The sequence below is a fragment of the Kluyvera sp. genome (assembly GCF_047971185.1).
Lineage (GTDB): Bacteria > Pseudomonadota > Gammaproteobacteria > Enterobacterales > Enterobacteriaceae > Kluyvera.
In genome coordinates this window covers 1-56,467 of record NZ_JBKDZH010000042.1, presented here as the reverse complement: position 1 = coordinate 56,467, position 56,467 = coordinate 1, and the positions used below count along the sequence as shown (strand labels likewise).

The 56,467-nt window shown below is 57.0% G+C and carries 52 protein-coding genes and 1 riboswitch (1 of these 53 cut by a window edge); of the genes, 25 read left to right on the top strand and 27 right to left on the bottom strand.

The window, feature by feature from the left end:
* Positions 1–323, bottom strand: the 5' portion of a protein-coding gene (exbB, locus tag ACK5JN_RS11720) for a tol-pal system-associated acyl-CoA thioesterase (protein ID WP_416870332.1). Its footprint begins 409 nt before the window's first position; 323 of the gene's 732 nt are visible here — the first part of the coding sequence; its start codon is at positions 321–323; its stop codon lies off the left edge, out of view.
* 251 nt (positions 324–574) lie between these two features.
* Between exbB and metC the strand changes: the two genes are divergently transcribed.
* Positions 575–1,762: a cystathionine beta-lyase gene (gene metC / locus ACK5JN_RS11715; RefSeq protein WP_416870331.1), complete on the top strand. Its 1,188-nt coding sequence runs from the start codon at positions 575–577 to the stop codon at positions 1,760–1,762.
* Between the two features lie 241 nt (positions 1,763–2,003).
* Entirely contained in the window at positions 2,004–2,663 is a 660-nt protein-coding gene (yghB, locus tag ACK5JN_RS11710; protein ID WP_416870330.1) for a DedA family general envelope maintenance protein YghB, read from the top strand.
* Between the two features lie 89 nt (positions 2,664–2,752).
* Here yghB and ACK5JN_RS11705 read toward each other — a convergent pair whose 3' ends face one another.
* Complete coding sequence (locus tag ACK5JN_RS11705; RefSeq protein WP_416870414.1) at positions 2,753–3,643, bottom strand: AraC family transcriptional regulator; 891 nt, start codon at positions 3,641–3,643, stop codon at positions 2,753–2,755.
* 197 nt (positions 3,644–3,840) lie between these two features.
* On the opposite strand from ACK5JN_RS11705, the gene yqhD reads away from it, so the two are divergent.
* The 4 genes from yqhD to ACK5JN_RS11685 all read left to right on the top strand — a co-directional run bounded on the left by yqhD (position 3,841) and on the right by ACK5JN_RS11685 (position 6,925).
* The gene (gene yqhD, locus ACK5JN_RS11700) at positions 3,841–5,004 is read left to right on the top strand and encodes an alcohol dehydrogenase (RefSeq protein ID WP_416870329.1); all 1,164 of its coding nucleotides are present in this window, start codon (positions 3,841–3,843) and stop codon (positions 5,002–5,004) included.
* A 226-nt stretch (positions 5,005–5,230) separates the two neighbouring features.
* Positions 5,231–6,058 carry a 2,5-didehydrogluconate reductase DkgA gene (dkgA, locus tag ACK5JN_RS11695; RefSeq protein WP_416870328.1) on the top strand — a complete coding sequence of 276 codons (828 nt, stop codon included), beginning with the start codon at positions 5,231–5,233 and terminating at the stop codon, positions 6,056–6,058.
* An 81-nt stretch (positions 6,059–6,139) separates the two neighbouring features.
* Positions 6,140–6,601 carry an HIT family protein gene (locus tag ACK5JN_RS11690; protein WP_416870327.1) on the top strand — a complete coding sequence of 154 codons (462 nt, stop codon included), beginning with the start codon at positions 6,140–6,142 and terminating at the stop codon, positions 6,599–6,601.
* Positions 6,602–6,664: 63 nt separating this feature from the next.
* Complete coding sequence (locus ACK5JN_RS11685; RefSeq protein ID WP_416870326.1) at positions 6,665–6,925, top strand: LPP leucine zipper domain-containing protein; 261 nt, start codon at positions 6,665–6,667, stop codon at positions 6,923–6,925.
* A gap of 121 nt (positions 6,926–7,046) precedes the next feature.
* Here the strand turns inward: ACK5JN_RS11685 and ACK5JN_RS11680 are convergent, their stop codons facing one another.
* The 6 genes from ACK5JN_RS11680 to ACK5JN_RS11655 form a co-directional block, all read right to left on the bottom strand.
* Positions 7,047–9,266 (bottom strand): YgiQ family radical SAM protein, encoded by a 2,220-nt coding sequence (locus tag ACK5JN_RS11680; RefSeq protein ID WP_416870325.1) that lies wholly within the window; start codon positions 9,264–9,266, stop codon positions 7,047–7,049.
* A 138-nt stretch (positions 9,267–9,404) separates the two neighbouring features.
* Positions 9,405–10,817, bottom strand: coding sequence for a cell division protein FtsP (gene ftsP / locus ACK5JN_RS11675; RefSeq protein ID WP_416870324.1), 1,413 nt, complete (start codon positions 10,815–10,817; stop codon positions 9,405–9,407).
* Between the two features lie 100 nt (positions 10,818–10,917).
* A complete protein-coding gene (locus ACK5JN_RS11670) occupies positions 10,918–11,655 on the bottom strand; it encodes a 1-acylglycerol-3-phosphate O-acyltransferase (RefSeq protein WP_163448478.1) in 738 nt (245 codons plus the stop codon).
* A 215-nt stretch (positions 11,656–11,870) separates the two neighbouring features.
* Positions 11,871–14,129 (bottom strand): DNA topoisomerase IV subunit A, encoded by a 2,259-nt coding sequence (gene parC, locus ACK5JN_RS11665; protein ID WP_416870323.1) that lies wholly within the window; start codon positions 14,127–14,129, stop codon positions 11,871–11,873.
* Between the two features lie 110 nt (positions 14,130–14,239).
* The gene (locus tag ACK5JN_RS11660; protein ID WP_416870322.1) at positions 14,240–15,106 is read right to left on the bottom strand and encodes an AraC family transcriptional regulator; all 867 of its coding nucleotides are present in this window, start codon (positions 15,104–15,106) and stop codon (positions 14,240–14,242) included.
* Positions 15,107–15,177: 71 nt separating this feature from the next.
* Positions 15,178–15,573, bottom strand: a complete 396-nt coding sequence (locus ACK5JN_RS11655; RefSeq protein ID WP_416870321.1) for a YgiW/YdeI family stress tolerance OB fold protein — start codon at positions 15,571–15,573, stop codon at positions 15,178–15,180.
* Between the two features lie 150 nt (positions 15,574–15,723).
* Here ACK5JN_RS11655 and qseB point away from each other — a divergent pair, with 150 nt between their 5' ends.
* The 4 genes from qseB to ACK5JN_RS11635 all read left to right on the top strand — a co-directional run bounded on the left by qseB (position 15,724) and on the right by ACK5JN_RS11635 (position 18,763).
* Positions 15,724–16,383 (top strand): quorum sensing response regulator transcription factor QseB, encoded by a 660-nt coding sequence (qseB, locus tag ACK5JN_RS11650; protein WP_416870320.1) that lies wholly within the window; start codon positions 15,724–15,726, stop codon positions 16,381–16,383.
* A complete protein-coding gene (gene qseC / locus ACK5JN_RS11645) occupies positions 16,380–17,729 on the top strand; it encodes a quorum sensing histidine kinase QseC (protein WP_416870319.1) in 1,350 nt (449 codons plus the stop codon). Before qseB ends, qseC begins: the two co-directional genes overlap by 4 nt.
* A 107-nt stretch (positions 17,730–17,836) precedes the next feature.
* Entirely contained in the window at positions 17,837–18,418 is a 582-nt protein-coding gene (locus tag ACK5JN_RS11640; protein ID WP_416870318.1) for an NAD(P)H-dependent oxidoreductase, read from the top strand.
* Between the two features lie 30 nt (positions 18,419–18,448).
* Positions 18,449–18,763: a putative quinol monooxygenase gene (locus tag ACK5JN_RS11635; protein ID WP_416870317.1), complete on the top strand. Its 315-nt coding sequence runs from the start codon at positions 18,449–18,451 to the stop codon at positions 18,761–18,763.
* A 134-nt stretch (positions 18,764–18,897) separates the two neighbouring features.
* Here the strand turns inward: ACK5JN_RS11635 and ACK5JN_RS11630 are convergent, their stop codons facing one another.
* The 3 genes from ACK5JN_RS11630 to ACK5JN_RS11620 all read right to left on the bottom strand — a co-directional run bounded on the left by ACK5JN_RS11630 (position 18,898) and on the right by ACK5JN_RS11620 (position 23,240).
* Positions 18,898–20,088: a glycoside hydrolase family 88 protein gene (locus ACK5JN_RS11630; protein ID WP_416870316.1), complete on the bottom strand. Its 1,191-nt coding sequence runs from the start codon at positions 20,086–20,088 to the stop codon at positions 18,898–18,900.
* A gap of 25 nt (positions 20,089–20,113) precedes the next feature.
* The gene (locus tag ACK5JN_RS11625; RefSeq protein WP_416870315.1) at positions 20,114–21,382 is read right to left on the bottom strand and encodes an oligosaccharide MFS transporter; all 1,269 of its coding nucleotides are present in this window, start codon (positions 21,380–21,382) and stop codon (positions 20,114–20,116) included.
* A gap of 97 nt (positions 21,383–21,479) precedes the next feature.
* Positions 21,480–23,240, bottom strand: a complete 1,761-nt coding sequence (locus ACK5JN_RS11620; protein ID WP_416870413.1) for a DUF2264 domain-containing protein — start codon at positions 23,238–23,240, stop codon at positions 21,480–21,482.
* 230 nt (positions 23,241–23,470) lie between these two features.
* Here ACK5JN_RS11620 and ACK5JN_RS11615 point away from each other — a divergent pair, with 230 nt between their 5' ends.
* Positions 23,471–24,379 (top strand): helix-turn-helix domain-containing protein, encoded by a 909-nt coding sequence (locus ACK5JN_RS11615; RefSeq protein ID WP_416870314.1) that lies wholly within the window; start codon positions 23,471–23,473, stop codon positions 24,377–24,379.
* On the opposite strand, the gene ACK5JN_RS11610 is transcribed toward ACK5JN_RS11615, so the two are convergent.
* The 8 genes from ACK5JN_RS11610 to nudF form a co-directional block, all read right to left on the bottom strand.
* A complete protein-coding gene (locus tag ACK5JN_RS11610) occupies positions 24,330–25,619 on the bottom strand; it encodes a TRAP transporter large permease (protein ID WP_167575000.1) in 1,290 nt (429 codons plus the stop codon). The two genes, ACK5JN_RS11615 and ACK5JN_RS11610, sit on opposite strands and share 50 nt — an antisense overlap.
* A gap of 12 nt (positions 25,620–25,631) precedes the next feature.
* Positions 25,632–26,180: a TRAP transporter small permease gene (locus ACK5JN_RS11605; protein WP_065356064.1), complete on the bottom strand. Its 549-nt coding sequence runs from the start codon at positions 26,178–26,180 to the stop codon at positions 25,632–25,634.
* Positions 26,181–26,237: 57 nt separating this feature from the next.
* Positions 26,238–27,215, bottom strand: a complete 978-nt coding sequence (locus tag ACK5JN_RS11600) for a TRAP transporter substrate-binding protein (RefSeq protein WP_416870313.1) — start codon at positions 27,213–27,215, stop codon at positions 26,238–26,240.
* Positions 27,216–27,504: 289 nt separating this feature from the next.
* Complete coding sequence (gene parE / locus ACK5JN_RS11595; RefSeq protein ID WP_416870312.1) at positions 27,505–29,400, bottom strand: DNA topoisomerase IV subunit B; 1,896 nt, start codon at positions 29,398–29,400, stop codon at positions 27,505–27,507.
* 27 nt (positions 29,401–29,427) lie between these two features.
* Entirely contained in the window at positions 29,428–30,003 is a 576-nt protein-coding gene (gene yqiA, locus ACK5JN_RS11590; RefSeq protein WP_416870311.1) for an esterase YqiA, read from the bottom strand.
* Positions 30,003–30,830: a 3',5'-cyclic-AMP phosphodiesterase gene (cpdA, locus tag ACK5JN_RS11585; RefSeq protein ID WP_416870310.1), complete on the bottom strand. Its 828-nt coding sequence runs from the start codon at positions 30,828–30,830 to the stop codon at positions 30,003–30,005. The genes yqiA and cpdA overlap by 1 nt, the downstream gene beginning before the upstream one ends.
* Before the next feature lie 81 nt (positions 30,831–30,911).
* Positions 30,912–31,337, bottom strand: coding sequence for a DUF1249 family protein (locus ACK5JN_RS11580; protein ID WP_416870309.1), 426 nt, complete (start codon positions 31,335–31,337; stop codon positions 30,912–30,914).
* Complete coding sequence (nudF, locus tag ACK5JN_RS11575) at positions 31,334–31,966, bottom strand: ADP-ribose diphosphatase (RefSeq protein ID WP_416870308.1); 633 nt, start codon at positions 31,964–31,966, stop codon at positions 31,334–31,336. The genes ACK5JN_RS11580 and nudF overlap by 4 nt, the downstream gene beginning before the upstream one ends.
* Before the next feature lie 204 nt (positions 31,967–32,170).
* Here nudF and tolC point away from each other — a divergent pair, with 204 nt between their 5' ends.
* The 3 genes from tolC (at position 32,171) to ACK5JN_RS11560 (ending at position 35,620) form a co-directional block, all read left to right on the top strand.
* Positions 32,171–33,604 carry an outer membrane channel protein TolC gene (gene tolC / locus ACK5JN_RS11570; RefSeq protein WP_416870307.1) on the top strand — a complete coding sequence of 478 codons (1,434 nt, stop codon included), beginning with the start codon at positions 32,171–32,173 and terminating at the stop codon, positions 33,602–33,604.
* 172 nt (positions 33,605–33,776) lie between these two features.
* Positions 33,777–34,454: a DUF1190 family protein gene (locus tag ACK5JN_RS11565; protein ID WP_416870306.1), complete on the top strand. Its 678-nt coding sequence runs from the start codon at positions 33,777–33,779 to the stop codon at positions 34,452–34,454.
* Positions 34,455–34,459: 5 nt separating this feature from the next.
* Positions 34,460–35,620, top strand: coding sequence for a glutathionylspermidine synthase family protein (locus ACK5JN_RS11560; RefSeq protein WP_416870305.1), 1,161 nt, complete (start codon positions 34,460–34,462; stop codon positions 35,618–35,620).
* Between the two features lie 3 nt (positions 35,621–35,623).
* Here ACK5JN_RS11560 and ygiD read toward each other — a convergent pair whose 3' ends face one another.
* Positions 35,624–36,412 carry a 4,5-DOPA dioxygenase extradiol gene (gene ygiD / locus ACK5JN_RS11555; RefSeq protein ID WP_416870304.1) on the bottom strand — a complete coding sequence of 263 codons (789 nt, stop codon included), beginning with the start codon at positions 36,410–36,412 and terminating at the stop codon, positions 35,624–35,626.
* 195 nt (positions 36,413–36,607) lie between these two features.
* Here ygiD and zupT point away from each other — a divergent pair, with 195 nt between their 5' ends.
* From zupT to ACK5JN_RS11530, 5 genes are all read left to right on the top strand, one after another.
* Positions 36,608–37,381, top strand: a complete 774-nt coding sequence (gene zupT / locus ACK5JN_RS11550; RefSeq protein ID WP_416870303.1) for a zinc transporter ZupT — start codon at positions 36,608–36,610, stop codon at positions 37,379–37,381.
* Between the two features lie 341 nt (positions 37,382–37,722).
* Entirely contained in the window at positions 37,723–38,295 is a 573-nt protein-coding gene (locus ACK5JN_RS11545) for a fimbrial protein (RefSeq protein WP_416870302.1), read from the top strand.
* A 56-nt stretch (positions 38,296–38,351) separates the two neighbouring features.
* Positions 38,352–40,796, top strand: a complete 2,445-nt coding sequence (locus ACK5JN_RS11540) for a fimbria/pilus outer membrane usher protein (RefSeq protein WP_416870301.1) — start codon at positions 38,352–38,354, stop codon at positions 40,794–40,796.
* A gap of 14 nt (positions 40,797–40,810) precedes the next feature.
* Complete coding sequence (locus tag ACK5JN_RS11535) at positions 40,811–41,542, top strand: molecular chaperone (protein ID WP_416870300.1); 732 nt, start codon at positions 40,811–40,813, stop codon at positions 41,540–41,542.
* A complete protein-coding gene (locus tag ACK5JN_RS11530; protein ID WP_416870299.1) occupies positions 41,539–42,612 on the top strand; it encodes a fimbrial protein in 1,074 nt (357 codons plus the stop codon). The genes ACK5JN_RS11535 and ACK5JN_RS11530 overlap by 4 nt, the downstream gene beginning before the upstream one ends.
* A gap of 64 nt (positions 42,613–42,676) precedes the next feature.
* On the opposite strand, the gene ribB is transcribed toward ACK5JN_RS11530, so the two are convergent.
* Positions 42,677–43,330 carry a 3,4-dihydroxy-2-butanone-4-phosphate synthase gene (gene ribB / locus ACK5JN_RS11525; protein WP_416870298.1) on the bottom strand — a complete coding sequence of 218 codons (654 nt, stop codon included), beginning with the start codon at positions 43,328–43,330 and terminating at the stop codon, positions 42,677–42,679.
* Between the two features lie 104 nt (positions 43,331–43,434).
* Positions 43,435–43,583, bottom strand: a riboswitch (FMN riboswitch).
* A gap of 121 nt (positions 43,584–43,704) precedes the next feature.
* On the opposite strand from ribB, the gene ubiK reads away from it, so the two are divergent.
* Positions 43,705–43,974 (top strand): ubiquinone biosynthesis accessory factor UbiK, encoded by a 270-nt coding sequence (ubiK, locus tag ACK5JN_RS11520; RefSeq protein WP_416870297.1) that lies wholly within the window; start codon positions 43,705–43,707, stop codon positions 43,972–43,974.
* A 110-nt stretch (positions 43,975–44,084) separates the two neighbouring features.
* Here ubiK and hldE read toward each other — a convergent pair whose 3' ends face one another.
* The 3 genes from hldE to ACK5JN_RS11505 are packed head-to-tail and all read right to left on the bottom strand — an operon-like array spanning position 44,085 to position 49,729.
* Positions 44,085–45,518: a bifunctional D-glycero-beta-D-manno-heptose-7-phosphate kinase/D-glycero-beta-D-manno-heptose 1-phosphate adenylyltransferase HldE gene (hldE, locus tag ACK5JN_RS11515; protein WP_416870296.1), complete on the bottom strand. Its 1,434-nt coding sequence runs from the start codon at positions 45,516–45,518 to the stop codon at positions 44,085–44,087.
* Between the two features lie 47 nt (positions 45,519–45,565).
* The gene (glnE, locus tag ACK5JN_RS11510) at positions 45,566–48,406 is read right to left on the bottom strand and encodes a bifunctional [glutamate--ammonia ligase]-adenylyl-L-tyrosine phosphorylase/[glutamate--ammonia-ligase] adenylyltransferase (RefSeq protein ID WP_416870295.1); all 2,841 of its coding nucleotides are present in this window, start codon (positions 48,404–48,406) and stop codon (positions 45,566–45,568) included.
* A 21-nt stretch (positions 48,407–48,427) separates the two neighbouring features.
* The gene (locus ACK5JN_RS11505) at positions 48,428–49,729 is read right to left on the bottom strand and encodes an inorganic triphosphatase (protein ID WP_416870294.1); all 1,302 of its coding nucleotides are present in this window, start codon (positions 49,727–49,729) and stop codon (positions 48,428–48,430) included.
* A gap of 234 nt (positions 49,730–49,963) precedes the next feature.
* Here ACK5JN_RS11505 and ACK5JN_RS11500 point away from each other — a divergent pair, with 234 nt between their 5' ends.
* Both ACK5JN_RS11500 and ACK5JN_RS11495 read left to right on the top strand, forming a co-directional pair.
* Complete coding sequence (locus ACK5JN_RS11500) at positions 49,964–50,584, top strand: TIGR04211 family SH3 domain-containing protein (RefSeq protein ID WP_416870293.1); 621 nt, start codon at positions 49,964–49,966, stop codon at positions 50,582–50,584.
* A 65-nt stretch (positions 50,585–50,649) separates the two neighbouring features.
* Entirely contained in the window at positions 50,650–51,891 is a 1,242-nt protein-coding gene (locus ACK5JN_RS11495) for a multifunctional CCA addition/repair protein (protein ID WP_416870292.1), read from the top strand.
* Positions 51,892–51,901: 10 nt separating this feature from the next.
* On the opposite strand, the gene bacA is transcribed toward ACK5JN_RS11495, so the two are convergent.
* On the bottom strand, positions 51,902–52,723 hold the full coding sequence (gene bacA, locus ACK5JN_RS11490) for an undecaprenyl-diphosphate phosphatase (protein WP_416870291.1): 822 nt from the start codon (positions 52,721–52,723) through the stop codon (positions 51,902–51,904).
* Between the two features lie 92 nt (positions 52,724–52,815).
* Entirely contained in the window at positions 52,816–53,175 is a 360-nt protein-coding gene (gene folB, locus ACK5JN_RS11485) for a bifunctional dihydroneopterin aldolase/7,8-dihydroneopterin epimerase (protein ID WP_416870290.1), read from the bottom strand.
* Positions 53,176–53,282: 107 nt separating this feature from the next.
* Here folB and plsY point away from each other — a divergent pair, with 107 nt between their 5' ends.
* Complete coding sequence (gene plsY, locus ACK5JN_RS11480; RefSeq protein WP_416870289.1) at positions 53,283–53,900, top strand: glycerol-3-phosphate 1-O-acyltransferase PlsY; 618 nt, start codon at positions 53,283–53,285, stop codon at positions 53,898–53,900.
* 60 nt (positions 53,901–53,960) lie between these two features.
* On the opposite strand, the gene tsaD is transcribed toward plsY, so the two are convergent.
* Entirely contained in the window at positions 53,961–54,974 is a 1,014-nt protein-coding gene (gene tsaD / locus ACK5JN_RS11475) for a tRNA (adenosine(37)-N6)-threonylcarbamoyltransferase complex transferase subunit TsaD (protein WP_416870288.1), read from the bottom strand.
* Positions 54,975–55,209: 235 nt separating this feature from the next.
* Here tsaD and rpsU point away from each other — a divergent pair, with 235 nt between their 5' ends.
* Positions 55,210–55,425, top strand: coding sequence for a 30S ribosomal protein S21 (gene rpsU, locus ACK5JN_RS11470; protein ID WP_001144069.1), 216 nt, complete (start codon positions 55,210–55,212; stop codon positions 55,423–55,425).
* A 238-nt stretch (positions 55,426–55,663) separates the two neighbouring features.
* On the top strand, positions 55,664–56,467 hold an 804-nt coding region (gene dnaG / locus ACK5JN_RS11465), incomplete at its 3' end, for a DNA primase (protein ID WP_416870287.1).

The following is a 56,467-nucleotide window of genomic DNA, read 5'->3' as shown; positions in this document are numbered from 1 at the left end:
TTAATCCCTTCGTTATCTTCCGAACCGGCAGAGAGCTCCAGCTCGTTCTGCGCTTCGTTGATAAGCTGGCTGCTCAGGCTGCGCGCGTCGAACGCGGCGGCCGTTTCATGCGCCTGGTTGAGTGAACGCGCATCGGCTAACAGTTTCTGTTCGCGCTTGAGGCGGCGCTTATGAGAAATAAGCTCTGCGCCTTTGCTGAAGAAAATAGCCCAGGTGACGACGGATGCCAGTATCAAACCAATCATGACTACTTTAACCACGATGTCGGCATGATGATACATACCCCAAACGGAGAGATCCGCCTGCATCAAATTATTACCCACTGTGTATCTCCAGGACGTAAATCACAAAATCTGAGCACAATAATATCAAAACAACGCCGAATTGATAGTAGTTCTCATTAGTATTTACATATTGACTCAAATCACACTTATTTTCCTTGCGCTTACGCAGTAAAAAAGTTTTCTCCGCGCTTTTTGGCAATATTTTCTGCTGTATGCATTCTGGCGGCTACATCAGGCGCGCAATCATGTTAGTTTAGACGTCCAGACGTATAAAAACAGGTAGATCGGACATGGCAGACAAGCACCTTGATACCGCGCTGGTGAACGCCGGACGCAGCAAAAAATTCACTCAGGGATCGGTGAACAGCGTGATTCAGCGCGCCTCTTCGCTGGTTTTTGAGACCGTCGCCGCCAAGAAACACGCGACCCACAATCGCGCCAACGGCGAGCTGTTTTACGGGCGTCGCGGGACGTTGACCCACTTCTCGCTGCAGGAAGCGATGTGTGAACTGGAAGGCGGCGCCGGCTGCGCGCTGTTCCCCTGCGGCGCGGCGGCGGTAGCGAATACCATTCTGGCCTTCGTTGAGCAGGGCGACCACGTGCTGATGACCAACACCGCCTACGAGCCGAGCCAGGACTTTTGTACCAAAATTCTCGCCAAACTTGGCGTCACCACCAGCTGGTTCGATCCGCTGATTGGCGCCGGGATTGCGAATCTGATCCAGCCGAACACCAAAATCGTGTTCCTCGAATCACCTGGCTCCATCACCATGGAAGTGCACGACGTCCCGGCGATCGTCGCCGCCGTGCGCAGCGTCGCCCCCGACGCGATTATCATGATCGACAACACCTGGGCGGCGGGCGTGCTGTTTAAAGCGCTCGATTTCGGCATCGACATTTCGATTCAGGCGGGCACCAAATACCTGATTGGCCACTCCGACGCGATGGTCGGCACGGCGGTGTCCAACGAACGCTGCTGGGCGCAGCTGCGCGAAAACGCCTATCTGATGGGCCAGATGCTGGACGCCGATACGGCCTATATGACCAGCCGCGGCCTGCGCACGCTCGGCGTGCGTCTGCGTCAGCACCATGAAAGCAGCCTGAAAGTCGCTGAATGGCTGGCGCAGCAGCCGCACGTGGCGCACGTTAACCACCCGGCGCTGCCGGGCAGCAAAGGACATGAGTTCTGGAAACGCGACTTCACCGGCAGCAGCGGCCTGTTCTCCTTCGTGCTCAATAAACGCCTGAATAACGACGAGCTGGCGAACTACCTCGACAACTTCTCGCTGTTCAGCATGGCCTACTCGTGGGGCGGCTTTGAATCACTGATTCTGGCCAACCAGCCGGAAGAGCTGGCGAGCATTCGTCCGGACGGGAAGATTGATTTCGAAGGTACGTTAATCCGCGTGCATATTGGTCTGGAAAACGTTGACGATCTGATTGCGGATTTAGCGGCAGGTTTCGCCCGCATCGTGTAACATAGCCCTGGCCCGGTACGGTCAGTGCCGGGCGGGTTAGCAATATTTTTGGCGCGTCCGCGGAGGCGCCACCGATGTTGAGAACAGTCGGTTCCCGAGTTCACACTGCCAGGCGTAAACAAATTTCACCCGGTTGTCAGCCTGGCTGAACAATGCGGCTTCATTTGTTGCGTCCGGGATCAAGGTGTTCTGACGAATTCGGGCGTACAATAGGCGAAAACGCTGTTCCACAGGAATGTCCATGGTCGTTATTCAAGATATTGTCGCCGCGCTTTGGCAGCACGATTTTGCTGCACTGGCGAATCCGCACGTTGTGGGAGTCGTGTATCTGGTTATGTTTGCCACGCTGTTTCTGGAAAACGGCCTGCTCCCTGCATCATTCCTCCCCGGCGATAGCCTGTTGCTATTGGCGGGCGCGCTCATTGCCAAGGGCGTGATGGGCTACGTCCCTACCCTGGTGATTCTGACGACCGCCGCCAGCCTCGGCTGCTGGCTGAGCTACATTCAGGGCCGCTGGCTGGGCAACACCCGCGTGGTGAAAGGCTGGCTGGCGCAGCTGCCGGATAAATATCACCAGCGCGCCACCTGCATGTTTGACCGTCACGGTCTGCTGGCGCTGCTCGCCGGGCGCTTCCTGGCGTTTGTACGCACGCTGCTGCCAACGATGGCGGGCATTTCCGGCCTGCCTAACCGCCGCTTCCAGCTGTTCAACTGGCTGAGCGCGCTGCTGTGGGTTGGCGTGGTCACCGGCCTTGGCTATGCCATCAGCATGATCCCGTTTGTTAAACGTCATGAAGATCAGGTGATGACCTTCCTGATGGTGCTGCCTATTTTCCTGCTGGTTGCCGGGCTGCTCGGCACGGTGATTGTGGTGATCAAGAAGAAGTACTGCGACGCATAATCTCTCGTAGCCCGGCCGAACGAAGTGACGCCGGGAATGGATTCCGAGCTACCCCGGGGTCGGCGTTAACGCCTCGCCCGGGCTACGAACTACATTCCGCGCAGTCTTGCCGCATCCTCACCCGGCGTCAGGCCGAAATACCGTTTAAACTCTCTGCTGAACTGCGACGCGCTCTCGTAGCCCACCTGCATTGCCGCCGCGCTGGCCTTCAGCCCGTCGTGCGCCATCATCATCCGTGCTTTGTGCAGCCGATAGGTTTTCAGGTATTGCAGCGGCGAGGTACTGGTGACCGACTTAAAATTATGGTGGAACGCCGACAGGCTCATATTGGCCTCGGCGGCCAGCTGATCGACGCTCAGCGTCTCGGTGTACTGGCTTTCGATACGCTTAAGCACCCGGCTAATCTGGCTGAAGTGGGTCTGACGGCTGACCAGCGCCATCAGCGCGCCGCCGCGCGGCCCGGTAAGCACGTGGTAGAGCATTTCACGGATAATCTGTTTCCCCAGAATACGGGCGTCCAGCGGGCGCTCCATGACGTCCAGCAGGCGCTCGGCGGCGCAGAGGATCTCCTCCGACAAGGTCGCCGAGTTAATCCCGCTTTCCGCCATCGCCGGGTGGAACAGCGGGTCTTCACCGATGTCCATCAGCAGCTCCTGGAGCTGGAAAATATCCACATCGAGACGTAATCCGGCCAGCGGCGCCTCGGCGGTGGCAAAAGTTTCACATTCGAAGGGTAAAGGTACGGTGAGCAGCAGATATTCATTGGCATCGTAGCGGAAGGTACGATCGTTGATATAGCCAATTTTATAGCCGGAAAAGAGAAACACGATGCCCGGCCGGTACATCACCGGCGTACGGCCGCTCGGTTGGCTGCCGTAGATCAGCTGGATGTCAGGCAGCAGGGTTCGCAGGTTTTGTTCGTTATTTTTCAGCTGCTTAATTTTGTCTGTCAGCAGCGCACAGATCTCGTCACGGTTCATCAACGGAGGCTCCAGATACCTTTTCCAACGATGTCATTGTGGCCGTGATTAACGCGATTCTCCAGCCTTATGGAGAAATGGGCAAGACAAACGCAGAAATGTGCATTGAGAGGTACGGCGACGAAGACCACAATGATGTCATTCGGCGACGACCTTTCGCCGCCTTGTTTTTCCATCCACTAAGAAGGGAACGAGCCATGTTTAATTTTGATCTTCACACCCCGACCCGCATTCTGTTCGGTAAAGGCGCTATCGAAAATCTGCGCGCTCAGATCCCCGCTGACGCCCGCGTACTGATCACCTACGGCGGCGGCAGCGTGAAAAAAACCGGCGTGCTGGATCAGGTACTGACCGCGCTGAAAGGGCTGGATGTGCTGGAATTCGGCGGCATCGAGCCAAACCCATCTTATGAAACGCTGATGAACGCGGTGAAAATTGCCCGCGAACAGCAGGTGACCTTCCTGCTGGCAGTCGGCGGCGGTTCCGTACTGGACGGTACCAAATTCATCGCTGCGGCAGCGCACTACGATGCCAGCATCGACCCGTGGGAAATCCTGGAAACCTACGGCAGCAACGTCAACAGTGCCATTCCGATGGGTTCCGTACTGACCCTGCCGGCGACCGGTTCCGAGTCTAACAAGGGCGCGGTTATCTCGCGTAAAACCACCGGCGACAAACGTGCCTTTATGTCCCCGCACGTCCAGCCGCAGTTTGCCATTCTGGACCCGGTTTACACCTACACTCTGCCGCCGCGTCAGGTCGCGAACGGCGTGGTTGATGCCTTCGTGCATACCGTTGAGCAGTATGTTACCTACCCGGTTGACGGCAAAATTCAGGACCGTTTCGCCGAAGGTATTCTGCTGACGCTGATAGAAGACGGCCCGAAAGCGCTGAAAGATCCGGAAAACTACGACGTACGCGCCAACATTATGTGGGCGGCGACTCAGGCGCTGAACGGCCTGATTGGCGCAGGCGTGCCGCAGGACTGGGCAACCCATATGCTGGGCCACGAACTGACCGCGATGCACGGGCTGGATCACGCGCAAACGCTGGCGATCGTGCTGCCGGCGCTGTGGAATGAAAAACGTGATACCAAGCGCGGCAAACTGCTGCAATACGCCGAACGCGTGTGGAACATTACCGAAGGTTCTGACGATGCGCGTATCGACGCCGCTATCGTCGCGACCCGCAGCTTCTTCGAGCAAATGGGCGTACCGACTCACCTGTCCGACTACGGCCTGGACGGCAGCTCCATCCCGGCGCTGCTGAAAAAACTCGAAGAGCACGGCATGACCAAACTGGGTGAAAATCAGGATATTACCCTCGACGTGAGCCGCCGTATTTACGAAGCTGCTCGATAATTCCTTCCTCACTTCTTGCTCTAAGCATTTCGAGCAGCAGAAAGGCGTCAAGGCAGCGACCCCCAGGAGCTTACACAAGTAAGTGACTAGGGTGAGCTGACGCAGACAACGCATCTGCAGCTTGAAAGGCGACGAGCAAGCTTTCGTTTTTGCATATTTCGACCAGACTTAATCATACAAATCTTATCGGGGCTTGCTCCGATAAGCTGATGAAAAGGAGAAATGCATGACACATCCAACCGTGATTAAACTGCACGATGGCAATGTAATGCCGCAGCTAGGCCTGGGCGTATGGCAGGCCAGTAATGAAGAAGTCGTCACCGCGATCCATAAAGCGCTTGAGGTCGGCTACCGTTCTATTGATACTGCTGCCGCCTACAAAAACGAGTCGGGCGTGGGCAAAGCGATTCACAGCGCGGGCGTTGCGCGTGAAGACCTGTTCATTACCAGTAAGCTGTGGAATGACTCGCATCTGCGCGCCGCCGACGCGCTGCAGGAGAGCCTGGAACACCTGCAGCTGGACTATCTCGACCTGTATCTGATCCACTGGCCGGTCCCCGCCTCCGACCACTATATCGCTGCCTGGAAAGCGCTGATTGAACTGCAAAAACAGGGGCTGGTGAAGAGTATCGGCGTATGTAACTTCCAGGTTCCCCACCTGCAACGGCTGATTGATGAAACCGGCGTGGCACCGGTGATTAACCAGATCGAGCTGCACCCCTTGATGCAGCAGCGTCAGCTGAACGCATGGAACGCCACCCATAAGATTCAGACCGAATCCTGGAGCCCGCTGGCGCAGGGTGGCGAAGGCGTGTTCGATCAGAAAGTCATCCGCCACCTTGCCGACAAGTACGGCAAAAGCCCGGCGCAGATTGTCATTCGCTGGCACCTCGACAGCGGCCTGGTGGTGATTCCGAAATCGGTCACGCCGTCGCGCATCGCCGAGAACTTCGACGTCTGGGATTTCCGCCTGGATAAAGACGAACTGGGCGACATCGCGACCCTGGATAAAGGCAAGCGATTAGGGCCGGATCCGGACCAGTTCGGCGGTTAACCTCTCTAGCCCGGCAATCGTCGGGCTTTTTTATGCCCGCACCTGCTACAGTAACAGCCACAACGTTTACGGAGAGACGCTATGAGCTGTATTTTTTGCCAGATTGTTGAAGGTAAAGCCCCCTGCCACAAGGTCTGGGAAGACGAGCACCACCTCGCCTTTTTATCCATCTTTCCTAACACCGAAGGCTTCACGGTGGTGATCCCGAAAAAGCACTACCCCAGTTATGCATTCGATATGCCGCCGCAGGCGCTGGCCGACTTAGTGCTGGCAACCCAAAAGGTGGCGAAGGTGCTGGATAAAACTTTCGACGATGTAGGGCGCAGTGGAATGTTCTTTGAAGGCTTCGGCGTCGACCACGTGCACAGCAAACTCAGCCCGATGCACGGCACCGGCGATATGAGCCAGTGGCAGCCGATTGAGTCGCGGCAGACCAAATTTTTCGAGCGCTATGAAGGGTATTTGTCTTCGCACGATCACGAGCGGGCAGACGATGAGAAGTTAGCGGCGCTGGCTGCCAGAATTCGACAAACGGAGGCATAGCCGCCGCGTTCCCGTAACCCGGAGTTACGATCAGTGAGGTGTAATAATAAAATGGAGAAATAAATGAAACGGAAATTACGGATATCAACGGTAATGGTGTTCACTACCTTATTGCTAAGCAGCTGCGCCAATCCTGAAAAAATCGACACTCTGGCCCATGACATCCAGGTATTACACGTCAAAGTAGCGCGACTGGATCAGGATATAAATGCGCTGCGCCCGGAAATCGTCGCGGCAAAAACGGCGGCAACGCAAGTCAATTCACGTATGGATGATATCTGCATGCAGCCAGGTAGCTTTTGTTACCATCCGCCACGTTGGTAGGCTGAATAAGGCAACGCTGAAGAAATAAACGAAAAGAAAATTACCGGATAGATGTTCGTAACAACCCCTTTCACCGAGACAATCAATCCCCGGCAGCAGGCATGCTGCCGGGATGACCTTCTTAACGACCCGCTGACGTTTTAGCGCGCTTCTTCGCACCGGCATTCACCGGACGAGACGGCGCAGCCGGTGCTTTCTTTGCGCCCGCAGGCGTCTGGCGCTGGTGCGCCACCGGCGTATGCTTGGTCAGCGCCGGGCGGGTGTTGCGGTTCTGACGACGCGCTTCGCGCATTTCATCCAGCGTTGGCGCCGGCACCAGACAGTCGCGACGGCTGCCGATCAGGTGCTTTTTGCCCATCGCTTCCAGCGCGGTACGAATCAGCGGCCAGTTAGCCGGATCGTGGTAGCGCAGCAGCGCTTTGTGCAGACGGCGCTGCTTATCGCCCTTCGGAATCACCACGTCTTCACTCTTATAGCCAATCTTACCCAGCGGGTTTTTGCCGGTGTAATACATGGTGGTCGAGTTCGCCAGCGGCGACGGGTAGAAGTTCTGCACCTGATCCAGACGGAAGCGGTGCTGCTTGAGCCACAGCGCCAGGTTGACCATATCTTCATCGCGCGTCCCCGGGTGGGCGGAGATAAAGTACGGAATCAGATACTGCTCTTTACCGGCCTGCTTCGAGTAGGTGTCGAACAGCTCTTTAAAGCGGTGATAGCTGCCCATCCCCGGCTTCATCATCTTCGACAGCGGCCCCTCTTCGGTGTGCTCCGGCGCAATCTTCAGGTAGCCGCCAACGTGGTGTGTCGCCAGCTCTTTGATATAGCGCGGATCTTCCACCGCCAGATCGTAGCGCACGCCGGAGGCAATCAGGATTTTCTTGATACCTTTCAGGTCGCGGGCGCGGCGATACAGGTTGATGGTCGGCGTGTGGTCGGTGTCCATGTGCGGACAGATTTCCGGATACACGCAGGAGAGGCGGCGGCAGGTTTGCTCGGCGCGCGGCGATTTACAGCGCAGCATGTACATGTTGGCCGTCGGCCCACCAAGATCCGAGATAATGCCGGTAAAGCCGGGAACCGTGTCGCGAATAGCTTCGATTTCGTTGATGATCGAATCTTCTGAACGGCTCTGAATGATGCGCCCTTCGTGCTCGGTAATGGAGCAGAAGGAACAGCCGCCGAAGCAGCCGCGCATGATGTTGATCGAGAAACGGATCATCTCATACGCCGGAATACGCGCCTTGCCGTATGACGGGTGCGGTACGCGCTGGTACGGCAGTGCAAACACGCTGTCCATCTCTTCGGTCGAGAGCGGAATGGCCGGCGGGTTAATCCAGATATAGCGATCGCCCTGCTTCTGCATCAGCGCACGGGCGCTGCCCGGGTTGGTTTCATGGTGCAGAATACGCGAGGCGTGAGCATACAGCACCTTGTCGCCCTTCACTTTCTCAAAGGACGGCAGCAGCACGTAGGTTTTTTCCCACGGTTTCGGGCGCGGCGGCTGTACGGTAACGGCTTTGGCTTCCTGCTTTTTCGGCGCGACCGGCTTATTGTCGGCGCACGGCAGATCTTCGCCATACGGGTGCGGAATCGGGTCGATTTTCCCCGGGGTGTCGATGCGGGTGGAGTCCACGCCGGACCAGCCCGGCAGCGCTTCTTTAACGATAATCGCGGTATTGCGCACGTCGCGAATTTCAGCGATTTTTTCGCCCATCGCCAGACGGTGCGCCACTTCCACCAGCGGACGCTCGCCGTTGCCAAACATCAGCATGTCGGCCTTGGCGTCAATCAGCACCGAGCGGCGGACGGTATCCGACCAGTAGTCGTAATGCGCGGTGCGGCGCAGGCTGGCTTCAATACCGCCCAGAATAACCGGCACATCTTTCCACGCTTCTTTGCAGCGCTGGGTATAGACCAGCGTCGCGCGGTCCGGGCGCTTGCCCGCCACGTTGTCCGGGGTGTAGGCGTCGTCGTGACGCAGCTTACGGTCGGCGGTGTAGCGGTTGATCATCGAGTCCATGTTGCCGGCGGTGACGCCGAAGAATAGGTTCGGTTTGCCCAGACGCATAAAGTCGTCTTTGCTGTTCCAGTCCGGCTGGGCGATGATCCCCACGCGGAAGCCCTGGGCTTCCAGCATACGGCCACAGATCGCCATGCCGAAGCTCGGGTGATCGACGTAGGCGTCGCCGGTTACCAGAATGATGTCGCAGCTATCCCAGCCAAGTTGATCCATCTCTTCACGGGACATCGGCAAAAACGGTGCCGGCCCAAAGCAGGCGGCCCAGTACTGCGGCCAGGAGAAAAGGTCGCGATCCGGTTGGATCAGGGAGATAGCGCTCATAATGCTTCCAAAAAATTGGCAAAAAAATAATCAAAGGTCGGGGATTATAAGCCCGATCGCCCTATGAATGAAGCGGGAATTTTTAGGAACGTGTAAGTCCCGGCGTCGCTGCGCTCGGCCGGGCTACGGAGGGGGAACTTACGGCGCCGGATTCACCAGAATCTGGCCAATAGACCCGCGGTCGGCGAGCTCCAGCGTCTGGCTGGCGTACTGGAACGGGAAGTGCGGCCACGACGGCTGGCCGTAATAGACCAGCAGCTCAACCTGGCCGTCAACCCAGACGGTGTCTTTCCAGCCGCGATCTTCCGGCAGCGGCATCGCGCCGTTGACGTTGCGGACCTGGAACATCACCCCTTCAATATGGAACGACTGCGGCGCGTCGGCACGCACCGTCCAGCGCTCCCAGGTTCCCTGCTGCGCGGTGATATCAATCCGCTGCGGGTCCCACAGCTGGCCGTTGATGCCCGGATCGTCGCCAAGCTGGATATCGCGACTGCGAATCGCCGGGCCGCTGAGAATTTCCGTTGGCAGAATACGCATCGGTAAGTTATCGGTCACTAACGGCAGCAGCCCCGTCGGACGCAGAGTCAGCACCAGCGTAGAGACCAGAATGCTCGACGGTTCAAAGAAGCCGCGGATGCGGTCCATAATGCTGGCGGACTCGCCGCAGGTCATCGACACTTCATCGCCGTTGGTCATATCCACCAGCACTTCACGACGCTCGCCCGGGGCCAGCGACAGCTGGGTGGTTGAGACCGGCGCGGGCAGGAAGCCCTGGTCGCTGGAGATAACGTGCAGCGCGCGGCCGTCGCTCATGCGCAGCATATAGCGACGCGAGTTGGAGGCATTCAGCAGGCGCAGGCGCACCCAGCCGCGTGAGACTTCCACATACGGCCCCTGTACCCCGTTAACCAACAGCGTGTCGCCCACGAAGCCGCCGCTGCCCGGCTCTTCATAAACCGGCGTCCCAAAGTTATCCAGACGCTTGTCCTGAATAATGATCGGGAAGTCGTCCACGCCGTAATGGTTAGGGAAAGGTAAGGACTTACTAACATCGTCTTCGATCAGCCACATACCCGCGAGGCCGTTATAGACCTGCTGCGCCATGTGGTTAGGCGTATTGGCCTGGTACCACAGGGTGGCGGCACTCTGGCGAATCGGCAGCACCGGTGCCCAGTCGGCGTTCGGCGTCATCATCCGCGCCGCGCCGCCGATCAGCGGCCCCGGCACCTGTAGCCCACGCACGGTCATGGCGACGTTTTCGGTGAGTCGGTTGCTGTAGATGAGCTTAACGTCATCGCCGCTCCAGACGCGGATCGTCGGCCCCAGATAGCGGCCGTTGACGCCCCATACCGGCGCGCGCGTGCCCTGGGTGAAAGACCAGTGCGCGCGCTGTAGCGTTAAGAACAGCGGCTGTCCGCGACGCGACTCCAGCAGCGGAGGGACCGGCAGCGCGGGCTGTTTCCCCGCGGCCTGCGCTCTCAGCGGCACAGCGCCAGCACAAAGCGCAACGCCCGAAGCCTGAATAAACTGACGCCGACTGAGTGACATATAAGCTCCATCAAAACTGACAAATCAAAAGTGGGAAATCACTTTCCCGACAGCAAAATAATCTGCGACGTGAGCGCTTCCTCACGCCGCCAACTGGATATTACTTCTTCGCGGCGGCTTCGCGCTGGGCCACTTCCTGGTCCAGCTCGTCGATTTTAGCCTTCATCACTTCACGGCAGTGCTTCGCCAAATCGCGCACCTGATCTTTACCCCACGCGCTGGTATCGATAGGGTCCAGCATTTCCACAATCACCTGACCGTTGTTCCAGCGGTTAAGTTTGATTTTGTTGGAGGTGTTGGAGACGCAGACCGGGATAATCGGCACGCCCGAGGCGATCGCCGCGTGGAACGCGCCGGTTTTGAACGGCAGCAGGCCACGGCCGCGGCTGCGGGTGCCTTCCGGGAACATCCAGAAGGAGATTTTGCGTTTCTGGAAAGTATTGACCACTTCCGCAATAGTGCCGTGTGCTTTCGCGCGGTTATTACGGTCGATCAGTAGGTTACCCGTCAGCCAGTACAGCTGGCCGAAGAACGGGATCCACACCAGGCTCTTTTTGCCGACCGTGACGGTAGGCGGCAGAACGATATTCGCCGCCGTCACCATGTCGTAGTTGTTCTGGTGGTTAGCGATATAGATGGCGTTGCCGAAGTTTTCCGCGCCGGCAGGCAGGCGCGTCTCAACCTTGAGACCAAAGACCGGCGCCAGGCGGCCAAACATATGGCCGAAGGTGGCGACGTGTTTTGGGTTACGCGGGCTGAACAGACAATAGATGCAGCCAAAAATGCATACCAGGATGCAGTAAATGACAACAATAATGACACGTAAAATAAATAGCATAGCGTCCTCTGAACCCTGAACCGCTTAGAATTATACCGTGGTGCGCGGCTGACATGTACGTCAGGCATACATGTTCAGACAGGCATAACGGGGTACATATACCGGACAGGGCTTTGTTACTTGCAGACCCCTGCAAAAGGGTATTGTTAATCGCAACGGCTGAATTAACAACGGTTTTACAGCAAAATTTCCCCCGCCCTGCGGCGGGGGCAAACTTACTCTTCGCTATTGCCCGCTTGCGCGCGCTGCGGCGAATCAATCTCTATACGGTCGATCTTCTGCAGGCCGCGCATCAGCGTGCCGCGGCGACCGCGTTCGCCGGTCACTTTTTGCAGCTCTTCCGGGCGCAGTTTGATCTTACGTTTACCGACGTGGAAGGTCAGCGTGCTTTGCGGCGGCAGGACGTACAGGTGCGCCAGGCTATCGGTTCCGCTAGCCGCTTCCGCCGACGGAATGTTGATAATCTTGTTGCCTTTGCCTTTCGACAGCTGCGGCAGGTCGCTGATCGGGAACATCAGCATCCGGCCCGCGGCGGTGATCGCCAGCAGCATATCCGACTCGTCCTCAATGACCAGCGGCGGCATCACGTGCGCATTTTCCGGCAGTGAGATCAGCGCCTTACCGGCACGGTTGCGCGCCACCAGGTCGTTAAAGGTACACAGGAAACCATAGCCCGCGTCGGAGGCCATCAGCAGCCTGGTCTCATCGCTTTCCATCAGCATATGCTCGACGGTCGCGCCCGGCGGCAGCGTCAGCTTGCCGGTCAGCGGCTCGCCCTGCCCGCGCGCGGACGGCAGCGTGATCGGGTCGATGGCGTAGCTGCGGCCGGTGGTATCGACAAATACCACCGGCTGGTTGCTCTTACCTTTCACCGACGCTTTCCAGCTGTCGCCTGATTTATAGCTTAACCCCTGCGCGTCGATATCGTGGCCTTTGGCGCTGCGCACCCAGCCCATCTGCGACAGCACGATGGTCACCGGCTCAGACGGCAGCATGTCGTGCTCGCTCATCGCCTTCGCTTCTTCACGCTCTTGCAGCGGCGAACGGCGGTCGTCGCCGAAGGCTTCGGCATCGGCCTGCAGCTCTTTCTTCAGCAGGTTGCTCATCTTGCGCTCGGAGGCGAGGATGCCCTGCAGATGGTCGCGCTCTTTCTCCAGCTCGTCCTGCTCGCCGCGAATCTTCATCTCTTCCAGTTTGGCGAGGTGGCGCAGTTTCAGTTCAAGGATCGCTTCCGCCTGAGTTTCGCTGATGCCAAAGCGCGACATCAGCGCGGGCTTCGGCTCATCTTCGTGGCGGATGATCTCGATCACTTCATCGATGTTGAGGAACGCCACCAGCAAACCTTCGAGGATATGCAGGCGCTTGAGCACTTTTTCCAGACGATAGTTCAGACGACGGCGCACCGTGTCGCGGCGGAACGCCAGCCACTCGGTGAGAATCTCCAGCAGGTTTTTCACCGCCGGGCGGCCGTCGAGGCCGATCATGTTCAGGTTAATACGGTAGCTTTTTTCCAGATCGGTGGTGGCGAACAGGTGATGCATCACCGGCTCCATGTCCACGCGGTTGGAGCGCGGCACGATCACCAGACGCGTCGGGTTTTCGTGGTCGGACTCATCGCGCAGGTCGTCGACCATCGGCAGCTTTTTGTTGCGCATCTGGGCGGCAATCTGTTCCAGCACCTTCGCGCCGGAAACCTGATGCGGCAGCGCGGTAATCACCACCGCGCCGTCTTCTTTGGTCCACACTGCGCGCATGCGCACGGAGCCGCGGCCGTTCTGGTAAATTTTGCGGATTTCCGCGCGGGAGGTGATGATCTCCGCTTCGGTCGGGTAGTCCGGCCCCTGGACGATGTCCAGCACCTCATCGAGGGTGGTTTGCGGTTTTTCAATCAGGGTAATGGCCGCTTTCGCCACTTCGCGCAGGTTATGCGGCGGAATATCCGTCGCCATCCCCACAGCAATACCGGTGGTGCCGTTCAGCAGGATGTTCGGCAGACGCGCAGGCAGCATTTTCGGCTCCTGCATCGTGCCATCGAAGTTTGGCACCCAGTCAGCCGTACCCTGCCCCAGCTCGCTTAACAGCAGCTCGGAGTATTTTGACAGTCGGGATTCGGTATAACGCATCGCCGCGAACGATTTCGGGTCATCCGGCGCCCCCCAGTTCCCCTGGCCGTCGACCAGCGGGTAACGGTAAGAGAACGGCTGCGCCATCAGCACCATCGCTTCATAGCAGGCGCTGTCGCCGTGCGGATGGTACTTACCCAGGACATCGCCGACGGTACGGGCGGATTTTTTAAATTTGGCGCTGGCGTTCAGCCCCAGCTCTGACATCGCGTAGACGATGCGGCGCTGTACCGGCTTCAGGCCGTCGCCAATAAACGGCAACGCGCGATCCATGATGACGTACATGGAGTAGTTTAAGTAGGCGTTTTCCGTAAATTCATGTAGCGCAAGGCGCTCTGCCATATCGCTCATTAACAGTGGATCCTCAATCTGCATGCTGACCGTTCGGACGGCAATATTGCCGCAGATAATACCCTATCTCACGTTCTGAGTCACAAACCGTGAGATAGGTTGCGAGGAAGTTAACGAAGCGGAAGATAGATGTCCGTCAGCAGTTCATGTTCAGGCACCTCGTGGACGAAATTCAGGTACTGGAAGAAGACCGGAAAATCGCGCGGCGTTTCACCGCTGGCCGGCAGCCATTGGCGGAATAAATACCACACGCTGTCCGAAAGACTGTCCAGCGATCCCTGATGGCGTACCACTGCGCAGCGCCCGCCGGGGATCTCGCCGTTCACAATGCCAAAGGCGTTTTCCGCTATTGGCTGGCTGACGCTGCCGCAGATATCAAAACGAAACTGCTCCGGCGGCGTGGTCTGCGGGTCGTGCCAGGCAATGCCAAAGGTCTGGCTGCTGGCAACCGGCGACAGGCCGCTGGTTCGCCGCCATTCAATAAACGTCGCCGCGCTGGCGTTCACCTTGTCGGGGTGCCCCTGATGGGTGAGCATCGCCACACGGGTGTCGGGGAATTCAACGATTTTTACATCCATTACGTGCTGCTCCTGTAAAGCGAGTTTTGGAACGCGCTGGTGCCAGGCCAGCCAGTCCGGCGACTGCCGGAACCGGCGCGGGCTTTGACCAAACGCGGTTTTGAAAGCACGTGTGAATGACTCCGGATTCTGGAACCCGGCATCCAGCGCGATATCGATGACTTTATCCTGCGGATTAAACGCCAGCCGCCATGACGCGCGGCGCAGGCGTAGCCACTGAATATAACGATAGAGCGGAAGGCCGCTCCAGGCGGTAAACTGCCGGTGAAAATGAAACGGCGAGCTGTGCGCCATCCGGCTTAACGCCTCAATCGAAAGAGGCTCATCCAGATGACGCTCAATGTGGTCGCAAACGCGCCGCAGGCGTTCGGAATAAGCCGCGCTAATCAGGTCACTCATCACTGCCTCCTTGTGGCCCATTCTGCTCACCAGGCGGCGGTCAATCCTGACCGATCTTGCGCAGTGTGGGGTTACGGATTCACTTTACGAATCTGCTTCACGTCGACTTCCACGGAGTTCCAGTCTTTATCCACTTCGCCCTGGATTTCCACCAGATCCTGAGGGGAGATGGTCTGGCCGTTCCAGCGCTTGTGATCGATATCGACATTGATAGTGCCGCTGGAATCTTTAAAGATATACAAATCGTCGGAAACACGCTCGGTGATATTACCGCGCAGCGTCACCCAGGTATCGTCACGCATTGATTTGGCGTTGGCCGCGGTGGTGACCGTTCCACTCGGGCCGGTAAAGCCGCCGGTTTGCGTAGTGGTGGTGCTGGACGGGCCGGTAAAACCGCCCTGATTAGCGGCGAAGGCCGGTGCGGATGCCAGGGCCAGAATAGCGGCGAAAGCAGCAAGTTTCTTCATGATAATCTCTCCTTTTTATTGACTATGCTCACTATTACATCAGCCAATTCTTAACAACTTCTTAAGCGAAAAAAAGAAATTTTTTTGCTGTACAGCGGCGGCAAAGGCGCGGTTTACTTGCCATTCAGAGTGTCAGGCAAGGAGCGTGAGATGCGTATTTTATTAGTGGAAGATGACAAGCTTATCGGCGACGGCATCAAGACCGGGCTGGGAAAAATGGGCTTCACCCTCGACTGGTTTACCCGCGGCGAGGAGGGAAAGCTCGCCCTCTATAACGCCCCCTATGATGCGGTGATCCTTGACCTTACCCTGCCGGGCATTGATGGGCTGGATATTCTGCGCGAGTGGCGCGAGAAGTCGCACCGCGAACCGGTGCTGATCCTCACCGCCCGCGATGCGCTCAGCCAACGCGTAGAAGGGCTGCGTCTGGGCGCCGACGACTATCTCTGTAAACCCTTCGCCCTGATTGAAGTGGCCGCCAGGCTGGAGGCGCTGATTCGCCGCGCCCACGGGCAGCCCAGCAGCGTATTACGTCACGGCGACGTCGAGCTGGATCCCGGCAGCCTGACCGCCACCTTAAAAGGCGAAGCGCTGGCGCTCAAACCCAAAGAGTTCGCGCTGCTGGAACTGCTGCTGCGCAACGCCGGGCGCGTGCTGCCGCGCAAGCTGATTGAAGAGAAGCTCTACAGCTGGGATGAAGAGGTGTCCAGCAACGCCATTGAAGTACACGTCCACCATCTGCGCCGCAAGCTCGGCAGCGCGTTTATCCGCACCGTTCACGGTATCGGCTACACCCTGGGTGACCAATGAATCTGTTCCGCCGCCTTAGCCTGCGCGTCCGTCTGACGCTGCTGTTTATGCTGCTTGCCGCCCTCACCTGGTGCTTTGCCAGCGCCGTGGCATGGAAGCAAACCACCAAAAAGCTGGATGAGCTGTTCGATACCCAGCAGATGCTGTTCGCCAAGCGCATCAGCGCCATGGATTTTGCCGATCTTTCGTCGTCGCGTCAGTGGGTACGCGCGCCGAAAAAGGTTAAGCATGGGCATCTGGATGACGACGTGCTGGCCTTTGCCATCTACACCACCGACGGCAAAATGGTACTGCACGACGGCGAAAACGGGCCGTTTATTCCCTATCACTACCGGCGGGAAGGCTTCGATGACGGGCAGCTCAGCAATGATGATGACCGCTGGCGTTTTCTGTGGCTGACCACCGCCGATAAAAAGTACCGTATCGTCGTCGGCCAGGAGTGGGACTACCGGCGCGAGATGGCGCTGGATATCATTACCGGCCAGCTGACGCCGTGGCTTATCGCGCTGCCGGTGATGTTTTTGCTGCTGATTGTGCTGCTGAGCCGCGAGCTGGCGCCGCTGAAAAAGCTCACCCGGACCCTAAGCCAGCGCGACCCGGACGCCGGTGAACCGCTGAGTACCGACGGCGTGCCGACCGAAGTTCGTCCGCTGCTGGACGCCCTTAATCAGCTGTTCCGCCGAACCCACGACATGATGACCCGCGAGCGGCGCTTTACCTCCGACGCCGCCCACGAGCTGCGCAGCCCGCTTACGGCGCTGCGGGTGCAGGCGGAAGTGGCGCAGATGTCGCAGGACGATCCCGAAAGCCAGCGCAAAGCGCTGATGCAGCTGCATACCGGGATCGATCGTGCGACCCGGCTGGTCGAGCAGCTGCTTACCCTTTCGCGCCTCGACTCCCTTGAACAGCTGGCGGACGTGCAGACCGTCGCGCTGGATGAACTGCTGCAATCCTCAGTCATGGACATCTACCACAGCGCGCAAAAAGCGGGTATTGAGGTGCGTCTGCACCTGAACGCCCAGCCGGTGACCCGCACCGCGCAGCCGCTGCTGCTGAGCCTGCTGGTGCGCAATCTGCTGGATAACGCCGTACGCTATAGCCCGCCGGGCAGCGTGGTGGACGTCACGCTGACCCAGGACGGGTTTAGCGTACGCGATAACGGCCCTGGCATCAGCCCGGAGGCGCTGGCGCGCATCGGTGAACGCTTCTACCGCCCGCCGGGGCAGGATGAAACCGGCAGCGGTCTGGGGCTGTCTATCGTGCAGCGCATCGCCGCGCTGCACCAGATGACCGTCACCTTCAGTAATGCGCCCGACGGCGGTTTCCAGGTCACTGTTCGCGGATAACAAAGATTATTGCTGTTTTAGCAAAAGACTTTGCACATTTTGCACATTTAACCGCTGCGAAGAGCCAGGTATCATAGCTGACAAAGGCATTTTACTGAGGACAGATAATGAGCAACATCCTGATTGTTAACGGCGCGAAAAAATTCGGCCATTCCAACGGCCAGCTGAATGACACCCTGACCGAAGTCGCGGAAACCTTCCTGCGCGACCTCGGGCATGATGTTAGAGTGGTTCGCGCCGACGGCGACTACGACGTCAAAGCCGAAGTACAGAACTTCCTGTGGGCCGATTCCGTCATCTGGCAGATGCCGGGCTGGTGGATGGGCGCGCCGTGGACGGTGAAAAAATATATCGATGACGTCTTCACCGAAGGTCACGGCTCGCTGTACGCCAGCGATGGCCGTACCCGTTCCGACGCCAGCAAGAAATACGGCTCCGGCGGCCTGATTCAGGGCAAAACCTATATGCTGTCACTGACCTGGAACGCGCCGATGGAGGCCTTCACCGATAAAGAACAGTTCGTCCACGGCGTCGGCGTTGACGGCGTGTATCTGCCGTTCCACAAAGCGAACCAGTTCCTGGGAATGGAAGCGCTGCCGACCTTTATCACCAATGATGTTATCAAAATGCCGGACGTTCCGCGTTATATTGCAGAATACCGCGAGCATCTTGGTAAAATTTTTGGTTAACTGTCAGGCAGGTATTAGAAGGAGTTAATCATGTTGACAGTTATTGCTGAAATCCGTACCCGTCCGGGCCAACACCACCGTCAGGCGGTACTGGATCAGTTCGCGAAAATTATCCCGACCGTTTTGCAAGAAGACGGCTGCCACGGCTATGCGCCGATGGTTGACCATGCGGCAGGCGTAAGCTTCCAGACCACCGCGCCGGACTCTATCGTGATGGTAGAAGTGTGGGAAAGCGTGGCGCATCTTGATGCGCACCTGCAGACGCCGCACATGAAAGCCTGGAGCGAAGCAGTGAAAGGCGACGTGCTGGATACGACGATTCGTATCCTGGAAGCGGGCGTTTAAGTAAGCATTCTCCGTCGCCGGGGTTTCCCGGAGTCGGTGCTCACTCACCTCGTCCGGGCTACATATCCCAACGCGTAGCCCGGCCGAACGCAGTGACGCCGGGGTTTCACGGACTCCAGGCTACGCATACCTGTTTACCAGTACAGCTTCCAGCTCTGCGTCATGCGCATCAGCGCTTCCACATAGAAGTAATCCCCCCAGCTACAGCACTCGTCCACGCCCTTATCGCTGGCGAAGTGATACACCGAATGCTTCAGCACGCCGGTACCCGGCTCGTCCCCCCCCATCAGGTAGTGTTTTGACAGCGATGACATAATGCCCATCGCCCACTGCTGATAGCGCTCGCGGTCCGGATCGGTGGTCGGCAGATGCTTCACCAGCTCCAGCAGCCCGCACACCGCAATCGCCGCCGATGACGAATCGCGCAGCGCGTCGGTACCGACCAGCGCCAGATCCCAGTGGCACACCGCATCTTCCGGAAGACGATTAAGGAAGTAGTTAGCCAGCTTTTTCGACAGGCTGATCAGCTCCTTATCACCGGTATAGAGGAAGCTCAGCATAAAGCCGTAAATCCCCCACGCCTGGCCTCGCGACCAGCAGGAGTCGTCCGCGTAGCCCTGCTGCGTTTTGCCGAAGCGCGGCTCGCCGGTCAGCACGTCCATATAGTAGGTGTGATAGGTCGAGGCATCTTCGCGCACCAGATACTTCGCCGACTGGCGCACGTGGGCACGGGCTGCATCGGCAAAGCGCGGGTCGCCGGTCTGCTCGGTTGCCCAATACAGCAGCGGCAGGTTCATGGTGCAGTCAATGATCATCCGCCCGGCCTGCTCCGGGTCGGTGAGGACGCCCCAGGCCTGGATGATCTCCGCCTTGCGGTGGAAGCGTTCGAGCAATGCTTCCGCCGCCTGCAGGGAGAAACCGCGCGCGTCGCGGTTGCCGGTCAAACGCCACGCCGCCACGCACGAGAGCGTGTAGAGGAAGCCCAGATCGTGGGTGTTGGTATCATGACGCCCGGCAATACGCAGGCCGAACGAACGCACATGTTTTTCCGCCAGCGCCCGGTATTTCTCTTCACCGGTCATTTCCCATGCCAGCCAGAGCTGGCCGGTCCAGAAACTGGTGGTCCACTCAACGTTTTCCGTCAGCGGATAGTAACCGTTGACGCAGGCTTCGCCCGGGAATTTATCACCGAAATCCGTTAAATGACGGCTAATCAGATTAAGGACATGGCTACGCGCCGAGCACAGCTGATCGTTAAACATTTGCAGATTAACGGGAGCGCCCGGGAATTCGCGTAATTTTTCCTCAACGATTTGGTTTAACATATTCGGTTCCTTCAATCAGTAAGGCTTATTTAGAAATACCATTTTCAGCCACATCAAGGGCTGGCTGGCGATGATTCTGTCGTTTACAGGCGGATAAGGTGAAGGCGGAAATCAGCGTGAAGAACAGCGCAATCCCGCCCATGATCATATAGGTCTTTTCAAAGCCAATACGGTCGTACAATAATCCAGCCGGTGAGGAGACCACGACGTTACCGATATACAGCATCGCCTGGTAGCCTAATAAATACATGGTAGCGTTAACGCGCTTGTCGAAATGCTCGGCGATATATTTAAATACCGACACCAGCAGCAGACAGATTTCCAGACCGTACAGCGGTTTAATCACCGAAATAAGCAGGTGAGAGTCGCAGAGGCCGGAAATAACCAGACGCGCGCCGACTAATGCGCCAACAATCAGCAGGCCGCGCTTGGCGCCAATATAGTTAACGAACATCGGCATAAAGATATACATGACAAATTCGGTGCCGGACTGCACGGTTCCGAGCAGACCAAAAATGGTATTGCCTTCATGAACATCATCAAAGAAGGTCACGAAATAGCGCGAGAACTGCTGCTCGGCGACGAACATCATCCACGCCACGCCGGCGACATACAGGCAGAAAGCCCAGAATTTGCCGCTTTTCAGCAGGTCGAAAACGTCTTTCAGGACAATCTTATCTTTTGAGATCACCGCGCTGGCATTACGGCTTTCAGTATCGACCTTCAGGCTGATTAATACCGCCAGCATGACCAGCGAGGCAACGCTGCCGAGAATAAAGTTGTAGGCCGGAGAGATATTAAACAGCAGGCCGGAGAACGAGGACGCCACCGCCCAGCCGAGCGAGCCCCACATACGAATCTGGCCAAATTCCATGCTGTTCAGACGGCTGTAGCGGTCGGCATACGATTCACAGGCCGCGACGCCGGCATACCACGCGAAGCTCAGATAAATCGCACCAACAATAATCCCCAGGGTGGTGTAGGACAGCAGCAGCGGCTGATAAACATAAATAAAGAACGGCGCCATCAGGGCGGACATCACCACCACAAAATAGAGCAGATACTTACTCATGCCGATTTTATCGAGAATATAGCCATAGATCGGTTTGAGAATGACCGAGAATATTCCGTTGACGGCAAAGACGGTACCAATGACCGCGCCGCTGAGTTCCGCTTTTTGCCCCAGCCAAATGGCAAAAAGGCCAATACTGGCAGACCAGGTAAAGAAATATAAAAAGATAAACGAACTTATTTTGTAATATTCCAGCCTGTTTGCAGACGTTATTTTTTCCATACGGTCCTCGACAAAACTTTGTAGGGTGCCAGCTCTGAATCATCACAATTCAAAGCTGGCGAGGGGGTATCCCGGTTTTTTGCTGTTATCCGGAAGGTTATAAACTCAAATGGGTTATTTTCCCGCTGACGTTATCCGTCACGCTCAGCGCATTATTTTCAATATGTAGCGTCGGGAGCTCCGGCAGCGGAGCGTCCACAGTGCCGCTGGCCACCACCGCACAGCACAGCCAGTGTTCGCCGGGCGCAATATCGCCGGCCAGTATCGGGATAGACGCGCATTCCGGGAACATCACGCTGCTATTCGGCGGCGTGATCACGCTGTCTGCCTGACGCACCGCCAGCGGGGAGAGATCAACCACCGCGCTGGTGCCGTTGGCGGCAGAAATTCGGCTTTGACCGACGGTAATTTCTGCGTCAGCCTTCATCACCGCAAAGCCTCCCTCCACCGTTTGCAGACGACGCGCGGTATTCACCCGGTGCACGCGTACGTGCCATTCGCCGCAGGGAATCAGCCAGCTGTCGACCTGCACATCGTGCCACGGCAGCCAGCGGGAGTAGATTGCGCCGTCCAGCATCTCCACGCGGGCGCACTCACGACGCCCGCGCCAGTAGTTGTCGTTATCCGACAGCAGCAGCATGGAGTCGCAGGCCGCGTGTTTAATGCCGTAGCGCCCGCGCTCAATGGTGAAGCCGAAGCGGGTCGAGTAGGCAAACCGGGTATATTTCGCCTCGGTATTGACGTAGTTGTTCAGCTCAAGCTGCCCGGAGGTCAGCATGACCACGTGCTGCGAGCCCTTATCGTGCTGCAAAATCTGCTGCGCGGGGGCAATCGCGTGCACCGGCTCCAGCGTCGGCAGCGGCAGCTCTTCTGCCTGCCAGAAAGCGTGATCGGCGGGCAGCGCGAGGATCAGGAACACTTTCAGCGCCCAGTACGGCGAGCCGGGCGAGTTGTAGTCTTCACACATCGCCAGATTCGGGTAGGCGAAGCCCAGCGTTAAAATACCGTCGCGATCGAAGATCGGCTGCGCCAGCCACCAGCGCAGGTGGCGCAGGATGATGCCCTTCACGACCCCCGGCGAGAAGACGTCCAGCCCGGCAAACGCGACGCCGCTCCAGAAGGCGACCATCGCAAAACGGTAGGTCAGGCTGCGACCAAACGGCACCGACGCGCCGTCGGCGGCGGACATATAGATAAAATCTTTGGCAAACTGGCTGGCGCGATCGCGCAGCGTCGCCGCGCGCGCCGGGTCATCATTGGCGTTGAGGGTGGCGTAAATCAGGCCGTAGAAGTGGAACGCCATTGAGATGTAGTAGTCTTTCGGGCGGCCGGGGCCGTCGGAATACCAGCCGTCGCCGAGGTAGTAGGCTTCCATCATCGTGAAGCGACGATCGATCGCCGCCTGGTCGTAAGGCAGGCCCGCGCGTTTAAAGCCCAGCTGGACAATCACCGCGAAGTAGTTCCAGTTGCTATCCGGCATCTGGGCATCGGTGATTTGATTCAGCCAGCGGTGCAGATTCGCCAGTTCGCCCTCGCTGAAATGCGCGGTGAGCTTATCCTGCATTAGCGCCAGGCCCAGCCCGTAGGCGGCCATCTCCACCAGCCGCTGATCGTACGGCCCGGTATCGCCCCAGTAGGACGGGCTATGAGGGTCAGTACCAAGCTTAATGGCCGTAATATACTTGTCGCTGAACGGCACCTCCGCCCCGCCCGCCAGCAGCGGGAACAGCCCCCAAAGCGCTCTCGATAAGCCCTCCATCTCCGCGATATCCGTGGTGTAGTGCGCGCAGGTGTTACCCAGCGAAAACTGCGCCACGCCGGCGGGAAATTGTTTATCGAGAGCGCTCAGCATCGTCATCAGCGTGGTTGTTACGTCTTCTCGTGATGACAATACTTTTGATATTTCGCTCACTGTCCTGCCCCCTGAATTAACCATCCTCGAAAGTGGCTAAAGCATAGAGAATCCAGGCAGCGAAGAAATGTTAACCCGGTCACAACTGATAGTATTGTGTGAACCGGTGCTTGATAAAATTTAAAACAGTGGTTTAGTAGTAAGATTAAACCGGTAAAAGTTTAAATATATTGCACATGACTTCGTCCTGGAATGCCGAACATCTGGAGCTGATCACGCTGAATGACGCCGTCGCGTCATTCAGCCGTCTTTTTGCCAACACCGTGCGCTACCATCACTGGCACCAGTGTCTGGAAATTCTCTACGTTGAAGAGGGTTTTGGCGTGGTGATCGTCGACAATCGCCAGTACACCATGCGTCCCGGGCGACTGTTTTTCTTCCCGCCATTTACGTTGCATAAAATCATGGTGGATGAGAAAGCGCAGGACAGCTATCGCCGTACCATTATTCACGTCGATCAGCACGCTATTGCCAAACTTCTCCGTCATTTTCCCGATAATCACCGCCGTTTGCAGATGCTTTCCACACGGGGCCGCCCGGCATTTGTCGCCGATTTAGCCGAGATGCATCCCCATATCGATCATCTGTTCGGGCTTTACGCGCGCGCCGCCAGCCTCTCCGCGCTGAGCACTGAACAGATAGCCTGTATGTTAATGACATTATTCAATATGCTGCCGCCGGTGCAGGAAAAAATGACCGACACCTCAAGCGGTATTGCCAGCCCGGTCATGTTCTGGATTGAAGAGAACTATCAGAAGAAATTCAGCCTTGATGCCCTGGCAGCGGAACTGGGCAAATCGCGCAGCTATCTGTCACGCCGCTTTCACGCCGAGACCGGGGAGCATATTCACGACTACCTCAATACGTTACGCCTGCGCCGCGCCTGCGAGCTGCTGCTGCACAGCGCGCTGCCGGTGAGCGAGATTGCCGGGCAGGTGGGGTTTGCCGAAGTGACCTACTTTATTAGCTCATTTAAAAAGGGGATCGGTGAGACCCCCTTGCAGTACCGGAAAAATCACGTATCGCGCCAGCGGGCTAGTGGAAGCGCCCCGGGAGCCACAGTGACAGAATCGGGATATAGGTAATGGCAATCAGCACCAGGAACAGCACGCAGTAGAACGGAATCATCGCTTTCACGACGGTTTCAATCTTCTGCCCGCTGACGGCGCTGGCCACGAACAGTACCGAACCTACTGGCGGCGTGATCAGCCCAATGCCTAAGTTCATCATCATAATAATGCCGAAATGCACCGGATCGATCCCCAGCTCTACCACCACCGGCAGCAGGATCGGCGTCAGAATCAGAATCAGCGGCGCCATGTCCATCAAACAGCCCAACAGCAGCAGCATGATGTTGATGATTAACAGGATGACGTACTTGTTATCTGACAGCGACAACAATGCGGCGGAGATCTCCTGCGGCAGCCCTACCAGCGTCATAACCGAGCCAAAAGCGGCGGCAAAAGCGATCAGCACCATCACCATGGTGACGGTTTTGATCGTGCGGTGGATAAGCTTCGGGAAATCCTTCAGCTTATATTCGCGGTAGACAAAGAAGGTGACAAACATCGCCCAGATACAGGCAATTGCCCCTGATTCCGTCGGCGTAAAGAAGCCCGAGAGGATGCCGCCGGAGATGATCACAATGGTCACGAGTCCCCAGATGGCGTCGGAGGCAATCTTGATCTTGCGCTTCAGCTCAACGCGCGCTTCTTTCGGATAGTTGTTTTTACGTGCCGCAATTAAACACATAACGATAAGCGTCACGCACAGCACCAAGGTCGGAATGATCCCGGCGAGGAACATCGCCGGAATGGTCACCGCCGCGGTGTTCGCCACGATAGCAAAAAGCACCGAGTTATGGCTCGGCGGCACCAGGATCGCCTGCACCGAGGCGCTGGCGGTCAGCACCGCGCCAAAAGAACGCGGGTAGCCTTTACGCTCCATTTCCGGGATCAGCACCGATCCGATCGAGGCGGTATCCGCCACCGACGATCCCGAAATCGCGCCAAACAGCGTGGAGGCCAGAATGTTAACCAGCGACAGCCCTCCGCGGATCCAGCCGACGAACAGCCCGGCAAAATCCACCAGCCGTCGCGCCATTCCCCCTTCTGCCATGATCGCCCCCGCGAACACAAAGAAGGGAATGGTCAACAGGTTGACGTTATCGGTACTGTGGAAAATGGTGATAACCAGCCCATCGAGCGAGAAGTCCGCGAAGGCGGTCACCACCACGGCGGTCAACCCCACGGCGTAGGCCACCGGCATCCCCACGGCCATCAACACCACGAAGGTCACGACAAATATAATCAGCGTTAAGTCCATTGCTTGTGCCCCTTAGTGACCGACTTTCGGCGAGCCAAACTGCACCAGTTCGCGGTGCGTTTGCGGGCCGCACAGCAGTTTTTCAACCACAAACAGCAGCGTGAAGAACGAACCCAGAGGAATTGGCAAATGGGTGATCCCCGAGGTCAGGAACGGCAGCGATGGCACCACGTCCTCCCAGGCATCCATACAACCGATAATCCCCCAGTGAATGATAAACAGGCAGGTGGCCAGCATCGCCAGATCGACGAACACCGCCAGCGCTTTTTTCATCGCCGGGTTAATGTGATCCACCAGCATGGTAATCGCGATGTGGCTGCCGGCCCGATAGGCCGCGGCCGCCCCTACGAAGGAGAAGGTGATCATGCAAATCTGCGATAACGGTTCCGGCCAGCTGGTTGAGGCATGCGGGAGAAAATCGAGCCATGCCGGAAAATCAGGACGAAAACGGGCGTAAATCCCCACCAGATAAATAAACGTCATAAATAACAGGCTGATCCCTGACAGCCAGATACAGATCCGATACACGCCATCCATGACCAGGACATAGATATTTTTCATTGTTATCTCCAGATCAAAACGGGCAGGCCAGCACGCGCCGTCCTGCCGCCACGGGGATTATTTGGTGTCCTGAATTTCTTGCATTAAGTCGCTGAACTGCTTGCCATATTTTTCGCGAACCGGCGCAGTGGCATCAACAAAGGGTTTTTTATCCACCGGCAGGAATTTCACGCCCTGGCTTTGCAGACGCTGTTTGGATTTCTCGACGTATTCAGCCCATAGCACGCGTTCTTCCGCCTGCGCTTCTTTTGCCAGCTTCATGATCAGCGTCTGATCTTCCGCCGACAGTTTGCTCCATTTACGCTTCGAGAAGGCGAGCACTTCCGGGATCATAAAGTGTTCGGTGAGGTCAAAATATTTGGTGCCGGCCACCACGTAGTTTTCGGTATCAAAGGTCGGCTCGTTGTTTTCTGCTGCGTCAATCACCCCGGTTTGCAGGCTAGCGAAGACATCGCCAACCGGCAGGACGATCGGGTTAGCGCCCAGCGCTTTAAAGGTATCGAGGCCAATCGGGTTGTTTTGCAGACGGATCTTCACGCCTTTCAGATCGTCGAGGGTGGTGATCGGTTTTTTGGTGATCAAGCTGCGCGAGCCCGCGTCCATCCAGCCAAGGAAAACCAGCCCAAGGTTGCTGTCGGAGATCTCTTTCGCCAGTTTGCTGCCCACGTCGCCATCCAGCACTTTGTGCTGATGATCGGTATCGCGGAACACAAACGGCATGTTGAAGACGCTCACCTGCGGCAGAATGCCGCCAACCGGCGCCATAGAAACGCGCAGAATATCAATCGCCCCGGCGCGGGTCTTTTCCAGCGTGGTGCTTTCATCTCCCATCTGCCCGCTTGGGAACATCCTGATGGAGATACGCCCGTCGGTTTGTTGACTGAGCTTCTCCCCCATATGAATCACCGCAGCAGTCGTCGGATAATCAGCGGGATGCACATCTGAGGCGATAAAAACCGTTTTCGCCATCGCCGCCGCAGACCCCATCAGTAACGAGAAAGATAAAACGCTTAAAACCAGTTTTCTTCTTAACATAGACGATTCTCTTGTAAGGAAAGATAAAATTCACTATGCGAATCACTTGGCTGCATAGATTGACGTCCATGTTCAAAAGTATGTTTTATGTCCAGCGGAAGAATATGGTAGAAGTCATACAACTAAAGTGTGACCTGTCATACCAAATTTTAAAATGGCATTTCATAAAGCGCAGAAATTAGAAATGAATCGATTCATTAGCCTCGGAGGTTGGCGATTGAGCCGGCCCGTGGGCAATAAAAAAGGAGACGCATGCGTCTCCTTTTTAGGCTCAATTTGAGATTGGAAATCAGGCTTCGATATCGGCCATATCGCCTTTTTCCTGCAGCCAGTTGCGGCGATCTTCCGAGCGCTTCTTGGCCAGCAGCATGTCCATGGTGGCATCGGTCTGCTGTTCATCTTCATCGTTGATGACAAGCTGCACCAGGCGTCGAGTGTTCGGATCAAGCGTGGTTTCGCGCAGCTGCATCGGGTTCATTTCACCCAGACCTTTAAAACGCTGCACGTTCGGTTTTCCTTTCTTACGCTTGAGCTGTTCCAGCACGCCCGCTTTTTCTTCTTCGGTCAGAGCGTAGTAAACCTCTTTGCCCAGATCGATACGATACAGCGGCGGCAGCGCCACGTAGACGTGACCTTCTTTCACCAGCGCGCGGAAGTGCTTCACAAACAGCGCGCACAGCAGCGTGGCGATGTGCAGACCATCGGAGTCGGCATCGGCGAGGATACAGATCTTGCCGTAGCGCAGCTGGCTGAGATCGGCACTGTCCGGATCGATACCGATCGCCACGGAAATATCGTGCACTTCCTGCGAGGCCAGCACTTCATCGGAGGAGACTTCCCAGGTGTTCAGGATCTGACCTTTCAGCGGCATGATCGCCTGATATTCACGGTCGCGCGCCTGTTTCGCGGAGCCGCCCGCCGAGTCACCTTCTACGAGGAACAGTTCGGTGCGGGCGAGATCCTGCGCGGTGCAGTCCGCCAGCTTGCCGGGCAGCGCCGGGCCGCTGGTGAGCTTTTTACGCACCACCTTTTTCGCCGCGCGCAGACGACGCTGAGCGCTGGAGATGGCCATTTCGGCCAGCAGCTCCGCCGCCTGGACGTTCTGGTTCAGCCACAGGCTGAAGGCGTCTTTTACCACGCCGGAAACAAAGGCCGCGCACTGACGCGAGGAGAGACGCTCTTTGGTCTGCCCGGCGAACTGCGGATCCTGCATTTTCACCGACAGCACGTAGGCGCAGCGTTCCCAGATATCTTCCGCCGACAGCTTCACGCCGCGCGGCAGGATATTGCGGTATTCGCAGAACTCGCGCATCGCGTCGAGCAGCCCCTGACGTAGCCCATTCACGTGGGTGCCGCCCTGCATGGTAGGGATCAGGTTGACGTAGCTTTCGGTCAGCAGCTCACCGCCTTCCGGCAGCCACAGCAGCGCCCAGTCCACCGCTTCGGTGTCGCCAGAGAAATTGCCGACAAACGGTTTTTCCGGCAGCAGCGGCAGGCCGTTCACCGCTTCACTGAGATAGTCGTTCAGACCGTCAGCGTAGCACCAGGTCTGTTCGGTATCATTCACTTTGTCTTTGAAGACGATTTCAACGCCTGGGCACAGTACCGCTTTCGCTTTCAGCAGGTGGCTTAAGCGCGAGACGGAAAAGCGCGGGCTATCGAAGAAGCTTTCATCCGGCCAGAAGTGTACGCTGGTGCCGGTATTGCGCTTACCGCAGGTGCCGGAGACGTGCAGGTCTTCCACTTTATCGCCGTTTTCAAACGCGATGCTGTAGACCTGGCCGTCACGGCGAACGTTAACTTCAACGCGCTTTGACAGGGCGTTCACCACCGAAATCCCCACGCCGTGCAGGCCGCCGGAGAACTGGTAGTTTTTGTTGGAGAACTTACCGCCAGCGTGCAGACGGCAGAGGATCAGTTCCACCGCCGGAACGCCTTCTTCAGGGTGGATGTCAACGGGCATGCCGCGACCGTCGTCGATAACTTCCAGTGACTGATCGGCATGAAGGATGACCTCAACACGCTTCGCGTGCCCGGCCAGCGCTTCATCCACACTGTTATCAATAACTTCCTGACCCAGGTGGTTCGGACGTGTGGTATCTGTGTACATCCCCGGACGGCGGCGAACCGGCTCAAGCCCGGTGAGTACCTCAATGGCATCAGCGTTATAAGAAGATTGCGTCATGATCTATTCGTAGGTAGTTGGCGCTGCTTAATGCAACCCCAGGAAATCGATAATCTGTGTGAAGTGATCTTCAAAGCCGGTAAATGCGTGATTACCGCCCTCCTCGACCGTTTGTCGGCAGGAGGCGAAATAGTCCACGGCCTGGCGGTAATCAAGCACTTCGTCGCCGGTCTGCTGAAGCAGCCAGATGAGATCCGGCGCCTCAAGGGGATCAATTTGCATCACTTTGAGATCGTAAATATGGCGAGACTCTAGCACATATTGCTGCCCGGTGTAGGGATTCTCGTTCGGGCCGAGGAAATTCGCCAGCAGCTCAAACGGCCGTATCGCCGGGTTCACCACCACCGCGGGCAGCATGAAACACTGCGACAGCCAGGTGGCGTAATAGCCACCCAGCGACGGCCCGACGATGCCGAGCGGCTCGCCGCCGTGCTTAAGCACCAGCGCTTCGAGCATTTCCGCCGCTTCCGCCGGGTAGGCCGGCAACTGCGGGATCAGCATATTCACGTCGGGATAGTGTTCAGCCAGCCACTGCTTAAGCGCCGTGGCCTTGGCCGACCACGGTGAGCTGTTAAAGCCGTGCAGATAGAGAAGCGTCGACATTAATAGCCTTCAGATGCGGTATCAGGGTGGAATTTCGACCCGGCGAGACGGCAGACTTCGGTGGTTAATGAACCATCGGCATGCAGCTCCAGCCAACGCCAGCCAGGCGAAACGGTATCCAGCGTAAAATTGGCGCAGTGCGGCTTAAACTGCACGCAGGTTGACGGCGTCGCCATAATACGGCGGCCGTTCCACTCGACGTCCAGCTCCTGATGAATGTGGCCACACAGCAGATGCTTCACGCGCGGGAAGTTTACCAGCACGTTATCCAACGACCCGGCGTTGCGCAGACTGTGCTGATCGAGCCAGCTGCAGCCCGCTGGCAAAGGGTGATGGTGCAGGAGGAGCAGCGTATGACGCTCCGGCATTTCCGCCAGCCGTTTTTCTAACCACTCGAGCTGGAAGTCGCTCAGCTCACCGTGCGGCACGCCGAAAACCTGGCTGTCGAGGAGCAAAATTTGCCAGTGTTCGCCAACCAGCACACGTTTGGCCGGAGAGATGCCCGCATCCTGCAAGGTGCTGTACATGGAGGGCTGGAAATCGTGGTTTCCCGGAAGCCAAACGCAGGGCGCAGTAAAGCTCGCGATGCCATCAGCAAAGTGCTGATAGGCCGCGGATGAGTGATCCTGTGCTAAATCGCCTGTCGCGACCACCAGGTCAACTTCACGCGCCGAGGCATGTATCGCCTGCAAGACGGCGTGGTAGCTTTCCCAGGTATTCACCCCTAACAGCGTTTCATCTTTTTCAGCAAACAGGTGAGTATCAGTAATTTGCAGTACCCTGACACTGGCCCCACCAGCCAGAGGAAGGTTTAAAAGGCTTTCCAAATGGTGTCCTTAGGTTTCACGATGCAAACATACACATCATCCTTTCGGGCGGCGTCGTCGCTGGCAGCAGCCCGAACGGTTCTATGTACAAACCGGAATCGCCATCGCTCCATGTGCTAAACAGAATCGAAGCCAGTCGGCCAGAAACTGATTAATTTGATGCTTTTCGTCGCGTTGATGCAACTTTTTATTTGGATAATCATACCGCGCTTTGAAGCGAAAGATCTGCTGACTTGAACACACTTCAGCCACCATCGCGTCATGATACAGCCGCACGGTCATCGACGGCAGGCTCCAGTAGCTTACCGCCGGATGCGTTTGTTCTATCGAAACAAGCGTAGTGTAACGAGTTGATTCGACTATCGTTAAGCGATATTGCGCATTGGCCACCTGATAGTTCACCGTTTCGCCGGCTTCATCAACACGCGGCAGTAAGCGGCGTAATTGTGCGAAGTTGGTTTCGCACAGACGCATCATTTCTGGGAAGTCAGGTGTATAGCGCTTCATTTTGCCCACTCTTTTCGTAAGTCCTGATAATGCAGCTGTAGCCATTGCAAAGCGATGACAGACGCTGCGTTGTCAATTTTTCCCTCTTCTACACATTGATAAGCGTACTCCCGGCTTACCACATGAACGCGAATGTCTTCGTGTTCTTCCGCCAGGCCATGGATCCCCTTAGCCATTGTCGCGTCCACTTCGCCCACCATAATCGACAGACGCTCGCTGGTGCCGCCGGGGCTGGCCAGATAGCTCAGGCACGGTTTCATGCGGCCAATCTCCAGCCCCGCCTCTTCCATCGATTCGCGACGGGCGACGTCCTCGACGGTTTCGCCCTCTTCAATCATGCCGGCAACCATTTCCAGCAGATAGGGTGTCTCACTGGTGTCGTACGCGGCAATGCGAACTTGCTCAATCAGCACCACTTCGTCACGCACTGGGTCAAAGGGTAGCAAGACTGCAGCGTGACCGCGCTCAAAAATTTCACGACGAACTTCTCCGCTCATCTCACCGTTGAAAAGACGGTGGCGAAAACGATACACATCAAGCGAAAAAAAACCGCGATATACCGTTTCTCGTGCAATAATTTCTACATCGTTTTTGGCGAGGGTAACCACTGGGTTACGTGATTTAGTCATGGACTGGCCTATACAGTAATTGTGTTGAAATTGTGGATTTAAACTCTGTTTACCTTAGGATTCACGAACTCTATGGTAGATTGGTGCAAATTAACGCCAGATGGCACGTTACGCCAACTTTTTAACACGGCGGACTCTGGTACAATCGGCGAATATTTTTTCTGTGAATTAGATCAGCGCTAAGCTTCACAACAAGGAATGCAAATGCAAATGAAGAAATTGCTCCCTATCTTAATTGGCCTGAGCCTGACGGGCTTCAGTACAATGAGCCAGGCAGAGAACCTGTTACAGGTCTATCAGCAGGCACGTACCAGTAACCCGGATCTCCGTAAATCTGCAGCAGACCGTGATGCGGCATTCGAAAAGATCAACGAAGCGCGTAGCCCACTGTTACCGCAGTTAGGTCTGGGTGCCGATTATACCTACACCAACGGCTTCCGCGACAATAACGGCGTGAACTCCAACGTCACCAGTGGCTCTCTACAGTTGACCCAATCGCTGTTCGATATGTCCAAATGGCGTGCGCTAAGCCTGCAAGAAAAAGCGGCGGGCATCCAGGATGTGACCTATCAGACCGACCAGCAGACGCTGATCCTGAACACCGCCACCGCGTACTTTAACGTGCTGAGCGCCATTGACTCGCTCTCCTATACCGAAGCGCAGAAACAGGCGATTTACCGTCAGTTAGACCAAACCACCCAGCGCTTTAACGTGGGCCTGGTTGCCATCACCGACGTGCAGAACGCCCGTTCACAGTACGATACCGTGCTGGCGAACGAAGTCACCGCGCGTAACAACCTCGACAACGCGGTAGAAGCGCTGCGTCAGGTGACCGGTAACTACTATCCGGAGCTGGCGTCCCTGAACGTCGACAGCTTCAAAACCGATAAGCCGCAGGGCGTGAACTCTCTGCTGAAAGAAGCGGAAAACCGCAACCTTTCCCTGTTGCAGGCTCGCCTGAGCCAGGACCTGGCGCGTGAGCAGATTCGCCAGGCGCAGGACGGCCATCTGCCGACGCTGGATTTAACCGCCTCTACCGGGGTCTCCAACACCTCTTACAGCGGCTCTAAAACTCGCGGCTCTTCGCAATACGATGATAACGACGCCGGCCAGAACAAAGTCGGTCTGAGCTTCTCCCTGCCGCTGTATCAGGGCGGGATGGTGAACTCGCAGGTGAAACAGGCGCAGTACAACTTCGTCGGCGCCAGCGAGCAGCTTGAAAGCGCGCACCGCTCCGTGGTCCAGACCGTGCGTTCTTCCTTTAACAACGTCAACGCCTCTATCAGCAGCATCAACGCCTACAAACAGGCGGTGGTTTCTGCGCAGAGCTCTTTAGACGCCATGGAAGCGGGCTACTCCGTCGGTACCCGTACCATCGTTGACGTGCTGGATGCGACCACCACGCTGTACAACGCCAAGCAACAGCTCTCCAGCGCGCGTTACAACTATCTGATCAACCAGTTGAATATCAAAAATGCACTGGGCACGCTGAACGAGCAGGATCTGCTGGCGCTGAACAACACCCTGGGCAAGCCGGTTTCCACCGCCAATGCCACCATCGCGCCTGAAAATGCGCAGCAGGATGCCAGCGCCGACGGCTACACCTCTCCGGCCACCAGCAAAGCGCGTCTCCGCTAAGGTTGACGTTTGCTGGCAGCAAGGTCCGCTTCGTGCGGACCTTTTTTTTGCGCCAACGTAAGGCAACGTAAAGATCCCCCGCTTTCGCCGCTTCTTCGCTTCATTTTCGACCACTCATCCACTATCCTGAGCGCTATTGCAATACCATTCCACTGGGTCCAGGAAGAATAAAATGAAACGGACAAACAACATTCAACACGCCGCTTTCCGTAAAAGCTGGGGCGCGCGTCACTTAACACCGGTTGCTCTGGCCGTTACCGCCGTCTTTATGCTTGCGGGCTGCGAGAAAACCGACGAAACCGTCACGCTGTATCAGAACGCCGACGACTGCTCCGCGGCCAACCCGGGCAAAAGCGCAGAGTGTACAACAACGTTCAACAACGCGTTGAAAGAAGCCGAGCGCACCGCGCCAAAATACGCCAGCCGTGAAGACTGCGTAGCGGAATTCGGTGAAGGCCAGTGCCTGCAGGCACCGGCGCAGGCGGGCATGGCACCGAGCGGTGAAAACCAGGCGCAGGCGCAAAGCAGCGGCAGCTTCTGGATGCCGCTGATGGCGGGCTACATGATGGGCCGTATGATGAGCGGCGGCATGGGCGGCTACCAGCAGCAGCCGGTCTTCACCTCGAAGAACCCGTCCAGCCCGGCCTACGGTAAATACACCGATGCCAGCGGTAAAAACTACGGTGCCGCCCAGCCGGGCCGTTCGATGAACGTGCCAAAAACGGCGATGGCGCCAAAACCGGCGACCACCAGCACCGTGACGCGCGGCGGCTTCGGTGAGTCGGTAGCGAAACAGTCCACCATGCAGCGTAGCAACAGCGGCACCACCAGCCGTTCAATGGGCGGCTGATTATCATGGAAAGAATCAGTATCGTTGAGCGCCCGGACTGGCGTGAAAAGGCGACCGAATACGGTTTTAACTTCCACACCATGTACGGCGAGCCGTACTGGAGCGAGGAAGCGTACTACAAGCTCACCCTCGCGCAGGTGGAAAAACTAGAAGAGGTCACCGCCGAGATTCACCAGATGTGCCTGAAGGTGGTCGAGCGCGTCATCGCCAGCGACGAGCTGATGGCCAAATTCCGCATTCCGAAGCACACCTGGGGCTTTGTCCGCCAGTCATGGCAGACCAACCAGCCGTCGCTCTACTCGCGCCTGGACCTGGCGTGGGATGGCAAAGGCGAGCCGAAGCTGCTGGAGAATAACGCTGACACGCCAACCTCGCTGTATGAAGCGGCATTTTTCCAATGGATCTGGCTGGAAGATCAGCTGAACGCCGGCAATCTGCCAGCAGGTAGCGACCAGTTCAACAGCCTGCAGGAAAAACTGATCGACCGCTTTAACGAGCTGCGCGAACAGCACGGATTCCAGCTGCTGCACATGACCTGCTGCCGCGATACCGTGGAAGATCGCGGTACGGTGCAGTATTTGCAGGACTGCGCGGCGGAAGCCGGTGTCGCAACCGAATTCCTCTATATCGAGGATATCGGCCTGGGCGAGAAGGGTCAGTTTACCGATTTGCAGGATCAGGTAATCGGCAATCTGTTCAAGCTCTATCCGTGGGAGTATATGCTGCGCGAGATGTTCTCCACCAAGCTGGAAGACGCCGGCGTGCGCTGGCTGGAGCCGGCGTGGAAGAGCATCATCTCCAATAAAGCGCTGCTGCCGCTGCTGTGGGAGATGTTCCCGGATCACCCGAACCTGCTGCCGGCCTACTTCGCCGAAGACGACCATCCGCAGATGGACAAATTTGTGGTGAAACCGATCTTCTCCCGCGAAGGCGCCAACATTTCGATTATCGAAAACGGTAAAACCATCGAGCAGGTGGAAGGCCCGTACGGCGAGGAGGGGATGATCGTCCAGCAGTTCCATCCGCTGCCGAAGTTTGGCGACAGCTATATGCTGATCGGCAGCTGGCTGATTAACGATCAGCCAGCCGGGATCGGTATTCGTGAGGACAGAGCGCTGATCACGCAGGATCTCTCGCGCTTCTATCCGCACATTTTCATCGAGTAACCGTCAGCCAATCTGCACTGATAGCATGCTCAATGAGCCCATTTCGATGCCGTCGACCGGGATCGTGATGGGCTCTACGCCATCCCACGCCCCCAGCACGTACAGCAGCGGCAGGAAGTGATCCGCCGTCGGGTTAGACAGCGCCCCGCCCTCATGTGACAGGTAGTTCACCAGCGGATGCTGTTCCGTCGGCCCTTGCCACGCCAGATTCGCCTTCACATAGTCGTTAAACGAGCTGGCCCACGGGTACGGCGCGGAATCACCGTGCCATTTCGCGGTGCGCAGGTTGTGCACCACGTTGCCGCTCGCCACCAGCATAATGCCTTCATCACGCAGGCTGGCCAGCTTACGGCCCATCTCAAAATGCCACGCCGCTGGTTTAGTGCTGTCGATGCTCAGTTGCACCATCGGGATATCCGCATTCGGGTACATCTTAATCAGCACGCCCCACGATCCGTGGTCAAAGCCCCAGGCTTCTTTATCCAGCGTCACCGGTACCGGAGCCAGCAGTTCAACCAGCTGCTGCGCCAGCGCGGGCGATCCCGGCGCCGGATAGTGGGTATCGTACAGCGCCTGCGGGAAGCCGCCAAAGTCATGGATCGTCTTCGGCGTTTCCATCGCCGTCACGCCCGTGCCGCGGGTAAACCAGTGCGCGGAGACCACGACGATCGCTTTCGGGCGCGGCAGCGTTTCGCCCAGGTGCTGCCAGGTACGGGTATAGAGGTTATCTTCCAGTACGTTCATGGGGCTACCGTGACCTAAAAACAGTGCTGGCATTCGGCTACGAGACATGGTGTTATCCTTTCAGAGGCTTTAATTTGATAACGCCACATTAACCCGTTTTCAGTGAGGATAAACTCAGATAAGCGTGATGATGATCTTCAGAAAATTTGAATGTAAGGATGACGTAAAGAACGCGTTCAGCTCTCGCAAGGGAAAACGATTTTCAATATCATGAATGATAATCATTATCATAAGGAGTAAACCATGTCGGTACCGCTGATTCTGACATTATTGGCCGGGGCGGCGACGTTTATCGGCGCCTTCCTGGGGGTAATTGGCCAGAAACCGTCTAACCGCGTGCTGGCGTTTTCACTCGGTTTTGCCGCCGGAATTATGCTGCTGATCTCCCTGATGGAGATGCTGCCCGCGGCGCTGGATGCGCCGGGCATGTCACCGGTGCTGGGCTACGGCATGTTCGTCTTCGGCCTGCTGGGCTACTTCGCCCTCGATCGCGTCCTGCCGCACGCCCATCCGCAGGATCTGGTGCAAAAGAGTACCCCGCCGCTGCCGCGTAATATTCGCCGCACCGCGGTGCTGCTGACGTTGGGTATCAGCCTGCACAACTTCCCGGAAGGGATCGCGACCTTTGTCACCGCCAGCAACAATCTTGAGCTGGGCTTCGGCATCGCGCTGGCCGTGGCGCTGCACAACATCCCGGAAGGGCTGGCGGTCGCGGGGCCGGTCTATGCCGCTACCGGTTCGAAGCGTCAGGCGGTGTTCTGGGCGGGTATTTCCGGCATGGCCGAAATCCTCGGCGGCGTGCTGGCATGGGCGATTCTTGGCAGTATGGTGTCACCGGTGGTGATGGCGGCAATTATGGCGGCGGTTGCCGGGATTATGGTTGCCCTCTCCGTAGATGAGCTAATGCCGTTGGCAAAAGAGATTGATCCCAACAATAATCCGAGCTACGGCGTGCTGTGCGGAATGTCGGTGATGGGCATGAGCCTGGTGGTGCTGCAATCGATGGGGATCGGATAATTTCTTGATATTTAAATAAAACTAACCCAGGTGCATCCTTTAATGCGCCTGGGCACGTCTGATAATGAAATCTTAAATATATATATTCAGCGTTCTAGAATAAGCGTTGGAAATATAAATTTATTCTTATTTTCGTCCTATTACCATCCTAAGAACCTCTAAATCGTTTATTGTTCGGCTATGAACAAACAATATTACCATTAGTTGTTGTAGTAATAGCGATAAAGGGACGCTGAAAAATCTATTGTTACTTTGCACCTCTTTCTATTTCTAAGCAAGAGAGCGCGAAAAATAAATATCTTAAACCAGTAATACTACAAATCAAATGAAGGACCTTAAATATGAAAATGGGAAAAACAGTGCTGTTTGCCATGGTAGCGACCGCATTAACCTCAAGCGTTGCATTCGCTGACGTTGACGGCGGCTCCGGCAAGATCACATTTACCGGCGATGTCATCAGCGCGCCTTGCGCCATCAAAGCGGAAGACGTTGATAAGCAGGTTGACCTGGGCGAAGTCCCGGCGACCTATATCAACACCAAGGGGCATTCTGATGCCGTGGACTCCAGCATTCATCTGGTTGATTGCGATCTGCCAAGCTCTGATAACGGCCAAGGGTCGCCGATCACAAAAGTAGACGTGACCTTCACCAGCTCCGCAGTGACCACCGAAGGCGAAGACCTGCTTTCCAACACCATGACCGGCGGCGCAACCGGCGTAGGCGTTCGCCTGCTGGATGCCGATGGGCAGAATATCACCCTCGGCACGGCGAAAGAGATCACACTGGTGCAGGCATCTTCAGAACAAACGCTGCCGTTCCAGGCCTATATGGAGCTGGTTGACGCCACCGGCGCTAACCCAGCGACTCCGGGCGCAGTCAGTTCAAACGCGACTTATGTATTGAGCTACAAATAAGCGCACAAGGTGGCCTGGTAGGCCACCTCTTATTATAAATATTAGGTAGGGATGCCGTGAATATTGATAAAATGACTGCTTCAGGATGCGGTCTGCTATTTATTTTCTCCGCCAACGCAACCGAATTTAACCTTAACGTGCTGGATCAATCCATGCGCGATAGCGTTGATATATCCCTGCTTAAAGACAAACCCTCCGTATTGCCGGGTGATTATTTCGTTACGGTCACCGTGAATAAAAATCAGATGTCATCGGGCCGTTTAATTACCTGGAAAAAACAGGGTGAGAACGTTCTCCCCTGCATCCCCATCGATCTTGCAGAAAGTCTGGGGTTAAAAGAAGAGTTTTACCGCACGCTACCGGTTGAAAAGGGTTGCGTTAGCTTTCGCGCCCATCCGGAAGTCACCTTTACGCTGGATATGGCGCAACAGCAGTTGAATATCGCCATTCCCCAGGCGTGGATCGCCTGGAAAGCCAACGGCTGGATGCCGCCCGCAACGTGGAACGACGGCGTGGCGGGGTTCCTGCTGGACTACAACCTGTTTGCCAGCACCTATCGCCCCAACGACGGCGGTCATAGCGAAAACCTGAACGCCTACGGCACCAGCGGCTTAAACCTTGGCGCATGGCGTTTACGCAGCGACTATCAGTTGAGCCAGACCCGTAGCGAAGACGATAGCGAAAGCGCGCACAACATTTCGCGCACCTATCTGTTTCGCCCGCTGAGCGCGCTCGGCGCAAAGCTAACGCTTGGCGAAACCGACTTCAGCTCGGATATTTTTGACGGTTTTTCCTATACCGGCGCCTCGTTGATTAGCGACGATCGCATGCTGCCCTGGGAGCTGCGCGGCTATGCCCCGCAGATCGGCGGCGTCGCGCAAACCAACGCCACGGTGACAGTGAAGCATCAGGGCAGGGTTATCTACCAGACCAAAGTCGCGCCGGGCCCCTTTATGATTAACGACCTCAACCAGTCGGTGCAAGGCACGCTGGACATTGAGGTGGCAGAAGAAGATGGCCGGGTTAACACCTTCCAGGTGTCCGCCGCCTCAACGCCGTTCTTAACCCGTCAGGGGCAGGTGCGCTACAAAGTGACGTCGGGCCGCATGCGTCCCGACCTGTCGCACAGCGTCGTTAATGACACCTTTATCAGCAGCGAAGCCTCCTGGGGCATGCTGTCCAACACCTCGCTTTACGGCGGGCTGCTCGCCGCTGGTAATGATTACCGCTCCGCGGCGCTCGGCGTCGGGCAAAACATGCTGTGGCTGGGCGCTCTGTCGTTTGATATAACCCACGCCGTCAGCCATTTTGATAACGGAGAGGAAGACAAAGGCTCCAGCTATCGGCTGAACTACAGCAAACGCTTTGACGCCACCGATAGCCAGGTGTCCCTCGCCGCCTATCGCTTTTCAGAGCGTACGTTCCACAGCTATGCCAATTTTATCGACCATCAGCTTAACGAGAGCGATACTCAGGACGAAAAGCAGACTATCAGCATCTCCGCCAGCCAGCCGATTACGCCGCTGAACATGAACCTGTACGTTAGCGCGCTGCGCCAGATGTGGTGGGACGGCGACGCCTCAACCTCGGCCAGCATCACCGCCGGTTTTAACTTCGATGCCGGTCGCTGGAAAAACATTTCGCTCACCACCACGTTCAGCACCACGCACTATGAAGAGAGCGATAACGACAATCAGATTTACGTCTCCGTGTCCGTGCCCTTCGGCTTCGCCCAGCGCTTAAGCTATGACATGCGCAACAGCGACAACACCGCGCATACCGTCTCCTGGTATGACTCGTCCGATGCGCGCAACAGTTGGGGCGTTTCCGCTGGCGCTGCCAGCGATAAACCCGACAACGGCGCTCAGTTCCGCGGCAACTATCAGCATCTTTCCAGCATGGGCGACCTGCAGCTTTCCGGCAGCTACGCCGCCAGCGACTATACCTCTGCCAGCGCCAGCTGGAACGGCTCCCTTACCGCCACCGGTCACGGCGCGGCGCTCCATCGACGCAGCATGGGTAATGAACCGCGCCTGATGGTCAGCACCGACGGTATTGCCGACATTCCGGTTCAGGGAAACATCAATACCACCAATGGGTTTGGCTATGCGGTAGTGCCGATGCTCTCCAGCTATCAACCCACAACCGTAGCCGTCAATCTCGACGCCTTACCGGACGGAGTGACCGTGGCGGAAAATACCCTGCGGGAAACCTGGACCGAGGGCGCTATCGGCTATAAATCACTGGCCTCGCGCGCCGGGAAAGACGTCAACGCCATCATTCGTACCGCCGACGGTAAATACCCGCCGCTTGGTGCAGTCGTGCAGAGTATTGACGGAAACATTGACGTTGGCATGGTCAGCGAAGAAGGCCATGTCTGGCTCAGCGGCGTGAACGATGGACAGACGTTCAGCGTGCAATGGGGCAACGTTCGTTGCCGTATTACCTTACCCGATTCACTCACTCAGCTTCCACGGCAGCTAATCCTGCCCTGTCATTGATTAAGGATGAAGAAATGACGCATATGAAAGGACTCCTCTGGCTACTGCTCGCCCTCTCACTCACCGGGCAGGCCGCCGTCTCGCCGGATCGTACCCGGGTGATTTTCAACGCCGCCAGCAAAGCGGCAAGCCTGAAGCTCACCAACGCCAGCAAAGAGCTTCCCTATCTGGCCTACTCGTGGATTGAAGATGAAAAGGGCACAAAGAGCGATGCCTTTTTTGCCGCGCTGCCGCCAATGCAGCGGCTGGAGCCGGGCGCGGTGACTCAGGTACGCATCGTCAAGCAGGGTAGCGTCGCCACGCTGCCCGCCGATCGGGAATCGCTGTTTTACTACAATATTCGCGAAATTCCACCCGCGCCTGATGCCGGCGATAATCATGCCGTAGTGCAGGTGGCGATGCAGTCCAAAATAAAAATGTTCTGGCGTCCGACGGCGCTAAAGAAAAAGCCAGGCGACCTGACGGAACACGCCATGACGTTCAGGCTGAGTGGCAAAACCCTGCAAATCGCCAACCCAACCCCCTACTACATTACGTTGGCCTACCTGGGCCACGATCTGCGCGGCGTGCTCCCTGGGTTTAAAACCACCATGCTTGCGCCGTTCGGCTCTGCCAGCCTGAATGTCGGGGCGAACGGCGGGCCAGGTTTCTATCTCGGTTATATGGATGACTACGGCGCGCTGCGGATGCTACTGCTGAACTGCCACGGCGTCTGTACCTTTACCGTGCCGGAGGCTAAAAAATGATCCGTCGACTTTCCTCACTGCTGCTGCTGGCGCTGCTGTTTGGCCCTTTTCAGGCGGCGTGGGCGGTACACTGCTATCTTGGCGCCTCTGGCGGCCCCACCGAGAAGTATCAAACCATCGATGAGTTTGCCGTGCCCAATAATGCCCAGGTTGGCGATAAAATTTGGGAAAGCGGCGATATCAAAGTGCCCGTGTACTGCGACAACGGCGATAGAACGGAAGGCGGCGTTCGCGTCGGCGAGCACGTGTACGCATGGTTAAATCCCTATTCCTCGGTCGACGATCCGTACTATCAGCTTGGCGTCACCTACGCGGGCGTCGACTATGACTCCACGCAGGGCGCGGTAGGCATCGATACCAACACCTGCATCGATAATGTCTACTACGAAAAATTTACCGCCGATCAGATCAGAGCATCGGGATGGGAAGGTCGACTGTGCAGCCAAAACGCCGACGACACCCACTATTCGCGCACTTTTATCGCCCGTATGCGGTTGTATGTAAAGCTAAAAGCCATACCCGCGCATGATTATCAGAGTACGCTGGGCGACTTTACGCTAGTGCAGTTTGACGGCGCCGACGGCTGGAACCAAAGCCCGGACGCCTACAACCTCAAATACCACGTCAACGGTCTGGAAAATATCCGCGTACTCGATTGCAGCGTAAGCTTTGATATTAACCCGGCCAATCAGGTGATTGATTTTGGCTCGTTTAACCCGTACGAAATTGCCAGCGGCGCCATGGCTCGCGAATTCTCCATCACCACCACCAAAAGCCAGGACGGCATGTGCACCGACGGCTTTAAGGTGTTGTCGTCGTTCTATACCACTGAAACGCTGGGCGACGACGATACCGCACTGCTGATTGGCAACGGCCTGCAGCTACAAATTCGCAATGCCAGCGACAATTCGCTCAGCACCTTTAACCAGTACGCGGAGTATGCCGATTTTACCGGCTCACAGCTTTCCGTGAAGCAGGACTATACGGCTGAGTTATCTAAAGTGACGGGGGAGGACGTTAAGGTGGGGCACTTCGAATCGGTGGTGCTATTTAAGATTAACTATAACTAGGCCCGGTGTAGCCCGGCCAAGCGCAGCGACGCCGGGATCTCTCCCGGCGTCAGCAGAATGGCACTTAGCTTGCTTTACGCTCGTGCTCACGACGGTAAGCCACCAGATCTTCAATGGTCACCAGCGCCATATTGTGTTCTTGCGCAAACTTGATGCACTCCGGCGCGCGCGCCATGCTGCCATCGTCGTTGGTCAGCTCACACAGTACGCCAGCGGGCTTGAAGCCGGCAAGGCTCACCAGATCGATAGTCGCTTCGGTGTGGCCACCGCGGGTCAGAACGCCGCCCGGCTGCGCGCGCAGCGGGAATACGTGGCCCGGACGGTTGAGGTCGGACGGTTTCGCGTTATCAGCGATCGCCGCACGAACGGTGGTCAGGCGGTCAGCGGCGGAAACGCCGGTGGTGACGCCGTGCGCCGCTTCGATGGTGACGGTAAAACCGGTACCGTAGGCGCTGGTGTTGTTGTCCACCATCATCGGCAGATCCAGCTGTTTACGACGTTCGTCGGTCAGACACAGACAAACGATGCCGCTACCGTGACGGATAGTCAGCGCCATTTGTTCAACGGTCATGTTTTCGGCGGCAAAGATCATGTCGCCTTCGTTCTCGCGATCTTCGTCGTCCAGCACCATCGCGCCGCGGCCTTCGCGCAGGGCAATCAGTGCGTTTTCAACGCGTTCGAACGGAGTACCAAAAGAGGAAAGTAGCGTCTGATTCATGGTAAAAAAACCTCATTAAAATTATGGTTACCAGAATCAGGGCAGTCTTAGGAGTGCCGATAAACGGCAAATAGATAACGCGAGCGGGCTAAACCCAACTGGATCGTTACTCTCTCCCATCCGGACTTTAACCGTCGGCCCCGGAATTACACCGGATCTGCTGACCTTCAGATTGGATCTGAAGCGCTCGCGGGCTTTCAGCCGTAGCTGATTTACCGCCGGTGGGGAATTTCGCCCCGCCCTGAGAATAAGCGTACTCACTATAACGCTAATGATTATCTTCGGCAATGCATAAGCTTCGAACAATTCTGGTTTATCGTATCGGGAGAAGACACTACAATAGCGGTAATGCCGACAGAATCAGGGAAACAGAGATGATCGACCCGAAGAAAATTGAACAAATCGCCCGCCAGGTTCACGAATCCATGCCGAAAGGGCTGCGTGAGTTCGGGGATGACGTAGAGAAGAAAGTTCGCCAGGTGATCCAGTCTCAGCTGACGCGCCTTGATGTGGTGAGCCGCGAAGAGTTTGACGTACAAACGCAGGTGCTTCTGCGCACCCGTGAAAAGCTGGCGCTGCTGGAGCAGCGGATTAGCGAGCTGGAAAACCGCGACGCGGCGCCAGTTGCTGAAGAAAAAGAGTAATCAGAACTGCCCCCTCACCCTAACCCTCTCACCAAAAGGGAGAGGGGACCGTTCGGTTTTCTCCCTCGCCCCTTTGGGGAGAGGGCCGGGGTGAGGGGAAGCGCGAAGCGTTACTTCCCGCTATCCTTCTGAATCTTCTTAATAATGTTGGTGGTCGAACAACCATCTTCAAAATTCAGCACCAGCACTTCACCGCCGTTCGCCCACACTTCTTCGCTCCCGGCAATTTGTTCTGGCTTATAGTCGCCGCCCTTCACCAGACGATCCGGCAGGATCCCGGCAATCAGGCGCTGCGGCGTATCTTCTTCAAACGACACCACCCAGTCGACCGACTCCAGCGCACCCAGCACGATCATCCGCTGATCCAGCGGGTTAACCGGACGCGACTCGCCTTTCAGACGTTTCGTTGAAGCGTCGCTGTTAACCGCCACGATCAGGCGATCGCCAAGCTTACGCGCGTTAGCCAGATAAGAGACGTGGCCCGCATGCAGAATGTCGAACACGCCGTTGGTCATCACGACTTTCTCACCGCGACGACGCGCGGCGGCGACCGCCTGCTTCAATTCTTCTTCGCTCATCACGCCAAAACCAGTATCGGCACGACCGCGCACGGCGTTTTCCAGTTCGATAGGAGAAACGGTAGAGGTACCCAGCTTACCGACCACCACGCCCGCCGCCGCGTTAGCGAAGAAGCAGGCCTCTTCCAGGGTTTTACCGGAAGCCAGCGTTGCCGCCAGCACGCCAATCACCGTATCACCGGCACCAGTGACGTCGTACACTTCCTGTGCCTGGGTTGGCTGATGCAGCGGTGCTTTGCCTGGCTGCAGCAGCGTCATGCCCTGCTCGGAGCGAGTCACTAACAACGCGGCAAGATCGAAATCAGCAATCAATTTCATGCCGCGCTCAACCAGCTCTTCTTCGCTTTTACATTTACCCACTACCGCTTCGAACTCGGACAGGTTCGGCGTCAGCAGCGTCGCGCCGCGATAGCGTTCAAAATCAGTCCCTTTCGGATCGATCAATACCGGTACTTTCGCCTGACGCGCCAGCTTAATCATCTGCTGCACGCTTTCCAGCGCGCCCTTGGCGTAGTCGGAAAGCACCAGCGCGCCCACGTTCGGCAGGCCGCTCTGGATACGGTCGTGCAGCGGCTGCGGATCCACACCGGCAAAACCTTCTTCGAAATCAAGACGAATCAGCTGCTGGTTGCGCGACAGCACGCGCAGCTTGGTGATGGTCGGGTGCGTCGGCACAGAGACGAAATCACATTTGACGTTCACGTCAGCCAGCGCTTTGTTCAGCGCGCGCGCAGCATCATCAATGCCGGTCAGGCCCACGAGACGAGAATTCGCGCCCAGGGAAGCGATGTTCATAGCCACGTTCGCCGCGCCGCCGGGACGCTCTTCGATCGTTTCCACCTTAACCACCGGTACCGGGGCTTCCGGGGAAATACGGCTGGTTGGGCCATACCAGTAGCGATCCAGCATCACGTCGCCAACCACCATCACTCCTGCACGTTCAAATTCCGGCAGCGTCACTTTCATTCGTGTCTCCTGAGAGAATCAAAATTTTCGCGCGATAATAGCACATTTCACGGTTGAACCAGCCACTTCTGCCAGCTGGCGCTCACCAGCTCGCGCTCTTTAACGAAGCTCGCCAGATCCACATTGCCCGGCAGCTCCTGAAGCGCCAGGTGATGTAACGCATCGCGCAGCGTGGTGTAAGCGCGGGTTAACGCCTGCGCTTCCTGCTCATCCATAATGTCGTTTTGCGCCAGCAGTTCGAGGATGCGCACGTTATCCGACCAGCGGGTCAGCTTCGGCTTCTCGTGGGCATAGCGCAGCACCAGATACTGGGTAATAAACTCAATATCGGTGATACCGCCAGCGTCGGTTTTAATGTCAAAACGGTCACGCTGCTTGCCGCCGAGGTGAGCGCGCATTTTTTCCCGCATCTCACGGACTTCGGTTTGCAGCGCCGCGCCGTCGCGCGCATTGGTCAGGATCTGACGACGGATCGCATCAAACTGCTGCTGAAGCTGCGGATCGCCATACACCACGCGGGCGCGCACCAACGCCTGATGCTCCCAGGTCCACGCTTCGTTCTGCTGATAATCGGCAAACGCTTCGGCGGTCGTCACCAGCATCCCGGCCGCACCGGACGGGCGCAGACGGGCATCCACTTCATACAAAATACCGGATGACGTACGGGTGCTGAACAGGTGCATAATGCGCTGCGCCAGTCGCAGATAGAACTGGCGGCCGTCAATCTCGCGCTCGCCGTCGGTCATCGCATCCATCGGGCAGTCGTGCAGGAACACCAGGTCGAGATCCGAGCTGTAGCCTAGCTCCCAGCCGCCCAGCTTGCCATAGCCAATCACCGCAAAACCGCGACCGGAGCGTTCACGCAGGTGGGTCGGCTGGCCGTAGCGCGCCACCATTTGCACCCACGCCTGCTGCACCACAGCGTCAATCATCGCCTCGGCCAGCCAGGTTAAGTGGTCACTGACCTTCATGACCGGCAGCGTGCCAGCGATATCGGCCGCCGCAATGTGCAGCAGCTGCGCCTGTTTAAACTGACGCAGTGCTTCCAGCTGTTGCTCTTCGTCTTCTTCCGGCACGCGCAGCAGATACTGGCGCAGTTCGTCGCGATAGGCGTCGGTAGCCGTCGGCTGGTACAGCGTGTTCGGGTCAAGCAGTTCGTCCAGCAGCAGCGGATAGCGCGCCAGCTGGCTGGCCACCATCGGCGAAGCCGCACACAGGCGAATCAGATGCTTCAGCGTACCGGGGTACTCGCTCAGCAGCTCCAGATAGGTCGTTCGGGTGACGATGCCGCTCAGCAGCGGCGTAATGCGCGACAGCAGCACCAGCGCGTCCTCGCGGGCGCACACTTCGCTGAGCAGATGCGGCATCAGTGAATCCAGCACCTGACGCCCGCGCGGGCCGATGGTACGCTTATCCAGCTCTTTGCGGAAATCGGCAATCTGCGACAACACGCGATGACGATCGTCGTCGCTAAGGTGAATCAGCACAGCCGGTGAATCATCCTCCTGCAGCGTGTCCTGCCACAGTTCACGCCAGGACTCCGACAACTGCTCTTCCTGCGAACTTTCTTCATCATCGCCGATAAGCTCGTTAAACACCCGTCGCACCTGCGCCATCAGCGCATCCAGCCGTTCCGTGAGTGTCTCCCAGTCGGCAAAATGCATGCCCCACGCCAGACGCGCACGGTTAAGATCGTCGCCGGGCAGCGTTTGCGTCTGCTCGTCGTTAATACTTTGCAGCAGGTTTTCCAGGCGACGCAGGAACAGATACGCTTCACGCAGCACCTGCGCATCGTTTTCTGACAGCAGATTGAGCGCCTCAATGGCGGTCAACGTCGGTAGCAGCGAACGGCTTTGCAGCGTCGGCTCGCGGCCACCGCGAATCAACTGGAAGACCTGAACGATAAACTCGATTTCGCGAATGCCGCCCGCGCCCAGCTTGATGTTGTCCTTCAAGCCACGACGACGCACTTCGCGGGTGATCATCCCTTTCATGTTGCGCAGAGACTGAATCACGCTGAAGTCGATATAGCGACGGAAGACAAAGGGCCGCAGCATCGCGCGCAGCTCGCTGGTGTAAACGCCATCGTCATCGCCCATGATGCGCGCTTTCACCATCGCGTAGCGCTCCCAGTCGCGCCCCTGCTCCTGGTAATAATCTTCCAGCGCCGCAAAGCTCAGCACCAGCGGGCCGCTGTCGCCGAACGGCCGCAGGCGCATATCCACGCGGTAGACAAAACCGTCCTGGGTGGGCTGGTCGAGCACTTTAATTAACCGCTGCCCCAGGCGGGTGAAGAACTGGGCGTTATCCAGCTCACGCCGCCCGCCCTGGGTGCTGCCGTGCTCCGGCCAGGCAAAGATCAGATCGATATCGGAAGAGAAGTTCAGCTCGCCGCCACCGAGCTTGCCCATGCCGAGAATCAGCAGCGGCTGCGGAACGCCGTCGGCGCTACACGGCGTGCCCCACTCGCGGCAGCAGGCGTCATACAGCCAGTTGCGGGCGCTGACGATCAGCGTCTCCGCCAGATGGCTAAGCTGCTGGAGCGTATCTTCTTCGGAAACCTGCGACAGCGCCTGTGACCAGGCGATACGCACCATGATCCGGCGACGGAACAGACGCAGCGCGCGCATCAGCGCCGCTTCGTCGTAAACCTCCGCCAGCTCGGCCTGCAGCCAGCCCGCGTACTGCCGCCACTCGTCCGCCTGCGGCGGCTCGCTTTCCAGCGACGCCAGCCACTCGGGATGCGCCGTTAAACTTTGCTGAACAAAATCACTGAAGGTGCAAACGGCCTGCGCTTCGGCACTCAACGCCCCGAGGGGAACATCGTCCGGGGCGCGATCGAGGAGCGTTTGCCAGTGCTGCTGTAACTGCGAAGAAAGCGGCGTCATACACGGGTTCCCTGAAGTTAATTAACGTTTTCCGCTGTGGAGCCAGAACGGCTCAACCGACAGTGCCTCATTGCGGTAATGTTCAATCTCAATGTGCTGACGGGTTTCGATGGCGTGGCGCAGGCCCTGCCAGTTGGCCAGCCAGTTCGCCGCCTGCTCGTGGTCGTAGTAGCCAGCCAGCAGATGGACGGTGTTGATATCGCGCGTCAGACGCGGCAGTTGGTCGCCATACGCATCACCCAGCGGATAGGCGAAGGTCGTGCGCAGTTCGGCGGCCTGACGAGAAAGATGAATATCGGCAAAGCGTTTAAACGAGTCGGCCAGTTTGGCTTCGGCTTTGGCATCAATAAACGGCTGCCAGCCGCGCGTCACCAGCCACTCGGTGTAGGCTAGCTTGGTCACCGCTGTTTCACGGCTGAAGACGGCATCATGCGCGGAAGCATCGCTGGCCATCAGCGCGTCGACCTGAGTGAGCCCGTCACGCAGGCTGGCGCTGGCTTTACGCGGCACGATGCCGCCGAACAGGGTCAGGATATGACGCACCAGGCCCAGCGCGTTGATCACTTCGGCTTTCGCTTTTTTGTGACCGCGCAGCCACAGCTCTTCATGGTACTGCCAGTGCGCCAGCGCTTTTTCCAGCGCCGCTTCCATCGCCTGGCCCACCGTCGCTTTCGGCGGCAGCGCTAAAATGGTCAGCGGCTGCAGCTCCCTCACCGGGTTGCCTTGCGCCAGATGATAGCCGCGCGCGGCTTTGCTCAGGCTGCCCTGACGCAGCAGGCCGGTCTCAACCAGCTGTTTCGCCAGCGTCAGCACGTCGGCAGTCTCGCCGCTCAGCAGTTCCAGCTCCAGTTCGCAAATGGCTTCCTGATGCTCACCGGCTTTAACCTCCCCCTGATCCAGCGCGATTTCAATCTGGCTTTTGCCGTGCTTCACCACCCATTTTTCACGGTAAAAGTCAGTGCTGAACAGCGGGTTGACCTGCTCAGCCAGCCCTTCCGGCATTTCGCCGTTCGGCCAGACTTCAGCAGGCAGCTGATCAAGCGCCAGCTCGGGGGTGCTAATGTCGATATTGTATTCCGGACGCTGATGCAGCCCGCCCACGGTGCGGCCGGCGATTTTCATGGTCATCTCGTAACGACCATTATCGCCGCGGATGCGCAGCCCCATGTCATGGCGACGCAGCCAGTTATCGGCGGTTTCGTAATAGATATTCAGCAGCTGCACCGGCGGGGTGTGTTCTGCTGGCAGCGTGTGAAGGTGGTTGCGCAGCGTTTCAACGCCAGCGCCATCGACGATAAATTTGAGTTCGATTTCTTGAGCCATGACTGAATTCTTATGGTTTCGTTGCCGGGAAATACCTTTACGGCGAACTTACAGGTATTCTTTTTGTCAGTAGATAGTATTTTGCGACAAATTGCCATGCAATGCGCAATTTGTCAGGTCAGCAGCTGATGGCGTTTTTTCCTCCTGGAGGATTCCGATTGCCGCAGAATGCTTTGCGTCGTCAGACTGTTGCCACTACTATCGTTCCACTTTTATGACAAAAACGATGATCTGATGCCAAAATTACGCTTAATTGCCATTACTTTACTTGCACTTACCGCTTCAACCGTCGCGCATGCCGATGAAAAGCGTTACGTCTCCGATGAACTGAACACCTGGGTACGCAGCGGCCCGGGCGATAACTATCGCCTGGCGGGCACCGTCAACGCGGGTGAAGAAGTTACCCTGCTGCAGACCAACGAAAACACCCAGTACGGCCAGGTGCGCGACAGCAACGGCCGCACCGCGTGGATCCCGCTCAAAGAGCTGACCGCCACGCCAAGCCTGCGCACCCGCGTGCCGGATCTGGAAAATCAGGTCAAAACCCTGACCGACAAGCTGAACAACATCGACACCACCTGGAACCAGCGCACCGCAGAAATGCAGAAAAAGGTTTCCGAGAGCGATACGGTGATCAACGGCTTGAAAAACGAGAACCAGAAGCTGAAAAACGAGCTGATCGTAGCGCAGAAAAAGGTGAACGCCGCGAATCTGCAGCTTGATGATAAGCAGCGCACCATCATCATGCAGTGGTTTATGTACGGCGGCGGCGTGCTCGGTATTGGCCTACTGCTCGGTCTGGTTCTGCCGCACATCATCCCAAGCCGTAAACGTAAAGATCGCTGGATGAACTAAGCCAATTCGCCTTACGTCGACATCTTTCGTATTATCAGAAAGAAAATGATGAGGAGAAGCGTGGCGTGAAGAGTTATCTGGTCGGCGGAGCGGTTCGGGACGGGCTATTAGGCCTACCGATCAAAGATAAAGATTGGGTAGTGGTCGGCGCCACGCCGCAGCAAATGCTTGATGCGGGCTACCAGCAGGTAGGCCGCGATTTTCCGGTGTTTTTGCACCCGGATAGCCATGAAGAGTACGCGCTGGCGCGCACCGAGCGGAAATCGGGTTCCGGTTATACCGGCTTTACCTGCTACGCAGCGCCGGACGTCACGCTGGAGCAGGACCTGCTGCGCCGCGACCTCACCGTTAACGCCCTCGCCCAGGACGCCGACGGGGCCATTATCGACCCCTACGGCGGCCAGCGCGATCTGCAACAGCGCATCCTGCGCCACGTTTCCCCTGCCTTCGCCGAAGACCCGCTGCGCGAGCTGCGCGTCGCGCGTTTTGCCGCGCGCTATGCACACCTTAGCTTCCGTATTGCCGACGAAACCCTGGCGCTGATGCGCGAGATGGCCGACGCCGGCGAACTGGCGCACCTGACGCCCGAACGCGTCTGGAAAGAGACGGAAAGCGCGCTCGGCACCCGCAACCCGCAGGTTTTCTTCCAGACGCTGCGCGACTGCGGCGCGCTGAAGGTGCTGTTCCCGGAAATCGACGCGCTGTTTGGCGTCCCCGCTCCGGAGAAATGGCACCCGGAAATTGACACCGGCGTTCACACCCTGATGACGGTATCGATGGCCGCGATGCTCAGCCCGGATATTGACGTCCGCTTCGCTACGCTGTGCCACGACTTAGGCAAGGGGCTGACGCCCAAAGCGCTGTGGCCGCGTCACCACGGTCACGGCCCGGCGGGGGTTAAGCTGGTCGAGCAGCTGTGCCAGCGCCTGAAGGTACCAAACGAAATGCGCGAGCTGGCAAAACTGGTCGCCGAATTCCATGACCTGATCCATACCCTGCCGATCCTCCAGCCCAAAACGCTGGTCAAACTTTTCGATTCCATCGACGCCTGGCGCAAGCCGCAGCGTGTGGAACAAATTGCGCTCACCAGCGAGGCGGACGTCCGCGGGCGTACCCGCTTCGAAGCCTGTGACTACCCGCAGGGCCGCCTGCTGCGTGAAGCGTGGATCGCGGCGAAAAGCGTGGGCAACAAAGAGGTGATTGAGGCCGGATTTAAAGGCCCGGAAATTCGCGAAGAGCTGACGCGACGCCGGATTCAGGCGGTGGCCAACTGGAAGGAACAGCGTTGCCCCCAGCCGAAAGACTGAGGGCACGGCTTCAGAAGAAGACCACGTAGACCGCGGCTGCAACGATGAAGCGATAGATAGCGAACGGAATAAACGAAATACGCTTAATCAGCTGCAGGAAGGTTTTGATGGCGACCAGGGCGACCAGGAAGGCCATCACAAACCCGACGGCAAACATCGGGATATCGCCAACGGTCAGGAAGTGCCAGCTCTTGTAGAGATCCAGCATGGTGGCGCCCATCATCATCGGCACCGCCAGCAGGAAAGAGAACTCGGATGCCGCATAGCGGCTCACGCCCATCAGCATGCCGCCGGAAATGGTCGCCCCGGAGCGGGAAAAGCCCGGCCACAGCGCCAGACACTGGAAGCAGCCAATCATAAACGCCTGACGGTATGTCATATCGTCAACGCCGACCGCGCGTGGCACCTTCGGTTTCAGGCACTCGGCGGCAATCAGCAGTAAACCACCCACCACCAGCGCATACATCACGTTAATCGGGTTAAACAGCGACTTGATGGTATCGTGGAAGACCAGCCCCAGCACCACCGCCGGGATCATTCCGAGCAGAATGTGAATGAGCGACAAACGGCCTGAACCTTCCCCTTCATGCACCGGAGGACGGCCAAAGTGGATGCCAATCAGGCCAAACAGCCGACGCCAGAACATCACCACCACCGCGAGGATCGATCCCAGCTGGATCACCACCTCAAACGTCTTTGCCGTATCTCCTTCAAAGCCCAGCAGATGGCCGACGATAATCATATGGCCGGTGCTGGAGACGGGCAGAAATTCAGTCAATCCTTCGACCACACCCAGAATAGCCGCTACCAGCAGCGAGTGCATATCGCTCATTAAATAAACCCTTAAATGTAAACAATAAAATAAACCCGGCACTAAGACCGGTATAAATCACTTTGGTTTAAGTTATATGACGAATAATAAGATTAATTAGGATTATGGCCACGCTGGACGATCACGCCCACGTTGGCGGCGCGCGCCACCGCGCCCGGCTTGCTCACCTTAATGCGCACCCACGGGGAGTTAAAGCGCGACATCAGCAGCTCGGCAACCTCTTCCGCTACGCGTTCTACCAGCGCGAAACGGCTGCCTTCGACGTGTTTCACCACCGCGTCGCTGATATCCGCATAGCTCAGGCAGTCTTCGACGTTATCGCTGGCGGCGGCTTTACGGTTGTCCCAGCCTAATTCGATATCGAACACCAGCTTCTGTTCAATGGTTTGTTCCCAGTCATAAACACCGATAGTGGTGATTACCGAAAGTTGCTCTATAAATACAATATCCATCACGACCTGCTTGGTTTTAGGCTAAACCGGATACCACTTCCGGCGAATTATGCGTATTATCCACAGATGCAGAGAATACTTCGACATTTTCAAAATGGAACAGCGTTATGAGTGCAATCGAGCCTGGAATGATCCTCCTTGCCTACCTTTGCGGCTCAATCTCCAGCGCCATTCTGGTCTGCCGCATCGCGGGGTTGCCTGACCCTCGCACCAGTGGTTCCGGCAACCCCGGCGCCACCAATGTCCTGCGCATCGGCGGCAAAGGCGCTGCCGTGGCCGTCCTGGTTTTCGACATCCTGAAAGGGATGCTGCCCGTCTGGGGCGCTTATGCCCTTGGTTTATCCCCGTTCTGGCTGGGCCTGGTCGCCATTGCCGCCTGTATGGGCCATATCTGGCCGGTTTTCTTCCATTTTCAGGGTGGCAAAGGCGTCGCAACCGCGTTCGGCGCGATTGCGCCTATCGGCTGGGATCTTACCGGCGTAATGGCTGGGACCTGGCTTTTAACCATTCTGCTTAGCGGCTATTCGTCGCTGGGGGCCATCGTCAGCGCGCTGGTCGCCCCGTTCTACGTCTGGTGGTTTAAGCCCCAGTACACCTTCCCGGTATCGATGCTGTCATGCCTCATTCTGCTGCGCCATCATGACAACATTCAGCGTCTGTGGCGACGTCAGGAGACAAAAATCTGGTCGCGCCTGAAAAAGCGTAAGCACAAAGACGTTGAATAACGCGCACAAAAAAGCCCTCCGCATCAGGAGGGCTTTTCGTTACGAGCGCCAGCCAGAAAGTCAGGCGGCCGGCAGCTCCGCCAGCGGCCAACGCGGACGCACGGTCACGCCCAGCGATGCATTGACGCCCGTTTTCAGGCGCACCATGCCGGCATAAGCAATCATCGCGCCGTTGTCGGTACAAAACTCCGGACGCGCGTAGAATACTTCACCGCCGCGTTTCTGCATCATGGTCGCCAGCTTCGCGCGCAGCGTACGGTTAGCGCTTACGCCGCCCGCCATCACCAGGCGCTTAAAGCCGGTTTGATCCAGCGCGCGTTTGCACTTGATCATCAGCGTATCCACCACCGCATCTTCAAAGGCGCGGGCGATATCGGCGCGGGTTTGATCGTCATTGCCGTTATTGCGAATGGTGTTCGCCGCGAAGGTTTTCAGGCCGGAGAAGCTGAAATCCAGCCCCGGGCGATCGGTCATCGGACGCGGGAACACAAAGCGCCCTTCCGTTCCCTGAGAGGCCAGCTTCGACAGCATTGGGCCGCCGGGATAATCCAGACCGAGCAGCTTGGCGGTTTTATCAAAGGCTTCGCCCGCCGCATCGTCGATTGACTCACCCAGCAGCGTGTATTCACCAATGCCAGTCACGCTAATCAGCTGCGTGTGCCCGCCGGAAACCAGCAGCGCGACAAATGGATATTGCGGCGGATTGTCTTCCAGCATCGGCGCCAGCAAGTGGCCTTCCATATGGTGTACCGGAATGGCCGGCACGTTCCAGGCAAACGCCAGCGAACGCCCTACGGTTGCGCCAACCAGCAGCGCACCCACCAGACCCGGACCGGCGGTATAGGCCACCGCGTCGATATCTTTGGCCGTCAGGTTCGCTTCTTTTAACGCCGCCTGAATCAGGGGAACCGTTTTACGCACGTGGTCGCGCGACGCCAGCTCAGGCACCACGCCGCCGTAGTCAGCGTGCAATTTCACCTGACTATACAGCTGGTTGGCTAACAGACCTTTTTCGTCGTCATAAATTGCGATGCCGGTTTCATCGCAGGATGTTTCAATACCCAGTACACGCATGGCTAGATTTACCTCGTTTCAATACCGCGCAGTGTAGGTTTTCTGTCCCGGCTTGTAAAACATTGTTCGCCCCGGCAGGCTGCCTCGTGTATACTCCTCACCCTTAAAAAGTCCCGTTCAAAAACGCGTCGGTGCTTTACAAAGCAACAGCATTTGCAGTAAAATTCCGCACCATTTTGAAATAAGCTGGCGTTGATGCCAGCGGCAAACCGAATTTATTAAAGGTGAGAGTTACATGCCGGTAATTAAAGTACGTGAAAACGAGCCGTTCGACGTAGCACTGCGTCGCTTCAAGCGTTCCTGTGAAAAAGCGGGTGTTCTGGCGGAAGTTCGTCGTCGTGAGTTCTATGAAAAACCGACTACCGAACGTAAGCGCGCTAAAGCTTCTGCAGTGAAACGTCACGCGAAGAAACTGGCTCGCGAAAACGCACGCCGTACTCGTCTGTACTAATCTCTTGAGAGCATCGGCTCTCAGGTTACAGACCGAGTTGTAGTTGCAAGGCCGTGCTTCCGAAAGGAATGCGCGGCTTGTTTTCGTTTATAAATCATCATTTACACAAAATCATTCATGCTGTATCAAGGCGGCAAGTGAGTGAATCCCCGGAGCTTACATAAGTAAGTGACAGGGGTGAACGAACGCAGCCAACGCAGAGACAGTTTGAAGGATGAAGTGTAAATAAACGGGGCCTATGGCTGGACGAATCCCACGCGTATTTATTAATGATCTGCTGGCGCGCACCGACATCATCGATCTGATCGATGCCCGGGTGAAGCTGAAAAAGCAGGGCAAAAATTACCATGCGTGCTGTCCGTTCCATAACGAGAAAACCCCCTCTTTCACCGTGAACGGTGATAAGCAGTTTTACCACTGCTTCGGCTGCGGCGCGCACGGCAATGCCATCGACTTTTTAATGAACTACGACAAGCTCGAGTTCGTTGAAACCGTTGAAGAACTGGCGGCCATGCACAACCTTGAAGTGCCGTACGAAGCCGGAACAGGTCTTAGCCAGATAGAGCGTCACCAGCGTCAGAATCTCTATCAGCTAATGGAAGGGTTAAATGATTTTTATCAGCAATCCTTCGCTCAACCCAATGCCGAGCCGGCACGCCAGTATCTGGAGCAACGCGGTCTGAGTGCCGAGATTGTCCAGCAATTTGCTATTGGTTTTGCACCGCCGGGCTGGGATAACGCCTTAAAACGTTTCGGCGGCAATGTCGACAACAGGAAACTGCTGCTCGATGCCGGAATGCTGGTCAATAACGACCAGGGAAGAACCTACGACCGTTTCCGCAATCGCGTGAAGTTCCCGATTCGCGACAAACGAGGCCGGGTAATTGGTTTTGGTGGCCGCGTACTCGGTAACGATACGCCGAAATACCTGAACTCCCCGGAAACCGATATTTTCCATAAAGGCCGTCAGCTGTATGGCCTTTATGAAGCCCAGCAGCACAACGCTGAACCACCGCGTCTGCTGGTTGTCGAAGGGTATATG

Excerpts from the sequence above, each read along its gene's own strand:
- metC (WP_416870331.1), top strand. The coding sequence starts at position 575 with ATGGCAGACAAGCACCTTGATACCGCGCTGGTGAACGCCGGACGCAGC.
- yghB (WP_416870330.1), top strand. The coding sequence starts at position 2,004 with ATGGTCGTTATTCAAGATATTGTCGCCGCGCTTTGGCAGCACGATTTT.
- ACK5JN_RS11705 (WP_416870414.1), bottom strand. The coding sequence starts at position 3,643 with ATGAACCGTGACGAGATCTGTGCGCTGCTGACAGACAAAATTAAGCAG.
- yqhD (WP_416870329.1), top strand. The coding sequence starts at position 3,841 with ATGTTTAATTTTGATCTTCACACCCCGACCCGCATTCTGTTCGGTAAA.
- dkgA (WP_416870328.1), top strand. The coding sequence starts at position 5,231 with ATGACACATCCAACCGTGATTAAACTGCACGATGGCAATGTAATGCCG.
- ACK5JN_RS11690 (WP_416870327.1), top strand. The coding sequence starts at position 6,140 with ATGAGCTGTATTTTTTGCCAGATTGTTGAAGGTAAAGCCCCCTGCCAC.
- ACK5JN_RS11685 (WP_416870326.1), top strand. The coding sequence starts at position 6,665 with ATGAAACGGAAATTACGGATATCAACGGTAATGGTGTTCACTACCTTA.
- ACK5JN_RS11680 (WP_416870325.1), bottom strand. The coding sequence starts at position 9,266 with ATGAGCGCTATCTCCCTGATCCAACCGGATCGCGACCTTTTCTCCTGG.
- ftsP (WP_416870324.1), bottom strand. The coding sequence starts at position 10,817 with ATGTCACTCAGTCGGCGTCAGTTTATTCAGGCTTCGGGCGTTGCGCTT.
- ACK5JN_RS11670 (WP_163448478.1), bottom strand. The coding sequence starts at position 11,655 with ATGCTATTTATTTTACGTGTCATTATTGTTGTCATTTACTGCATCCTG.
- parC (WP_416870323.1), bottom strand. The coding sequence starts at position 14,129 with ATGAGCGATATGGCAGAGCGCCTTGCGCTACATGAATTTACGGAAAAC.
- ACK5JN_RS11660 (WP_416870322.1), bottom strand. The coding sequence starts at position 15,106 with ATGAGTGACCTGATTAGCGCGGCTTATTCCGAACGCCTGCGGCGCGTT.
- ACK5JN_RS11655 (WP_416870321.1), bottom strand. The coding sequence starts at position 15,573 with ATGAAGAAACTTGCTGCTTTCGCCGCTATTCTGGCCCTGGCATCCGCA.
- qseB (WP_416870320.1), top strand. The coding sequence starts at position 15,724 with ATGCGTATTTTATTAGTGGAAGATGACAAGCTTATCGGCGACGGCATC.
- qseC (WP_416870319.1), top strand. The coding sequence starts at position 16,380 with ATGAATCTGTTCCGCCGCCTTAGCCTGCGCGTCCGTCTGACGCTGCTG.
- ACK5JN_RS11640 (WP_416870318.1), top strand. The coding sequence starts at position 17,837 with ATGAGCAACATCCTGATTGTTAACGGCGCGAAAAAATTCGGCCATTCC.
- ACK5JN_RS11635 (WP_416870317.1), top strand. The coding sequence starts at position 18,449 with ATGTTGACAGTTATTGCTGAAATCCGTACCCGTCCGGGCCAACACCAC.
- ACK5JN_RS11630 (WP_416870316.1), bottom strand. The coding sequence starts at position 20,088 with ATGTTAAACCAAATCGTTGAGGAAAAATTACGCGAATTCCCGGGCGCT.
- ACK5JN_RS11625 (WP_416870315.1), bottom strand. The coding sequence starts at position 21,382 with ATGGAAAAAATAACGTCTGCAAACAGGCTGGAATATTACAAAATAAGT.
- ACK5JN_RS11620 (WP_416870413.1), bottom strand. The coding sequence starts at position 23,240 with ATGACGATGCTGAGCGCTCTCGATAAACAATTTCCCGCCGGCGTGGCG.
- ACK5JN_RS11615 (WP_416870314.1), top strand. The coding sequence starts at position 23,471 with ATGACTTCGTCCTGGAATGCCGAACATCTGGAGCTGATCACGCTGAAT.
- ACK5JN_RS11610 (WP_167575000.1), bottom strand. The coding sequence starts at position 25,619 with ATGGACTTAACGCTGATTATATTTGTCGTGACCTTCGTGGTGTTGATG.
- ACK5JN_RS11605 (WP_065356064.1), bottom strand. The coding sequence starts at position 26,180 with ATGAAAAATATCTATGTCCTGGTCATGGATGGCGTGTATCGGATCTGT.
- ACK5JN_RS11600 (WP_416870313.1), bottom strand. The coding sequence starts at position 27,215 with ATGTTAAGAAGAAAACTGGTTTTAAGCGTTTTATCTTTCTCGTTACTG.
- parE (WP_416870312.1), bottom strand. The coding sequence starts at position 29,400 with ATGACGCAATCTTCTTATAACGCTGATGCCATTGAGGTACTCACCGGG.
- yqiA (WP_416870311.1), bottom strand. The coding sequence starts at position 30,003 with ATGTCGACGCTTCTCTATCTGCACGGCTTTAACAGCTCACCGTGGTCG.
- ACK5JN_RS11580 (WP_416870309.1), bottom strand. The coding sequence starts at position 31,337 with ATGAAGCGCTATACACCTGACTTCCCAGAAATGATGCGTCTGTGCGAA.
- nudF (WP_416870308.1), bottom strand. The coding sequence starts at position 31,966 with ATGACTAAATCACGTAACCCAGTGGTTACCCTCGCCAAAAACGATGTA.
- tolC (WP_416870307.1), top strand. The coding sequence starts at position 32,171 with ATGCAAATGAAGAAATTGCTCCCTATCTTAATTGGCCTGAGCCTGACG.
- ACK5JN_RS11565 (WP_416870306.1), top strand. The coding sequence starts at position 33,777 with ATGAAACGGACAAACAACATTCAACACGCCGCTTTCCGTAAAAGCTGG.
- ACK5JN_RS11560 (WP_416870305.1), top strand. The coding sequence starts at position 34,460 with ATGGAAAGAATCAGTATCGTTGAGCGCCCGGACTGGCGTGAAAAGGCG.
- ygiD (WP_416870304.1), bottom strand. The coding sequence starts at position 36,412 with ATGTCTCGTAGCCGAATGCCAGCACTGTTTTTAGGTCACGGTAGCCCC.
- zupT (WP_416870303.1), top strand. The coding sequence starts at position 36,608 with ATGTCGGTACCGCTGATTCTGACATTATTGGCCGGGGCGGCGACGTTT.
- ACK5JN_RS11545 (WP_416870302.1), top strand. The coding sequence starts at position 37,723 with ATGAAAATGGGAAAAACAGTGCTGTTTGCCATGGTAGCGACCGCATTA.
- ACK5JN_RS11535 (WP_416870300.1), top strand. The coding sequence starts at position 40,811 with ATGACGCATATGAAAGGACTCCTCTGGCTACTGCTCGCCCTCTCACTC.
- ACK5JN_RS11530 (WP_416870299.1), top strand. The coding sequence starts at position 41,539 with ATGATCCGTCGACTTTCCTCACTGCTGCTGCTGGCGCTGCTGTTTGGC.
- ribB (WP_416870298.1), bottom strand. The coding sequence starts at position 43,330 with ATGAATCAGACGCTACTTTCCTCTTTTGGTACTCCGTTCGAACGCGTT.
- ubiK (WP_416870297.1), top strand. The coding sequence starts at position 43,705 with ATGATCGACCCGAAGAAAATTGAACAAATCGCCCGCCAGGTTCACGAA.
- hldE (WP_416870296.1), bottom strand. The coding sequence starts at position 45,518 with ATGAAAGTGACGCTGCCGGAATTTGAACGTGCAGGAGTGATGGTGGTT.
- glnE (WP_416870295.1), bottom strand. The coding sequence starts at position 48,406 with ATGACGCCGCTTTCTTCGCAGTTACAGCAGCACTGGCAAACGCTCCTC.
- ACK5JN_RS11505 (WP_416870294.1), bottom strand. The coding sequence starts at position 49,729 with ATGGCTCAAGAAATCGAACTCAAATTTATCGTCGATGGCGCTGGCGTT.
- ACK5JN_RS11500 (WP_416870293.1), top strand. The coding sequence starts at position 49,964 with ATGCCAAAATTACGCTTAATTGCCATTACTTTACTTGCACTTACCGCT.
- bacA (WP_416870291.1), bottom strand. The coding sequence starts at position 52,723 with ATGAGCGATATGCACTCGCTGCTGGTAGCGGCTATTCTGGGTGTGGTC.
- folB (WP_416870290.1), bottom strand. The coding sequence starts at position 53,175 with ATGGATATTGTATTTATAGAGCAACTTTCGGTAATCACCACTATCGGT.
- plsY (WP_416870289.1), top strand. The coding sequence starts at position 53,283 with ATGAGTGCAATCGAGCCTGGAATGATCCTCCTTGCCTACCTTTGCGGC.
- tsaD (WP_416870288.1), bottom strand. The coding sequence starts at position 54,974 with ATGCGTGTACTGGGTATTGAAACATCCTGCGATGAAACCGGCATCGCA.
- rpsU (WP_001144069.1), top strand. The coding sequence starts at position 55,210 with ATGCCGGTAATTAAAGTACGTGAAAACGAGCCGTTCGACGTAGCACTG.